We start from the raw sequence: 57671 nt of genomic DNA, 5'->3' as shown, positions 1-57671 counted from the left end.
GAAGCCACTTATCTGGCCGGACTGGCAAAAAAGGTATACCTGATAGTGCGGAAAGATCATATGCGCGCTTCGAAAACCATGCAAAAGCGAGTTGACAATACCAAAAACATTGAAATACTCTACGAGCACAATACCAAAGAAATCTATGGCGATGGTGTTGTTCAGGGTGCTAAACTGATTTACCGTAAGGGACAACCCGATGAAAAAGAGGTAGATATAAAAATTGACGGGTTCTTCCTTGCAATTGGTCACACACCAAACAGCAAAGTTTTTGCAGATTATCTAACCACCGATAAAGAAGGGTATATCATTACCGACGCAGGTTCGACCAAAACAAATATTCCAGGCGTATTTGCTTGCGGAGATGTACAAGACAAAATATACCGCCAGGCAGTAACTGCAGCTGGATCAGGTTGCCAGGCAGCACTGGATTCAGAGCGTTTCCTTGGAGAACAGGAATAATGCTTAAAACTTTTTTAAATTGAAATAAAAATGGCCCTTTCGACTCGGAAGGGCCATTCTATTTTCGCATCATTTTGAAACGGTGCTGAATTATTGCCTCTCCAAAAAAGCGCTAGTGCAGGACAATATTAAAAAGTCCTGTAAAAGCTGATAACTGGGCCTTTTGATAAAAAAACACGTTTTATTTTACAAGGAGCCAATAAACGCTTAAATTTGTATCTAAGCTTTATAAAAAAATGCAAAAAGTACTGATTCTGACATATTATTGGCCACCAGCCTCAGGCCCTGGAGTACAGAGATTTCTCAAGTTTTGTAAGTATTTACCTGAATTTGGGTGGAAACCATATGTTGTAACAGTGGAAAACGGCACATATTCTTCAGTAGATGAAACCCTGTTAAAAGATATTCCGGAACAGGTTCAGGTAATTAAAACACGAACCAATGAGCCATTTGGTATCTACAACCGACTTACCGGAAAGGAGAAAAAATCAGGAACAGTAGGTATGCTCAATATGAATAGCGGGCAAAATCCCATTAAACAAATGTCGCTATATGCCCGGGCCAACTATTTTATTCCGGATGCAAGAAAAGGCTGGAACCGTTTTGCTTATAAAGCTGCAAAATCGTTGATTGAAAAAGAAAAAATCGATATTGTAATCACCACCGGCCCGCCCCACAGTACGCATTTAATTGGTCAAAAGCTTAAACAAACACATGGCGTTAAATGGCTGGCCGATTTCAGAGATCCGTGGACCAATATTTTTTACAACGAGACACTCCCACGCACAGCTAACACACAAAAAAAGGACAAAGCCATTGAGGACAGTGTACTTCAAGATGCAGACAAGGTGACAGTGGTGAGCGATGGCCTCAGAGATGAATTTTCAGATCGTGCCGAACCTACGGTTATTTATAATGGTTTCGACCTGGATGACCTGGCCTATCAGCCCTGGAACGACAAAAACCGAAAATTCACCATTGCCCATGTGGGAAACCTGATGCCCGGACAAAATATTGAATCGCTGTGGCAAACCCTCAAGGAATTAAAAGAGGAATACGATGAATTTGGACTCCAGGTAAAATTATCATTTACGGGAAATGTGGACGATGGTATTTTAGCTGCGCTGGAAAGATATGATCTCCATGATATGGCACAAATTGATGGCTATGTACCCCACCTGGAAGCTACCAAAGCCATGATGACAGCCGATATGCTGCTCTTTATCATTCCGAACACAAAACGCAACCAATTAATCATTACCGGCAAACTCTTTGAGTATATTGCTTCCCGCACCCCCATTCTGGGGATCGGTCCCACCGATGGCAATGCTGCGAACATACTTCGAAATGCCCATCGCGATCCCATGATAGATTTTGACGACAAAGCAGCCATAAAAAAGCAAATACTCGTAGCCTTTACCAAGTGGCAGGAAGCCGATGCCCCGTTTAAACACGACGAAAAAGATCTTGAAAAATTCAGTCGCCGTGGATTAACAAGTCAATTGTCAGGCATACTGGATGAAATGTGCGAAGCAAAAGTAAAAGCCGGGCATGATTGAAAACAACAACTCACAAATATTTCCTTCCTTTCTTACGTCGAAGCAATGTTTAAACTATAAAACATCAATAAAAAAGGTGCCGCTTTTTATTGGTACGCCAACCAGCCTGATTTGAGTACGCTACGAAATAAATTGTTATATCTGCCTGGTTCTCATACTCGGTATAAAAAATGGTTTTATCAGCCTGGTTCTCGTAATCAGTAAAGTACCAGCGGCCATTATTTTTTCCGGCCTGGTTTGAGTATTCTACTTTGTATATACTCAAATCGGCCTGATTTTCATAATCAACCACATAAACTTTTACATCGGCCTGATTGGCATAATCAACTGCAAAAACTTTCTGCCCATGGGAGATTGAGGTAACTAACAAACCCAATATGGCTAACCCTAATAGTTTTTTCATGGTCGTAAAGTTTAATCAAAACGAAAAATTGTTTAAAAATAACAAAAAATGCGTTGACGCAAAAAATAGTTACGTTTAAGTAGTGCATCTATGAAAACACTTGATTTTTCCCTGTGCGTAGCAATAAAAGGTCTCGAATAAAACTTGTTCATATTGAAAATCAAGAAGTTTACTAAAGTAATCGACTGTTTTCAAAATGAACATAACCATCGGTCGCCAAAGGCTTACCGACGGCACGGCGCAATTATTGGAGTTTTTCTTACACGCACTAAGTCATCGCTGAATATAATTTACGGATTAGCGTCAAAATGTTATTTACTAAAACAAAATTAGGTGATTAGGGGTTCGTTTTTTAGAAGTGCCATCATTAAATAGTAAATTACAACCCATCAAAACAGTTATACTTTTTTCAGCACATAACTGAAATAAACATATTTGCCCGATTCAAAAAAGTTGTATGTTTGACTCCCAACGGTACCTGCAAAATTCAAAGCTACTTTATGGAGAAATCCCGGTACCAACCTTTTTACAAGGTTTCGTTTTCTTGAATCATCGAGGGTAAGTGCAGTAATTACTTCGCGATTTATTTGTTGTTCCTTAACTATTTGTAATCCGCTGTTGAGAAGGTGTTTTCTTAAATCCTCCATTTCGTGCTTGTAACGAAAATCTGTTAAAAGTAAATGACCGCCGGGTCGAAGAATACGGTGCGCTTCACTTAAAAAAGCCTGCATGTTCTGATACCGATGTGACGACTCCACATTAAGCACTACGTCAGACGAAGCATTTTCCAATTCAAGTTTCTGTGCATCTCCCCGATTAAAAGTTAGATGTTCATCTTTATAATGTGTGTTACAAAAATTCACAGCCCTTTTATCCAGCTCAATACCGCACGCCGATGCGGGCGCATGTGTTCGTTTCACATGAAAAAGCCCACCTCCTCGTCCACTGCCTATTTCTACCACATCGAGTCCCTTCAAATCAACTGCTGTAGCGAGATGATCATATAATTGAATTGAAAAACGATTACCATCATCATACTCAGCTGAATTAAAATCATGTTTGTCGCTATGGTATCCATAATTCATGAACAAAATTTCCGCCTTGCGATCTACTTTGTTCACATACCAATACCAAATTCTAAACAGATAATCACGTACTTTTTCTTTCATACTATATTAATTTTTCTTACAAAAAAGTGGCCATGCATATGATGACTAATTTGCGCATGGCCATTTATCAAATGTAAGTATTTTAGCTGGAAAACTTTACTAATGCTATATTATTGTCCAATTCTCATCAAATTAATTTACAAATGCAAACTTACACCCGGACCAAGCGGTATATCAAGCCATACCCAGATGACTAATAAAATTACCCATGCTATGAAAAAAGCAATTGTATAAGGCAACATCGTGGATATGATTGTTCCAATACCGGCATTTTTATCATATTTCTGAATAAATGCAATGATCAGGGCAAAAAAGCTCATCATAGGAGAAATAATGTTGGTTACGCTGTCACCAATGCGAAACACAACCTGGCTGAGCTCAGGACTATAGCCCAAAAACATGAATACCGGAATAAATATAGGTGCCAGCACAGCCCATTTTGCTGAGGCACTGCCCATAAACATGTTAATGGTTGCCGATAATATGACAAACATAATCAACAAAGGAATAAGGCCTACATCAAATGAAACGAGAAAGTCGGCCCCTTTTATAGCAAATATAAGCCCCAGGTTACTCCATTTAAAGTAAGCTACAAACTGGGCAGCAAAAAACACAAGCACAATATATGATGAGAGGGTTCTAATACTATCTGTCATACCCTTCACAATATCAGAATCGTTTTTGTATTTTCCGGTAGCAATTCCATACGCTACACCGGCTCCACCAGCAAGAATAAAAAGCCAGGCAACGACACCTTTAATTACGGGAGAATTTAAAATGGTACCATCATGGGCACGTAAAAATCCATTTTCAGGCACTATACCGATTAATATGACTGCAAGCACACCCAGAACAGTAATACCTGCAACACGTAATCCTTTACGTTCATTTTTAGATAGCGAGTCCAGATTTTCTTCATGCTCACCCTTATATTCGCCTAAACGCGGAGCCACAATTTTTTCAGTGACCCAGGTACCCACAGCTGCAACAATAAAAGTGGAGGCAACCATAAAATAATAATTGGCTGTAGGATTCACTTCATAGGCAGGCTCTACAATTCGGGCTGCTTCTTGCGACAAACCGGCCAGAAGTGGATCAATGGTACCAAGAATTAAATTGGCACTAAAACCACCCGAAACACCAGCAAATGCTGCCGCCATACCTACCACAGGATGTCGTCCAACACTGAGAAATATTACACCTGCAAGGGGAATCAATAGTACATATCCAATATCGCTAGCGAAATTTGAGAGTATACCAGAAAAAACCAGCACAAATGTCAATAGCTTTTTTGGTGCGCTTAATACCAGTTTGCGGATCAATGCGCCAATTAAACCACTACCATCAGCCATTCCAATACCCAGCATAGCTACCAATACAATTCCAAGCGGAGCAAAACCGGTGAAATTTTCGACCATTTCGAGCAAAACCCTGTGTATACCCTCTTTTGAGAGTAAGTTTACAGGTTCAATTACTTCTTTAGTTACCGGATGAATGGCATTCCAATCGACCAAATGCGCAATAAAAGATAGAAACAACACACTTACGGCAAAAAGTGCAAAAAGTGTGGCCGGGTGTGGTAAGGCATTTCCAACGCGTTCCACAAAATTGAGGAACGAAAACTTTCTGAGTGCTTTAAACATCTTAATACATTTTTTTCTGATTTTTAAGCTGCCAAAAATAAGGGGATCTTTGAAATTTCAAAAGCCGTGTGGTTTAGTTTGTTCAAAAATCCATAAAAAAAGTTATATGATCATATACAAAATTGGAAATATAATTGTTTAGGTAAGTTAGTTTTTAGGTATAGTGAACCTAACCGTTGTTCCTATATCCGGCTCACTATCAGTGGTAAGCTCTCTGTTATGTTGCTCAACAAAATCTTTACACAGTTTAAGCCCCAAGCCAGAACCTTTTTCTTTGGTTGTACCTAACTGTGAATGAAAAGACTTTGATTGCATTACTTTTTCAACTGTCTCAGATTTCATGCCCACATCATGGTCTTGCACACTGATCTGACGATATTTCTATTTTTCCATTTTCATAGGAAGATTTTTTTTTATTGAATCCGCATTTGCAAATTGCAAATCTGCTAATAACTTTGCCGGACTCTTTTGTGGAGTAGCAAAAGAGCTTAGGGATTGTGCCGAAATAACTTGACATTTTAAACTTGTTCTTTTGCCCTTTAACTTCCTTGAAAATTCATTAAATAGCCCGCTATTCGCAGTATTTTCAAGTTGCTAAAGAACAAATAACTTCGTTAAAACGGCCTACTTATTTCATTACAATCCCTTAAGGTTATTAATAATAATATCAATACTATGCAATAACGCATAGTTAACAAAATGTCAAACCTCATGATAAGCTGAAATTTATCACTTTACAAACTTTTTTTAGTACATACTGTTGTATTATCTAATTTAAAAACTTAAAATATTTTACATGCGATTATATGTTGGTGTGCTCTCGATAGCCATATTTATCATTCTTATTGATTTAGTTTTTTACTATATTTTCCTGCGCCGTAAGCGTAAGAAAAAAGCATGGTTGGCTCTATCGCTGGGCAGTGGAATACTGTATACATTGTGTTGGATTTGGTTATTTTCCTCATCGCCCGAATCATATAAATATCTTCAGGAAGACAATTATTCATTGTTTTTTCTGGCCATTTCTATAATGATTATTTTTTATATACCTCGCTTGCTTGCCATTCTGTTCAGGCTGATATTATTCATTTTTCAGATTATTAACATTTTAAAACGCAAGCCTGCCCAAACCATATCTTTAACCATTGGTGTGCTGTTTTTAGTAATCAGCATTTTAGGAATATTCGTTATTCGTTTTCAATTCCGTGTAATTGAGCAAACCATTGAATCTAAACATGTTCCAGAATCATTCGATGGTTATCGCATAGCACAAATATCTGATTTGCACCTGGGCACCTCTGAAAGGTTTAAACGCAGTTTCAGTAATATTGTAGACAGAGTTAATGATTTGAATGTTGATGCAGTTTTTTTTACCGGAGATATAGTCAATAATTTTGCTACTGAGCTGAATGGTTGGCAAAATATTTTAAATAAGATTGAGAGTAAAGACGGAACCTATGCGATTCTTGGAAATCACGACTACGGAGATTATGTAAAATGGGTATCTTCCCATGATAAACAACTCAACTTCAAGGCGGTATTATCATTTTTTGAGGAAATTAATTGGCAGTTGCTCAGAAATGAACATAAATACCTCATTAGGGGTAATGATTCGATTCTTCTGGCCGGGGTTGAAAACTGGGGCCACCCGCCTTTTCCTCAATATGGTGATTTACAAAAAACACTCCCAGATAGCTTACAGCATTCTGTTATTTTGCTGAGTCATGACCCGTCGCACTGGGATGCGGAAGTTAAGCGTCATGAAGCACCGATTTTTTTAACACTTGCCGGCCATACACACGGTTTTCAATTTGGTATACGATCGGGTTCTTTCAATTGGAGTCCTGTGAGCCTGAGGTACGACAAATGGGGCGGGCTGTACAAGCACCAGGACAAATTTCTTTATGTAAATATTGGCGCCGGAACCATTGGTTTTCCCGGCAGAATTGGTATGCGCCCTGAAATAACGCTTATCACACTCAAAGCAAAATAACCAACGCATCCCTGCACAGGCTTAAAAATGGCAGGCATAAAATATATTGACCTTGTTACACATTTAACTTATCGCTGATGTATTTTGCTGTGTAAGAATTCTTGCATTGAGCAAGTTCCTCGGGCGTTCCTTCAAATAGCAGACTCCCCCCTCCATCACCGCCCTCAGGGCCAAGATCGACAATCCAATCAGCCGATTTTATTATTTCAGGGTTGTGCTCAATTACAATTATTGAGTGTCCATTTTCAATGAGCGCATTAAAAGCATCCAGCAATTTACTTATATCATGAAAATGCAAGCCCGTTGTAGGTTCGTCAAAAATGAATATGAGCGAATCGGTAGTTTGGTCTTTTGAAAGAAATGATGCAAGTTTTACACGCTGGCTTTCTCCACCAGACAATGTACTTGATGACTGGCCGAGCTTAACATACCCTAAACCTACATCCTGCAATGGTTGTAGCTTTTTAGCTACCTTAGCTGCACTGCCCTTCGATTCCGCTCCAAAAAAGGTTATTGCCTCGTCGATGGTCATCTCAAGTATATCGAAAATCGATTTATCTTTATATTGCACCTCAAGAATTTCGTCTTTGAAGCGTCTTCCCTTACACGACTCACAAACCAGCTCAACATCGGCCATAAACTGCATTTCTACTTTAATGATACCTTCACCCTGACATTCATCGCAACGGCCTCCATCAACATTAAAGGAAAAATGTGCCGGCTTAAAATTTTGTTGCTTTGCCAGTTGCTGTGAAGCAAAAAGTGAACGTATTTCATCATAGGCCTTTAGGTAGGTCACCGGATTACTTCTTGAAGATTTACCAATCGGATTTTGATTCACAAACTCTACTCCTTTGTGCAATTGGAAATCTCCGGTTAATTGCTTGAAGTCGCCTTTTTCGTTGCTGTACCCCTGATATTTTCGTTGCAAGGCAGGGTACAAAATATTTCGGATAAGTGAAGATTTTCCACTGCCACTAACACCTGTAATAACCGTAAGAGCCTGCAATTGAATGCGTACATCAATATTCTTAAGGTTATGATGACGGGCTCCTTCAATATTTAAAAAATTACGACCTTTACGACGAATTTCCGGTACAGAAATACTCTTTTTTCCGGTTAAATAATCTGCCGTAAGGCTTTTAATGCTTTTTAGTAATTCCTTTCCATTTCCCTGAAAGACTATTTCTCCTCCATTAGACCCGGCAAGTGGACCAATATCAATTATTTGATCGGCATGATGCATAAATTCCTCTTCATGCTCAACTACCACAACCGTATTACCCAATTCTTTTAACCGTGTAAGTACACCAATTAGATTTTGCGTGTCTCTCGGATGAAGACCAATGCTGGGTTCGTCTAAAATATAAACCGAACCCACCAGGCTGCTTCCCAGCGAAGTAGCCAGGTTTATACGCTGCGACTCGCCGCCCGACAGCGTGGATGATTGTCGGTTTAATGTGAGGTATCCCAAACCAACGTCATTCAAAAACATAAGTCGGCTCTTAATCTCCTGCAAAATTCGAGTACTCACTTGTGTGTCATATTCATTGAGTTCCAAATTATCAATAAACGGCATGAGTTTTTGTACAGGCAGTTGCACCAGTTCCTGCATGTTTTTTCCCGCTACTTGCACATAAGCAGCATCTTTACGTAACCGGCTACCATTACATTCCGGACAAGTAGTTTTACCCCGGTAGCGGCTAAGCATAACACGGTATTGAATTTTATAGGCTTTCTGCTCCAAATAATCAAAGAAACGATTCAATCCGGCAAAATACTGATTACCAATCCACAAAAGTTCTTTTTCTTTATCGGTCAACTCATAGAATGGCCGGTGAATAGGAAAATCGAACAAATGCGCATTTTGCACCAGTTGTTCTTTCCACTCTCCCATCTTTTCTCCCTTCCAGCAGGCTATGGCATCATCATAAACAGATAAACTTTTATCGGGCACTACCAAATCGGGGTCAATACCAATTGTCTGTCCATATCCATCGCAGCGTCGACAAGCACCTAGCGGGCTATTAAAGCTAAAGAAATGCTCGTTTGGCTCTTGAAATGTAATACCATCAAGCTCAAACCGATTGGAGAAATTGTATTTAGTACCATCTTGGTCCATAAACATTAATGTACTTGCACCATGACCTTCAAAAAAAGCTGTCTGGACAGAATCGGCCATGCGGCTCACATTATCTTCATCATCTTTAGCTACAACGCGGTCCACCACGAGATATACATCATCGCACTTTTTTAGCTTTTCAACATTTTCAATATCATTGAGCCGTATCACGTCTTCCCTGCAAATAATACGATTGTACCCTCTCATTTTTAAACGCTCCAGCATGTCGTCATCAAATTTTACCGGTGCCAGAATCATTGCTTTTTCATCCGGAGCATTTTGTATCAGAAAGTTCACCACATCTGTTACGCTATCTTTTTTAACCTCCTGCCCTGAAACGGGTGAAAATGTTTTTCCAATGCGAGCGAACAAAAGTCTCAGATACTCATAAATTTCTGTGGAAGTACCCACTGTCGACCGCGGATTGCGCGTATTCACTTTCTGCTCAATAGCAATGGCTGGAGGTATGCCTCTTATGTAATCTACTTCTGGCTTATTAATACGGCCCATAAATTGTCTGGCATAAGAGGATAAACTCTCTACATACCTGCGTTGACCTTCGGCATAGAGTGTATCAAAAGCCAAACTTGATTTTCCGGAACCCGATACTCCTGTTATCACAATAAACTGGTTTCGGGGTATTTTTACAGAAATACCTTTAAGATTGTGTACACGAGCATTGGCTATGTCGATATAACTATTGTGTATATTTTTCATTAACTATTTGGATTGAGACAAATAACGGACAAAAATACAGCTGATTGTTGCTTTTAAAAAGAAAACTGCTTATAAAATGCATTACAGGCCGTGTACAATTTTAATGCCTCTAATGTTTTAAAGCCATTTGAGCCGAAAAAAAATATTTTAATAGAAAATTTTTGCTAAAATAATCGTTATAATTAACCAATATCACTTATTTTTACACTAAAGGTGAAATTTCATTGATAAAATGGCCAACTTTTTGATATTATGTAAGCGTAAAAGCAATATAAAATTTGGTTTTTACCAAACGATAACTATTTTTGTAACCATAAACCACCAAAAAAATTAGTGCCTATAGAAAGAAATCTACTCTGACTAATCAAAAAGGTAAGCTTATGAGAGCCGATCAAAAGAGTGATTTCGACCTCGTTCAAGAATTCATTGATGGAAAAAATTCCAGCATTGAGGTACTAATCAACAGGCACAAAGACCGCGTTTTTACATATATTCTTTTGCTCGTCAAAAATGAAGAGTTGGCAGAAGATATTTTCCAGGACACTTTCGTTAAAGTGATCAATTCTTTACGCCGGAAAAAATACAAAGATGAGGGACGCTTTGTAAGTTGGGTGCTTAGAATAGCACATAACCTGGTCATTGACCATTTCCGGAAAGAAAAAAATCTTCGTACCGTTTCTAACGACGAAAGCGAGGTAGATCTGTTAAACTCTACTCGCTTTGCCGATCTCACTATTGAGGAAGAAATGGCAAGGAAACAGGTTCACGGAAATGTAAGGGAGCTGGTAGAACAACTGCCTTTTGAACAAAGACAGGTAGTAATTATGCGCCATTACATGGGTATGAGTTTTAAAGAAATATCGCAGCATACAAGCGTTTCAATCAACACTGCTTTGGGAAGAATGCGATATGCACTAATTAATATGCGCAAAATGATTTTAGATCAGGAGCATGCATTCTCACTCTCCTGAAAATTTTTTCATTTAGGATAAAATATTTTCTTTTAGGCTGCGTTTTGGTATCAAACATTAAACTGATATGAAAATGCCTATGGAAAAATCATTTACGCCTAATAGTAACCCGGAGCACTTTGACAAACTCCTGGGGAAAGAAAAACTTAAATCAGCGCCTCCCGCTCTGGTCAGTAATATTATGGCTTATGTATATTGCACCATGAGTGTTAAAACCGATACACTGGGAGATATAAAATTATTTATAAACTGATAATTTCGAATGTGTTTCAAAAGAGGTTTCATAGCAATATGAAGCCCCTTTTTTATTCAGCGGCATGCCATTCCTGAGTGGCATAAAACCAACCAATATATCCTCTAACCTTAAGCATATCTCCTTCGCGCCAAATACGGCAGTCATAGACTCTATTACGTTCCGGATCAATTATAGCATCGTCTGCGTACCAACCGTCTTCATCCTGCTCCAGGCCTCGAATAATTTGTAAGCCTAGAATTGGTTTATCTGTCCATGGTTCAGGACAATCATCACAACGCAGAGTTTCCGGATTTTCTTTGTTCAAAACTTTGATAATTTTACCATACACCTTATCTCCTTGCTTGTATATCTCAACTTTAGACTTGGCTTTACCAGTTTCATGATCAATGGTTTTCCATAGACCGGTAACAGGTTGAGCAAGCACAAAAGCTGTAATGGCAAGCATTAAAATAGTTAGAAAGCTTTTTTTCATATTCCACGATTTAAATGTAATTCTGCACAATATAAACACTTTAAAAATATACAATTCTCATAACTTTGAGGTTCAAATATTTTACAATACTGCACATTTTTTGTTGATAAATGAGCACAAATTTTTTGTATGAATTACGTTATAATCGATATCGAAACTACAGGAGGCAATGCCCACAAGGAGAAAATTACTGAAGTTGCTATTTACAAATTTGATGGACAAAAAATAGTAGACCAACTCACTACCCTTATTAATCCCGAACGGTATATTCCGCAGCAAATACAACAGCTTACGGGTATTACGAATGAAATGGTGGCCGATGCCCCTAAGTTTTACGAAATTGCCAGGCAAATAGTGGAGATTACTGAAGAGTCTGTTTTTGTGGCACATAATGCAGCCTTTGATTATAACTTCATAAAGCAAGAATTTAAAAAGCTTGGATACGACTATCAAAGAGAATATTTGTGTACAGTAAAGTTGAGCAGAAAACTACTACCCGGCCTCCCCTCCTACAGTCTGGGCATACTCTCAGAACAATTAAAAATAAAAATTGAAAACCGTCACAGAGCTTCGGGAGATGCGTTGGCAACCGTAGAGCTTTTTAAACATTTACTGGATAAACATGATGGAGATGACCTTACCGATGTGGAACTTTCAGAAGTATTAAAGGGAATAAATGAGCATTTAGACAAAAAAACACTCAAATCACTCCCGGAATCTGCCGGGGTTTATTACTTCCTGGATGACCAGCACAACCCCATTTACATTGGAAAAAGTGTGAATATAAAAAAACGTATTTATACTCATTTCTCTAACAAAAGCTCAGTGCGGGCTATAGAAATGAAATCGCGCATTGCCGAAATCGACTACGAAATTACCGGCAGCGAACTTATTGCCTTACTCTACGAGGCAGCAGAAGTAAAAAAACACAAGCCTCAGTATAATAGATTGTTACGCCGTTCAGTTTTTACATGGGGGTTATTCGCAACAATTGATGATAATGGTTACATCACACTATCTCTGAAAAGAAACAATTTAAAAAACGGTGATGCCCTTGTGCTCTTTAATAACAAAAAAGAAGGTGAAAAATACCTTCACACACAGATTGAACAATATGAATTATGCCAAAAACTTTGTGGTGTATATAAATCAGATTCTGGGTGTTTTCATCAGCAAATTGGGCTTTGTCGTGGCGCATGTATTGGTGTAGAAGCACCTGAAGAATACAATAAACGTGTACAGGCATTAATTGAGCATACATCTATTCCTAAAAACTCATATTTCATTATAGACAAAGGAAGAAATGCGGCAGAAAAAGCGATTGTTAAAGTAGAAAATGGCGTTTATAAAGGTTTTGGTTTTGCTGAAAAAGAGCTGATAAAGAACTTTGAAGACCTGCACAACATTGTGAGACCCTATGATGACGATAAAGACATCCGAAGTATTTTGCGTAGTTTTATCAGCAGAAAGAAATTCCAGGATTTTATATATTTTAACGAATAATCAATTTATGAACGTGCTGCTGATCATTTGCCAGCCTAATTTTTACAAAATATACACCACTTCCTAAAGAATGCTCGAAACGGCTATCACTCACCTGTTTCAAATTAACTTCTTTTCCGGATTTTTGTCCCAGGTTTTGACCAATAAGTGCCGCTTTGACTGTCCACATTGGTGATGGTGATGCTGCGCAAAAAGCGATGAAGTTAAAAAAAGCAACAAAACAGAAAAACTTTTCATAGCTGAATGAATTTAAATCTATCTTTTACTAAACAGTAACAAAAACGTAAAAGTTCAAATAGTTGATAAAATGCTTTCTTCATCAAAAAAAACACAAACTTTTTCAAATAATGGCCAGATTTCATAAATTTGCCGCCAACAGTTTTTAAGGGAAGTAAAAACAAATGAAAATGAAACAGATATATCTTGTTATTATCCTTTTATGTTGTACGTTACTCGCTTATCCACAAAAAGATGGATACAAACATTTAACTAACGTGCCGCCCCCACATTTTAATAATGCAGAAAACCAGCGTAATTTTAGATTAAACGGCATATTACTCAGCAAGACGGGGAAACATCTGGTGCTCGATTATGGCAGACAAAATTCTACGATAGCAATATTTTCCTTTCCTGATTTTAACTTAATGGGTTTGCATACGCTTAATAAAGTTGTGGAACTAAGTCAGACTTATTTTGTCAACAACGACAGCCTGTTATTTGTGAAGGAAGACAGATATGCTCCGGATTACCTTATGATTAAGATTTTTGAAGATAGAAAGCAAAACGTTACATGTGGCAATACACCAAGGGGTTGCCCGTCTCAGGCGGCCGGACTTGCCAAAATACGCACTTACACATCAGATCAAAAATATTTATTGCAGCGCTCAAGAGAAAACAAAACCATTCTGGAAGTTTATAAACGTATTGAATAAAGTATCAGGTTTTTCTCACATGGGGTCTTTTTTTCATTGAATATAGCATAATGCCAATACCAATAAGCAGGGTAAAAACACCTATCATAAAAGTATAAAAATAACCCGTGAGCTCGTAAACAAAAACACCAGCCAGTGGTGCAAACAAAGCTCTGAATCCAGTTAGCGACAAATGAATTGATTGGTAATCGCCGGCATCCTCGGTACTGGCAAAGTACGCCGACCCGATGTTCCAGAGAAGTGCCATGGTTGCGGCAAAAACACCATAAAAAAGATAGGCAATACCTACTGAAAAATAGAATTTAATTTTTCCAAGCATCAGCCAATCGTCCCAAAAGTAGGTTATTCCCAAAAATGCCACAAACAGCATTAATGAACCAAAAGTGTAAATGGCAAATTGCCTTGGGTCTACTTTTCCGATAAGCTTGCCAAAAAAGGGCAATAACATAATAGCCAACACATTATACGCATTTTTGTAAGTAGCTATACTTGTGTAGTTTAAATGTAGCTCCCGCTCAAAAAATATAGTCAATACAGCTGCACTTGTCATAAAAGCAAACCCATAAAACATAAAACCAATCTCAAAATCGCGATAAGGTTTGTTGGTTATAATAATTCGCTTCATCCGTACCATTGATCCTTTTATAGAACTCCAAAACCCCTGGACAAATCTTGTTTCCTTTGGCGTATAATCAATGCGGGTGAGTAAAAATATTGAAGCAATACCCAGCAAACCCAAAACAGGATATACCCACCTGAATATGTAGGGATCATAATCGAGCCATATACCAAATCCGAATGTTGCCGCAAGCATGACAATTTTATTCATTGAAGTGGCATAACTATAGTACTTCCCAAAATGGTGATGCTTATAACTGCTTTTCAATAAAAGGTTGATGGTGGGAAAAACAATTGGGTTGGCCAGAAAGTAAATCAGAAATACAAATAGAAAGATATAATGGTAAATTGGATGTAAATTTTGTGAAACCGCAGGAAAAAATGCAAAGGCCAACAGAGGAAGTCTTGTAATAATGGCAATACCATTTAACATTTTTCTTTTCCTTACTGTTCTTCGTAAAAATTCATTCATGAACACTGAAAGAATCAAAACGATATGCTGAAACTGAAGTAAAAACCCGATTTGGTAATTACTGCCATCCAAACTTTTAATCAGCACAAACTCGTTAAGGATTAACACTCCCCGAATTAACCCTTCGATTAAGGAATACGAAAGATGCAGGCCAAAAGTCTTTTTCTCTTCAGGTGTGAGCTTTTTTATCATTTTCTACAAATAAGCCGCAAATATAATAATTTAGTGCTACAGTGATGACAAGCAGCCATTCTCTCTGAAAATAAGAATAGATATTAACGTAATAAGTAACCCATGTTGGCTGTAACCTGTCATATTCCAGGTCACTAACTATCGCAATAAAGGAAAAAAGCAGGGAAAAAATACCAGGAAACAAAACCAAAAAAGGCGACTAATGCAACAAGCATTAATCGCCTTTTTTTATGTTTATGAATAGTTTATATTGACTCTACAACTTTTTGAGCCATCAAATATCGTTCATTCACGGTTTTCCAGTTTACAATATCCCAGAAGTTTGAAATATATTCGCCTCTTCTGTTTTGATATTCAAGGTAATAAGCATGTTCCCAAACGTCTATATTAAGCAATGGAACGCCATTCACCTCGAGGCTTGGCATAAGCGGATTGTCCTGGTTTGATGATTGTGTAACCGCCAGTTTTCCTTCCGGTGTCAAAACCAGCCATGCCCAACCACTACCAAACTGTGTAGCAGCCTGATTTTCGAATTCTGATTTAAAATTTTCAAATGATTGGAATTCTTTCTTAATAGCATCAGCCACTTCTCCCTCAAATGCTGAGCCACCGGGAGTAAGAAAAGTCCAGAAAAGCCCATGGTTATAAAAACCACCGCCATTATTTCTTACAGCATCCGGATGTTTTTCTATTTCGGCAAATAAATGAACAACTGGTTTATTTTCAACACCAAATTGCTTCACAAATTTATTGGTTTTATTCGTATAACCCTGATGGTGCTTCGTATGATGTGTTTTCATAGTAAGCTCATCTATGGTAGGTTCCAGTGCATTGTATGCATATGGTAACTCCGGTAGTTTATACGGGTGTTGCCATTTGTATTCGGGCAATTTTTTAACTATTTGGAGCAATTGATCACTGCTTTCAGAATGCTCACTTTTCACCATTTGTTTATTATCAGCGGCTTTATTTTTCTCCGGGGCTTGCTGACATGCACTAAACATGGTCATTACAATCAAAATCGAAATTAAGTATTTCATAACAATTAGTTTTAATAGTTCTAATAGTCAGACAAATGACAATACAATTTGTTTTTAACATTTTTTATCAATTATTTAAAGATCAAGTAAAAGTACCTATTGCTACAGGATAAATATTGTTGTACCTTGGTTATAATTATTAAACTAAAACAATCTCTACTTAAAAGAGAATACAAACTCAACAACCCTCACAGCTATGAAGTGGAAAAATCTCAAACTCGGAAGAAAGTTTTTTGTTGCATTTGGACTTGTCATCATATTGCTTGCCGTTGTGGCATTTTGGGCAATTAATGGTATTGGCGGTATTGTATCAAATGCAGGAGAAGTAATTGAAGGAAACAAGCTACGTACGGAAATGAATGAAAAATATGTGCAACATCTTCAGTGGGCCGGCAATGTAGCCCAGTTACTAACGGATGACAATGTAACTGAGCTTCATGTACAAACTGATGACCACCAGTGTGCCTTTGGTAAATGGTACTATGGAGAAGGCAGAGAACATGCCGAGGAACTGGCACCTGAGCTCAAGCCAATATTCAATCAATTTGAAGATCCACACATGGCATTGCACAACTCTGCCGTTAAAATAAAAGAAGTTTTCCAGCAGGCAGATGGAAAGCTCAGTGCAATGTTGCGCGAAGCAAAATCTGATCATTTAACATGGGCGCATTCGGTTAAAGATTATGTAGTGCGCGCTATACAGGTGAACCAAATTGAAGTAGTTAAAGACCACCACCTCTGCGCATTTGGCAAATGGTATTATTCCGACGAAATGCGAAAATTCAGAAATCAACATCCGTCTTTTGCAACAATTGCCAAAGATGTGGAAGAACCACACAAAGTTCTTCACGAAAGTATAAACACGCTGGAGCGATATTTTAGAAATAACCAAATTGCACAGGCAAAAAACTATTACATGAATTTCGTTAAGCCACAAACATACAAAGTGCTTGAAGTAATTGATGAGATGATTGCCTGGAACGATAAAAGAATAGCAGGAATGGAAGAGGCTAACCGTATTTATCTACAGGAAACAGAAGTGCACCTGGATAAAATGGGAACCCTTTTCACAAGAGTTATTAATGAATCAGAAAACTACCTGATGACTGATGAAGTAATGCTGCAAGAGGCATCGCAAACACGCTCAGGCGTAATTATTTTTAGTATTCTGGCTCTAATTGCAGGTATAACTTTGGCCACAATAATTGCACTTGGAATAATCAGGCCCATTAACAAAGGGGTTAAATTTGCAGATAAGATTAGCAAAGGTAATTTAACAGCAGAAATTGATGTGGACCAGGACGATGAAATCGGACAACTGGCCAGTGCTCTTCAAAATATGGCTAACAAGCTCAAAGAAATTGTGGACAATATTATGCTTGGGGCAGAGAATATTGCATCGGCCAGTCAGCAAATGAGTTCAAGCTCGCAGGAAATGTCTCAAGGCGCCAGCGAACAAGCCTCATCTGCCGAAGAGGTTTCGTCATCCATAGAAGAAATGGCCTCAAATATTCAGCAAAATACAGACAATGCCAACGAAACAGAAAAAATTTCGCTGAAAGCTTCTGAAGATATCAATGAAGGTAATAAAGCCGTGAACAATACGGTTGTTTCGATGCGCGATATTGCCGATAAAATTGGCATTATTAGTGAAATTGCGCGTCAGACAAACATACTTGCGCTTAATGCTGCTGTAGAGGCTGCTCGAGCAGGAGAACATGGAAAAGGCTTTGCAGTGGTTGCCGAAGAAGTAAGAAAACTAGCTGCAAGAAGTCAGGAAGCTGCCAAGGATATAGAAGAAACCAGTAAATCGTCGGTTGATATTGCTGAAAAATCAGGCAAAATGCTTGAACAAATTGTACCTGATATACAGAAAACGGCAAAACTCGTACAGGAAATTACGGCTGCCAATAATGAAATGACTGGCGGAGCCGGTCAGGTGAACAATGCCATTCAGCAACTAAACCAGGTTACACAGCAAAATGCTGCAGCTTCTGAAGAGTTGGCTACAAGTAGCGAAGAGCTATCGAGCCAGGCAGATGAGCTTAAAAACCAGGTTGCATATTTCGATACAGGCCGAAAAACTACTACAAAGAAAAAGGCTACCAAACAGCAGCAGGCTCCCAAAAAGCCAAAGGAAGGTAAAAAAACCACTCAAAATCCCCAGACAACCGCGAATAAACCACAATCGGAATCACAGGGTAAAGGATTTGACTTAAAACTTAATGATGATAGTGATTTTGAGAATTTTTAGTACTAAAAAAGCCGGGTAACACCGGCTTTTTTTTTATATCCACCTCACAAGGTTAAGTTCTGTTTTATATTTTAACAGCTCATTTCTGGGATATATTCGCAATCCGTAATCATAAAGGCCTGGATCTTCCAACTCCAAATCTACTGAATAAAAATATAACCCGTCTGCGGTTTTATCATATTTTAATGTATAAACCTCCTCTGCCTCACTCATTTGCCCGGCATATTCCGATAGTACCATATCTATACCAATTTCAGCCGGATCTAAATTTTTTAAGCCCAGAACCACTTCTCCATGGTATTGATTACCTGATTTATAATCGTGCTTCGATGTATCAGGAAAGTCCACATTCACTACTTCAATTTCTTCCCAGTGCTCATAAATATGCTGTTTCCACAAAGCAATATCTGTAGCCTTGCTAAAATTATCTTTATAAATTTCCTTCCCGTAATCCATCAATGGATTATAGTATCGCTCAATATAATCGTGCAACATACGATGGGTAGTAAATTCGGGAGCCACATGTGCAATATTGTTCTTAATATACCGAATCCAATCGGTCGGAATTTCACCATTTTCGCGTTTATAAAACAAAGGCACAATTTCGTTTTCGAGCATGGCATAAATGTTTACCGCATCCAGCTCATTTTGAAACTCCTGATTTTTGTAAATGCGTTCTTCCTGCAAGGCCCAACCCGCCTCTGGCTGATAACCTTCTCTCCACCAACCGTCTAACACACTAAAATTCAGCACTCCATTTAATGTGGCTTTTTGTCCGCTGGTTCCCGAAGCTTCTAATGGCCGGGTTGGTGTATTAAGCCAAATATCTACACCTTTTACCAGTCGTTTGGCTAATTGAATATCGTAATTCTCGATAAAGAGAATTTTTCCTACAAATTCGGGCTTCTGCGAAATTTCTATAATGTTCTTAATCAAATCCTGCCCGGCCTGGTCTTTTGGATGTGCTTTTCCGGCAAAAACAAATTGTACCGGCATTTCTTCGTTGTTGACTATTTCACTCAACCGGTCAATGTCTGTAAAAAGCAGATGAGCTCGTTTATACGTAGCAAATCGTCTGGCAAAGCCTATTGTAAGTGTGTTTGGATCAATGGTATTCAGCACATTCATAATCCGCCTTGGGTTATCGTTTCGTTTTACCCAATTATCCTCGTAACGTTCTTTAATATAGGTAATTAACTTTTCGCGCAACAATTTCCTGATGTTCCATATTTCCTCGTCAGGCACATCATAAATGCGTTTCCACAAATCGCGCTGGTGCACCTTATTGCAAAAGTCCTGTTCAAAGTAATCATTATGAAGCTTCTTCCATTCTTTGGCTGTCCATGTCGGGTAATGCACGCCATTGGTAACATGTCCAATATGCGATTCATTGGCAAAATACCCTTTGTACAGTTTCTGGAACATCTCGCGCGATACTTGTCCGTGCAATTCCGATACACCGTTCATTTCTTTACAGGTGTTGGCTGCCAGCACACTCACTGAAAATGGTTCATCGAGGTTCATTGGGTTCATTCTGCCAATCTGCATCATGTTTTCCCAGCTTATGCCCAGTCTTTCCGGCATATGCCGTAAATAGACCCTTAACAAATCTTCATTAAAAACATCGTGACCTGCAGGAACAGGTGTGTGCGTAGTAAATAAGGATGTGTTTTTTACTACTTCCAATGCTTCATCGAAAGAAAGTTTTTCTTCCTGAACCAGCGTACCAATTCGTTCCAGATTAATAAATGCTGCATGCCCTTCATTAAGATGGTAAATGTCAATATTGTATCCCAGGTGGCGTAAAAGGCGTATTCCGCCAAAACCAAGTGCAATTTCCTGTTTTAGTCTGTTTTCCCAGTCGCCACCATATAATTGATGGGTAATATTCCGGTCTTCTTCAGTATTAAAGTCATTATCCGCATCAAGTAAATACAGCGGGTTGCGACCAACCATTAATACCCATACTTTCAGATAAACAGAACGTCCGGGGAAGCTTACAACCACCAGCACCGGATTCCCAATCTCATCTTTTAATGGTGTAACCGGCAAATCATTAAAATTATGTGGTTCCAGCACAGTTTGCTGTTCTCCTTTAATAGTCAGTTGCTGTTTAAAAAAACCATAACGATACAAAAAGCCTACTGAAATCATATTGAGTCTGTTATCTGAAGCTTCTTTCAAATAATCGCCGGCAAGTATTCCCAGTCCACCGGAATAAATTCTTATATTATCGTTAAAACCATACTCCATACTAAAATAGGCAATGGTTTTGTCCTTATGGCTTTTTTCAGAAATATACTGTTTATAATCATTACTAATGTGTTCATATCGCTCCATAAACTCCTGGTCATCGATAATGGCATTGAGCGTATCTTTTGAAATTTTATTGAGCAGAGCAATTGGATTGCGGCCTGTTTCGTACCAAAGGTCCTCATCCATAGACTTAAAAAGTTGAATTGCTTCAAAATTCCATGTCCACCACAAGTTTTGTGAAATTTCGGCCAATGCACTCAGCTCATCAGGCAAGCTACTCTGTATAAGCATCTTGTTCCATTTGGGTTCATTATTGATTTTATCACTGAAAAGCTGCGGTGGTTTTGCCTTTACTTTTGGTCTGTGTTTTTTGTGTCGCTCTGTAGATTTTTCATTCGCCTGGTTATAAGCCTCATGATATTTCTCAATCAGATTGTCCCACAAGGCTCCCTTAGCAATTTCCTTTGCTGCTTCACGTGTCGTAGTGACCTGCTCATCATTAAAATTCAGGAATTTTACAATATCCTTAATAATTTGCTCTGCCACTTCTGTATCATTGTCATCGGTTCTTTTAATTACGCTGGCACCTTTAGCAATATTCAACTCCTCGTTGTTTATCCAAATACCAAATCCTGCGAGGGTTGTAGTAATAGCCGGAATGCTGAAAGCTAATGATTCTAAAGGTGTATAGCCCCATGGCTCATAGTAGGAAGGAAAAATTCCAAGGTCGGCACCAATAAAAAGATTGTAATATGACAAATTGAAAACACCGTCGAAACCATTAAGGTAACATGGAGCAAATAAAGGATACAGGTTATTATTTTCATATATTTTATCCTGCTCAATAGCTTTTACAATGGGGTCTGCATCCCGGTTGTGCAATACATGGGTAAGATACGGCTGTTTTAAACCCGGGCTTTCGTTATTTTCTAATGCATCTTTTAGTTCTTTTCGCACTCCACCATGACTTGCAGGTATTAAAATCAGCGGGATCACAGGCCGTTCCATTTTTTCTGTATCTAACCGACTAAAGGCTTCTATAAAAAGGTCAATACCTTTATTTTTCCATTCATAGCGGCCACTTATAACAGCAATGAGGGCATTTTCGCTTATCTTTTCTCCATACAAAGTTTCAAGAACTTTAAAAATTTGTTTTCTGGCTTGTGTTCTTTTTTCTGCGAAACTTTTCTCATCTGGTATTACGCGCATATCAAAACCATTGGGCGTAATGATATCTGGTTCTTTTTGTAAGAAATGGGTACATTCTTTTGCAGTAATTTCACTTACCGTGGTGAAACAATCGGCTTGATGAGCGGCCTGTTTTTCAAGCGAATGCTTGGCAACAAGTTGATGATCTTGTGCAAACTTTTCTACATCATGTTTTTCCATATCGACATAAAGTGGCAAACCATTACCCGCCATAGAACGCCCAATTGTAGTGGCATGTGTTGTGAAAATGGTGGCAATATATGGAGCATTCTTATGGAGGTACAAAACACCACTACCTGTCATCCACTCATGGAAATGAGCTGTTATTTGATGGCGATGCGACAAATTAAAGTCAGAAAAATGCTCAATTACTTTCCCTACAGCGTAACCAAAAATAGCCGGTTCCACGTAATCCCATTGCCCTAATAAGGAATCCACACCGAAACTCTCCCACAATTCGGTAAGAGTTTCATCTTTTTTACTTATCAAAGTAGTAAAATCTATTAAGATAACAATTGGCCGACTCTCAATTTTCCAGCGTCCGGTACGCACCCGGAAGCCATCTTGCTGGGCTTTGCTTATCCATTGGGGAAAGAGCGTTCTGTCTTCTTCAAATTCAGGATTACCATCTGAATAACGGGTTGTATCGGGGCCAACCATTATTAATTTGTCGCCCAGTTGGCTTTTGAGTAGTGGCGCTTTGGTGGCTATTACAGTATGAATACCACCAATTTTATTACATATTTCCCAACTTGTTTCAAACAAGTAATCGGGACGCTTATATTGAACCATGGTTTTTGATTTATTTTTATCCACTAATGGGTTGTGCAAAAAAGAATTACAAACGCTATTATAAACTTACTTTACCACAAATTTTATTACTGATGGCGTCTTATTTCACCAATTGCTTTGTTCAGTTCTCTAATTTGCGCTTCTTGTTGTTCTGTAATTTTTCGTAAACGTTCTACTTCAGACTTCTCATCGGTTCCATCACCGAGTCGGATTTTGAAATCGCTCAGAATATTCATGAAGTTGATATAGGCTTCATATGGCGTACTATAGGGATTAAAATATTTATGTACATCACCATCAGAAAACCATTTGGTACACATGTAGTAAAAATGGTCGCTTGTTTGCAAATACCTCCAATCGCGAATGATGTCTTCATCATCTGAAGCTCTTACAATTTTCCAAAGTGCATATAATTGGTCAAAAGCATCATCCTGCAGTTCATTTCCGAGCCAGGCAGTTAGGTCCCGCTCCTCGTCGGCCCAGGAGATAGGCTCCGGAATGTGCAAAGGTCCTACTGGTTGAAGTTGCTCAATAGCCTCCGAGGGTGTTACAAACTCCATATTGGTTTGTTTAAAAACAGCGTCGGGCAATGCCCGCATAAAATTAAAAATTCCAGTTTCGGCCCACTGATGTTCGCCAAACGTTTCGTAATCCATGAACAAATTCACAATTTCTTCTTTACTGTCCATATTGCGAAGCCATTCTACATATTTTTCTGTGGTCAACGGCCATTGCTCCCAATTACGATTGGAAAAACGGAAAGCTATATCATCGCTCATCTGGAAATTTTTAAGCAACAGTTTTAATCTTGGATTTACCGTATTGGAATACAGATAGTTCGGACTTTTCCAGGCCATTATATGTTTTGCACCTTCCGTCAGCATTCCCTTATATCCCATATCGGCTACAATTTCACCAATATGGTCGGAATAAATAAGCTCTGTATTACGAAAAACAGATGGGGTTTGGTTAAAATGTTCTTCAACCTTTTTAACCTGATTTTGCACCTGAATATTAAATTCATCTTTATCTGTGAGCGACGCAAGAGAGTGTGCATATGTTTCGGCTAAAAACTCAACATGACCGGTTTTTGCCAATTTTTTAAAACTTTCCAACACATCAGGGGCATACATTTCCATTTGGTCGATGGCTACACCACTTATGGAAAATGCTATTTTAAACCGCCCTTCATGCCTATTAATAAGTTCCAGTAAAAGCTGATTCATAGGTAAGTAACATTTCTCTGCAACCTTTCTCATGATACTCTGATTGGCAAAAACATCATAATAATCGTGATTTCGTCCAATGTCAAAAAACCGGTAGGTTCTTAACCGGAATGGCTGGTGCACCTGAAAATAAAAGCAAATTTTCTTCATGTTTAATATAGTTTTCTTTCAACCCACTCCAAAAAGAAGTATGTACGCTCAGTTGATACAAAAATTCCCTGTTTCGTGGGTTTAGATAATTTTATTCGTTTTCAACTCACTTGTACGGTTTGTAATGTATCTTGATAAACCTTAATTAGTTCGGCGGCGGCTTTATCCCACTTTAAGTTGTTTACCTCCTCTTTCCCAAAGCGCCTAAATAACTCAGCAACTCCTTTGTAGTTAAGTAATCCATATATTGAATCAGCCATAGCATCAATATCCCAAAAATCTACTTTAATGGCGTGTTCCAGTACCTCCGACACTCCTGATTGTTTTGAAATAATCACAGGTACATTAGATCGCATAGCTTCCAATGGGGAGATTCCAAAAGGCTCTGATACTGATGGCATTACGTAAACATCACTTACACTAAACATTCTATATACATTCGCGCTGGAAAGAAAACCGGTGAAATGAAAACGGTCTGAAATACCCAGTTCTGCTACTCTTCTCACCATTCTATTGAGCATGTCGCCGCTTCCGGCCATAACAAATCTAATATTCTGGTCCTTATCCAGTACTTTTTTGGCTGCTTCAATAAAATAGTCCGGTCCTTTTTGGAAGGTAATTCTACCCAAAAAAGTAACTACTTTCTCGCGCACATTTCTATCTCCATCACCCGGACCAACTTTTGGAGGTTCAACAGCATTATATACAGTTACAATTTTCTCCAAAGGAATATGATATTTTTCGTGTACAATAGAGCGTGTAAGATTGCTTACAGTAATGACCTTATCTGCAGCAAGCATACCTTTACGCTCAATGTCAAATACCTGCTGATTCACGTGCTGCCCGCTTCGGTCGAATTCAGTAGCATGCATATGAACAACTAAAGGTTTCCCACTTACCTGCTTGGCCGCTATACCGGCTGCATAGGTAAGCCAGTCGTGTGCATGAATAATGTCAAAATCGAGGTTTTGGGCCAAAACTGCTCCTATCAATGCATAGCGGCTCACTTCCTGCATGAGGTCGTTGCCATATTTACCCGAAAATTTAAATCGCGTAGAAAAGACCCGTTCCTCAATTTCCTGGTTTGATAATATATCGGATGAAACTATACGTTCAAACTCTTCTGGAGAAACATACGGAATTAAATTGGAACCTATTTCCATATATTTTACTTTATCCCAGAACTCTTTCATGCTTTTTTTACGAATATCAAACTCAATATCACCGGCAGAGTGAACTTTACCAATACTCTGATCTTCATCGCCATATGCTTTGGGGACAACAAAATCAATATCTACTCCATGACTGGCTAGCCCCTTAGTGAGGCCATAGCAGGCAGTTCCAAGGCCACCGCTAATATGTGGTGGGAACTCCCATCCGAACATTAATACTCTCATCGGCAAATGAACTTTTTTGAGGTTTTATTAAGTTTAATTTTCTTTTAGAACAAGCAGCTCCTGAATCATCATTCTTATCTGCAAAAGAGCGGCAACACTGGCTGCATTGGAAATAGCTCCTCGCGGATAATGCGGAGGATCGCCATCATAGATTTCTGAAATGGTGCCAATACCATAATCATTCATATCATCTTCAAAAGCATGATAAATTTCTATAATTTCATCAAGCGCCTTTACACCGTATAATTTATAATTGGCTTTAGCATAATATTCAAGTAACCATGGCCATGCTGTACCTTTGTGAAAGGCCCGATCCCGCTCATACTGATTACCTTCATACTGGGGCTGATACTCTGGATTTGCCGGTGATAAGGTCCGCAATCCACGTGTTGTGAGTAATTGCTGCTTTACTGTTTTAATAACCTGCTCACTTTGCTCGTCTGAAAGCATACTGTGAGGTAAGGCAGCAGCTATTATCTGGTTTGGAGTTACATTCCAGTAAACTTCTTTGGTTGATGAAAAGTCGGCTAAATAACCCTTTTCATCATCCCAGAAACGTGATAAAAAAGAACTTTTCACCACATCCAAATAATAAAACCAATCTTCTGTAAAACTTTTATCCTTTTTGGCTTTAGCTTTTTCATATGTGTATTGTAAAGCATTGTACCATAGCGCCTGTACTTCAACTGGCATACCTTTTCTCGGCGTCACCGGTTTCTCCTTAACCTTGGCATCCATCCAGGTTAGTGGTATATCATCATCTCCGCCATAAACTAATGCATAATCGTTCATTTTAATATTATGTATCGTGCCGTCGCGATAACCATTCAATATTTTTTTCATAACCACTCCATACTTCTCATAAATATCGATTCTCGGATCGGCTTTTTCTAGTTCCTGCAACACGTGAAAAAACCAGAGTGGAGTATCTATTTGATCGAAATAATCCGAATTATAGGCTAAAGATGAAGGAAAAAGAGGCCCATTCATCCTTCGGATATAGGTATTGAGAATTTTCTTGCAACTATCTACATCACCTATTGATAAAGTTACACCGGGAAGCGCAATCATGGTTTGGCGTGCATTACTTCCGTACCAGGGAAAACCAGCTACCAAACTTGTAGTTTTGTGATGCCGTTCTATAAATTGCTGCGCACTATTAATTAAACAGTTTTCGAAACTTACCCTGGGTGTTCTTGTTTTTATCAAACTTGTAAATCGGTGCTTTATACCGGTGGGCTTCATCTCATCGATCCCGGCAGCAAACACTATACTTTCGTTTTTACGGAGTTTAACCTCAAAAAAGCCGGGTGTAAATAAATCTTCCTTATATTCATAGCCACGTTTTTGTTCTTCGGCATACTCTACATTATAATACCAATCCGGTACATGAATATATTCCGGTTCCATATTGGTTTGCATGTATAAAAACGGATAACCTTCATATAGTTTTATACGAATACCATTTCTGACCATTTCGGCTTTGGTATTGGCATACATATTGGCTTTGGTAAGGCTGTGAATATTTCTGAACGTTAAAAAGGGCCGTAACCTTAACTTAATGGGTGCTGCGGTTTCAACTACTTCATACCTGATAAGGATGCGGTCATGATCATTATCCAGAATTTTCTCTTTGGTCAATACCACATCGCCAATATTGTAGGTTACAATTGGAACATCTTCGGCATCAAAATCCTGCACATATTTATGCCCTTTTGGCTGGTAAACACCGCCGGCATACTTGTGAATACCGAGATTAAACTCCATATCTTTATGCACAATTGTAGCATCCAAATTATTAAGCAACACATGCTTACCATCGTCCACTTCAGGGACTTCAGTGACCAAAAGGCCATGATACTTCCGTGTATTGCAATCGATGATACTCGAACAAGCATAGGAACCCTTACGATTGGTCCGCAACAATTCCCGGTTTAAAGCATATTCCAGATTAATTAACCTGGATTTATCAAATTTCAAATAACTCATATCTCTGATATTGGATATTTAACAAAATAAAATTTACACATTAAATGATAAAATCCTGTCAAACAAGCATTTTATACTGTATAAATTTCCAATAATTTTTTGAACTAACAAAAATTTATGTCATTAAGTTTCATTAAATTTGCGTTAAAAAAAAATGAAGGATTTAAAAGACTTATCACCGCAGCTCGTTTGGTCATACTTTGAAGAAATTTGTCAGGTACCCCGACCCTCAAAAAAAGAAGAAAAAATTATTAAATACCTCATTGACTTTGCTAAAAAACACAACCTTAACCACAGACAAGATAAAGCAGGTAATGTACTAATTACCAAAGCAGCCTCCAAAGGTTACGAAAATATGGAAACCGTGGTTTTGCAAAGCCATATGGACATGGTTTGTGAGGCTAATAAAGATAAAAAACACGATTTTGACAAAGACCCGATAGAACCAATAGTAGACGGCAATTGGGTAAAAGCCAATGGAACTACACTCGGAGCCGATGACGGCATTGGCATAGCAGCAGAACTAGCCATCTTAACCGACGAATCTATTGAGCATGGACCAATTGAGTGCCTTTTTACTGTAGACGAGGAAACCGGGCTAACAGGAGCCTTCGCGCTTGAACCGGACTTTTTCAAGGGAAAATATCTCATTAACCTCGACTCCGAAGACGAAGGAGAACTGTTTATAGGTTGTGCAGGAGGAATTGACACCCTGGCTGCTTTTACTTACAAAGAAAAATCGCTCAAAGACGACCATGAACCATTTACCATAAATATTACAGGCCTGAAAGGTGGCCACAGCGGGGATGAAATCCATAAAGGATTGGGCAACAGCATTAAAATCCTTGTCAGGTTTTTACAGGATGCTCAGGTGAAATTCAAAGTCAGAGTAGCAGAAATAGACGGTGGCAAGGTCCGTAATGCCATTCCCCGTGAAGCTACAGCCGTATTCACTGTTGACAAAAAATACGCTAAAGACCTGCAGGCGTTCTTTGCAAAATTTGAGGCAGATATTAAAAATGAACTTAAAACAACAGAACCCAACCTCACACTAAGTCTTGAGCAGGCTGGCAGTCCGAAATTTCTATTAGACAAAGAAACACAAGATAATTTGCTTAACGCGCTTCATGGTGTTCGGCATGGTGTTTTTGAAATGAGTCGTGATATAGAAGGTTTGGTCGAAACATCTACGAACCTGGCCAGTGTAAAAATGAACACGAAAAATAAAATCGATATCGTTACATCGCAACGCAGCTCTGTAGAGTCAGCCAAGCATGATGTAAAAGAAACCGTAGCATCGGTATTTCGTTTGGCCGATGCCGAAATTAAACACAGTGACGGTTACCCGGGCTGGGAACCCAATACTGATTCGGCCATATTAAAGGTAACCAAAACCTCATACGAAAAGCTTTTCAAGAATGAGCCCATTGTACGTGCGATACATGCCGGATTAGAATGCGGCCTGTTCCTTGAAAAATATCCTTATCTGGATATGATTTCGTTTGGTCCTACCATTCGGGATGCGCACTCGCCCGACGAAAAAATAGACATTGAAACCACACAAAAATTCTGGGATTTACTGCTTGATGTATTGAAAAAAATTCCTGAAAAAAAGTAACATAATACTAAAAATGCGGATTGTACTGTAACCGCTTACAATGCAATACCGCATTTTTATTTATAGTTTTACATGATTACAGAATATTTCACTTCATTGGATCCCTGGTCGTGGCAAACTATTACCATATTAATAGTTGCCGGATTTCTGGTTGGTGTAATTAACACCATTGCAGGTAGTGGAACAGTAATTACCTATAGCCTTTTTATGCTGATGGGTTTGCCAGCCAACATGGCCAATGGTACTGTGCGTATTGGTGTAATTATGCAAACGCTGGCAGCAACGCTTACTTTTAAAAAAGCAAAAATACTGGAGCTACGCAAAGGTTTCTTTATAAGCCTGCCCATTGTGGTGGGCTCTGTAGCAGGAGCCCAGATAGCTGTATCAATCCCACATGATGTGTTTGAAAAAGTACTTGCCGTTGTACTTATTTTCATGGTGGTTATCATCTTTTTTGATCCATCGAAATGGATTCATGGGCAGCAAAAGCTTAATAACAAGCGTCTTGGTTGGTGGCAATATTTGCTTTTTTTCCTTACCGGTGTTTATGGCGGATTTATCCATATCGGGGTTGGCATAATTCTTTTGACTGTTTTGGTACTTGCCGCTGGCTACGACCTTGTAAGGGCCAACGCCATTAAGATTATGGCTGTTTTTCTATATGCGCCTTTTGCCCTGGTTGTTTTTATGTTGAATGGAGAAGTCAACTACCACTTAGGATTAATTGCAGCCATCGGAAACCTGATTGGTGGTATAGTCGCCTCAAAATTAGCCATAAAAAGAGGTGCAGGCTTTATCCGGTGGTTTCTAATCGTCATTATAGTGCTGTTTGCTATGAAATTATTAGATATATTTGCATTGTTTTAATTTTAAACTATGTTGAAACGAATTATTATATTTCTGTTTGTAGCTATTCTTATTAGCCTTTCTGTTATGGGCTATTTGGCATGGAAATACCTGTACAAAGCCAATGTAAATTTGTCATCAGAACAAGTTTCGTTTTATATTAATTCCAGCGATGCATACACAGATGTTGTAAATAAACTTGATAGCCTGAAAATTATCAGCAATGAAAAAACATTTGATTGGGTAGCAAAAAAGATGAATTTCCCCAACCATGTGTATCCCGGAAGGTATATTATTCAAAACGAAATGAGCAACAGGGACCTGGTTGAGCTATTGCGATCGGGGAAACAAACACCCATTAAAATTACATTCAATAATGTCAGAACCCGCCCCCAACTGGCCGGAATACTAGCTCAACAGGTAGAACCTGACAGCGCACCTATTGCTGAACAAATGCTGACTGCGCAATATGCACAAAAATTTGGCTTTAATATTGAAAACTTTGGATGTATGTTCTTGCCCAACACCTATGAAGTGTATTGGGATATTACAACAGACCAATTGTTTGAACGTTTTTACAAAGAATACAAACGATTCTGGACAGACGACAAAAAAGCAAAAGCAAAATCGATTGGGTTAACTCCCGTAGAAGTTTCTATTGTAGCCTCAATAGTTGAAAAAGAAACATCAATAATCGATGAGTATTCAACCATTGCTGGCGTATATTTAAACAGGCTTAACCGGCGAATGCCTTTGCAGGCAGACCCAACAGTTATCTTCGCGCTGAAAGATTTCACGATAAAGCGAGTTTTAAACAAACATCTTGAAATTGACTCACCATACAATACGTATAAATACCGCGGATTACCTCCCGGACCCATTTGCATACCATCTATTCAGGCTATTAACAGTGTATTAAACAATAAGTCGCACAATTATCTTTATTTTTGCGCGAAAGACGATTTTTCCGGCAGGCATGTTTTTGCCAAAACACTCAGACAACACAACCAAAACGCAAGAATGTACCGGAAAGCATTAAATAAACGAAGAATATATAACTAAGCACCAGTTCAATCAGGGTTTGAAAATAAGTAATCAAAAAACGGCTCTTTTGCACAAATTCTTGAATATTCTCAAGAAAGTTGCCTTTGTATTTGTGGTTGCCTGGTTTGGTTTCACCTTACTGATGTTGGTATTGAGCTTCACTACCCTGCCTTTCTGGGGCATTCATCACCTGGCGAAACAGGATGCTGATTATAATTTTGAGCCGGAATATATTATTTTTATGGGCGGCTCAGGTTTCCCGGGGAAATCGAGTCTTATGCGCATTTATTATGCCAGCAAAATGGCCCGGCAATATCCTAAAGCAAAGGTAATTGCAGCGTTTCCGGGCAACAAGCACGATAGTGATGGTATGCTGTCTGAAATAAGAAAAGAGTTTCAAATCAGAGGTGTTGATTCCACCCGATTGATATTCGAATCTAAAGGCACCAATACACGTTGGCAAGCCCTGGAAATAAAAGAAAAAATTGTACCTGACAGCAATGCTCGTATAATAATTGTATCGTCACCGTCCCACATATACAGAGCAGTAAAAGTATTCAGAAACCTCGGTTACACTAATATTGGGAGTTTGGCAAGTTTTGAACAAAACATCAATGCTTCGTTACTATTTGACGCTGAAAAAATAAAAGGCAAAGAATATTTACCGGATGTAGGCAGAAGTCAACAGTTGAGATACCAAATCTGGAATCATTTAAAATATGAAATTGTACTACTCAGAGAATACATGGCCATTACCTATTACTATTTGCAAGGATGGATTTAATAAAAGGCCCCGACACTTGATAAGTGCTGTTTGTCATTGAAGAGAAAATTTTAAACAAAAAACAGAGAAGCGGATTTGAATAAATTATAACTTGCGAGCGCTATGAGATAAAACATATAACCAACGAAATCAGTATAATTATGGAAAGAATAAGACATGCATTGGATGCGGCATTACAGGCCTCACGCTTAATTATGAAGTATTATGAGGGAGAGGTTAAGGTAGAAACAAAAGCAGACCAAAGCCCCGTAACCATTGCCGACAAAGAGGCGGATGAGTTGATACGAAAAATACTGGAAGATACCGGACTTCCAATTTTAAGCGAAGAGCACCCAATCCCACCCCATGAAGAAAGGTTGCAATGGGAACAATTCTGGATGGTAGATCCATTGGACGGGACCAAAGAATTTATAAAAAAGAATGGTGAATTTACCATTAACATTGCCCTTATAGAAAACAATGTGCCGGTTGGTGGTGTTATTGCCGCACCCGCTTCCAACATTGTGTATTTTGGCGAAAGTGGCTATGGCTCGTTTAAAAGCGAATTGTCTGCAGACACCGAAAACCTGAACGATATTTTTAAAAATGTAACCCGCCTGGAGCCTCACGACTTTGTAAAAGGAGAAAGTCTAAAGGTAGCGGTATCGCGCTCTCACTTAGATGAAACGACCGTAAACTACATCGAAAAACTAAAAAAAGACTACGATGTTGATACCACATCAGCGGGCAGTGCGATAAAAATTGGTCTTTTGGCAGAAGGCAAAGCACATATTTACCCGCGATTTTCGCCCTGTATGGAATGGGATATTGCCGCCGGGTTTGGTATTGTCAATCAACTGGACTTTCAGTTTATCAGCACTGAAAACCAGAAAAAACTCAATTTTAATAAAAAAGACCTACATGTAAACGGATTTATAGCGCTTAGAGATAAGAAGTTTTTGTAACACACCAACGATAATTCCAACATTTCATAAACCGGGTTTTTAAAGATCCGGTTTTTTTATTTACTTTTATCAAAAAACAACCATGCTGGGGTTTTGGGAATATATACGAGAAGTTTGGCCGGAAATATATTTAGTGGTGTATTGGCTTTACATTGCCATCATTGTGCTGGTCATTGTGCTGGTCATCAAAGACGATAAAAGCCCCATAAAAACACTCGCATGGGTTATGGTACTGGTATTTTTGCCAATTGCTGGTTTAATGTTTTACATTTTCTTTGGCCAGAATTTCCGCAAACAAAAAATATTTTCCCGCAAGGGCATTGAGGACTTCAGGCAAATAGAAAAACTGAGGTTTGAGCAGCTTCAGTACCTCGACAGACCGGAAATTACCGAATTCAGACCGGCTTATAAAAAGATGCACATCATGAAGCTGCTCCTCAACAACAGCAAATCCATTATATCGCAAAACAACACCATAAAAGTACTCAATGATGGAAAAGAAAAATTCCCGGAGCTCATAAGCGACCTTAAGCAGGCCCAACATCACATACACGTTGAATACTATATCTTCGAATACGATAATATCGGCAAAGAAATATGCAATATATTAACCGAAAAGGCTAAAAACGGAGTTGAAGTACGCATAATTATGGACCATGTGGGCAGCTGGCATTTCCCCAATAAAAAATTAAAAGCATTGAAAGCCGCAGGCATTCTGGTACAAAAATTTATGCCGGTTACATTTCCATATTTCACCAGTAAAATAAACTACAGAAATCACAGGAAAATAGTTGTAATCGATGGACATACCGGTTTTGTGGGAGGTATAAACGTAGACGATAAATACATTCATGGCACCAAAAAATTAGGAGCCTGGCACGATATGCACCTCAAAATTCAAGGTAATGCAGTACATTCACTGCAAACGGTTTTCCTTACAGATTGGTACTTTCTGACAAAAAGCTTACCCACAGAAGAGACCTATTTTCCCGAGATTAAAGAAAACCAACAAAGCATTGTACAAATAGCAGCGAGCGGACCCGACAGCAGTTGGGCAGGCATCATGCAAACCTATTTTTCGGCCATTGCCACTGCACGAAATTATATCTACATTGCCACTCCTTACCTCCTACCCAACCCGTCGCTATTAACGGCATTGAAAACAGCCTCTCTATCCGGTGTCGATGTCAGGCTTATAATTCCACCTAAAAGCGACTCCCGCATAGTATCTTATGCCAGCCTCTCGTACGTATCAGAACTGCTTAATGCAGGAATAAAAGTCTATTTTTACCAGGCCGGCTTTATTCACAGTAAAATGATGATAGTAGACAGCATTTTATCATCAGTAGGCACAGCCAACCTCGATTACAGAAGTTTATCTGTAAATTTCGAAGTCAATGCACTCATATATGATGAAAATACGGCAGAAACTCTCAGAGAAATTTTCCAGAAAGACCTTGAAGATTGTAAAATGATAAATAAAGAAAGCTGGAAAAAAAGGAGTAAAATCACCATTTTTAAAAGTAGTATTGCCAGAGTATTTAGCCCGCTTATGTAATTTTAGCTAAAATCCTTTTTCGGTGTTTATGCTATTTTGGTGTTTCGAAAAAACAAAAACCATTACATTTGTGCAAAACACGTAAACAATGAGTTTTCAATATCCAGCAATATTATACGGCCTTGTCCTGGCAGCACTGCCTCTTATTATTCACTTAATTAACCTGCGCAAATACCGTAAAATGTATTTCAGTTCCCTTTGGTTCCTGAAAAACATACAAAATCAAACGCGCAAATCACGCCGAATACATGAATGGATAATCTTACTCCTACGTACCTTACTCATTGCCAGTCTGGTAATTGCCTTTGCCGGTCCTATCATTACCTCTGAAGCTAACCAATCTGCACAATCGCTTCATTTAATACTCGACAACACACAAAGCATGCAGGGCAGCAATGAAAACGGTAACCTGTTCGACCAGGCAAAAGATAAGTCTTACGAAGTAATTGATGCTTTAGAAGAAAATCAGCGAATCAATATTCATCTGACAGCTACAGATAAATCGTACTGGAACCTGCCCCCACAACGAGCAAAAGATATAGTAAGTTCAGCAGAGCCACAGCATGGGATGCGACAAATTAATGCAATTGTCAAAGACATTTATAACAAACAGGAAAATGCACACAGCCTGATCATTTTATCAGACTTCCAGAAAAACATCATTCAGCCGGATACCCTTTTTCAGGACAGCACCCTTTTAGTAAACCTTATAAAATATCCAAACAAAAGTAGAAATATTAGTATCGATACCATGTGGTTTGATTCCCCATTGCAAATACCGGGTCAATCCACAAAACTACATTTAATGATTCGCAATCATGCTCAGGATGAAGTAAATGAGTTGCCGGTTAAAGTAAAAGTAAACGGTCAGTTACTATCTGCTGGTACAGTAAACATAGAGCCACAGTCCCATAAAGTATATAAAACTTCGATGGAAATTGAGGATATTGGTTTGCTAAAAATCAGTGCATCTATTGACAATAATCCCATTACTTTCGATAACACATTTTATACGGGCATATCTGTTACATCAGAAATTAAAATAATTGAAACGGGCAAAAAACCATCGCCCTATTTAAAAGCACTCTATAACGAACCCGGCTTTTTTGAGCATCGGTTTTTACCAGCCGACAACATGCCTTTGTCACAAATCAACCAGGCTCAAACCATAATTATACATCAGCCCGTGGAGATGAGCCCAGGAATAGCCAACGCTATTGCGCAAGCTGTTTCGGCAGGCAGCAATCTTTTGATTATTCCCGAAGTAACAGAAACAACCCTCGAAATAAACAAGTTAATGGAAGCCTTCGACTTGCCGCTAATGAAAAAAATTATCCGGGACTCCACAGCCATCAAAGAAATTAATCTATCGCATCCTTTATTTGCCAATGCTATTAGCGATTTCGATGAGCAAATAAATTTGCCGTTTATTGGCAACTATTACACACCTGATTCCGAAAGCATATATACACCCATCATGTACAACGATTTAGATCAGGCTGTTCTTTATCAAATAAAAAAAGGTAACGGGAATGTATATATGTTTACTTTCGATGCCCTACAACAAAAATTTGCTACACACCCGCTTTTTGTGCCACTTTTATACAATGGCGCTGCTATTCGCAATAAAAATATCATCCCGGGCATTACCTGTAACAAGGCCTCTACCATTCGTCTGAGCAACATTGATAAAAAAGATGAAAGCCCCATAAAAATCAGGCATGCGTCCGGAGAGTTTATCCCCTACATGTATAAAAATCAGAATGCCACCATACTGGCCATTCGCCAAAACCAGATTCAACAACCCGGGTTTTACGATATTATTTTAAAAGATTCAATCGTAAATATCCTGGCAACAAACCATCAACAAAAGGAATCGGCGATGGATTATTTTGACAATGAAACCTTAGAAAAACAAATTTTCACAGCCAGCCCCGTAACTATTTTCGACATTGATGCTACCGGAGGAGAAATTCTAAATCCGGTTCAAAAATTATGGCGATATTTTCTCATTTTTGCCCTGATGATGATACTGGCAGAAATGCTTCTAATCTTCTTTAAAGAAAAAAGTTATAAAACATAATTGAAATTAATTAAAGTTGCTTGCTTTAAGGTAAAACATTTCTACTTTTGCCCTTCAATTATTAGTTATAATATCCTAAATTGTTATCAAAATGGCAAAAATGACGGCTCAGGACTACATAGACCGGGAAAGCAAATATGGTGCACATAATTACCACCCGCTTCCCGTGATGCTTGAAAAAGGTGAAGGTGTTCACGTTTGGGACACTGACGGCAAACAATATTTTGACTTCTTGTCATCATATTCTGCTGTAAACCAGGGACATTGCCACCCAAAAATCATCAACGCACTGAAGGAGCAGGCTGAAACGCTTACATTGACTTCAAGAGCATTTTATAATAATGTATTGGGTGAATTTGAAGAGTTTGTTACAAAGTATTTCGGCTACGACAAAGTATTGCCGATGAATTCAGGCGCTGAAGCTGATGAAACGGCGATTAAATTATGCCGCAAATGGGCATACGAGAAAAAAGGTATTCCGGAGAATGAAGCCAAAATTGTTGTTTGTGCCGATAATTTCCATGGACGTACCATATCTATTATTTCTATGTCGACCGACCCGGATGCCCGCAATGGATTCGGACCTTATACACCAGGATTTGTAACCATACCTTACAACGATAGTGAAGCGCTGGCAAAGGAACTGGAAGATCCTAACGTAGCAGGCTTCTTAATTGAGCCTATTCAGGGAGAAGCCGGTGTGAATGTACCAGATGAAGGTTTCCTGAAAAAAACTTACGACCTGTGTAAAGCCAACAATGTACTTTTCATCGCTGATGAAGTACAAACAGGTATTGCTCGCACAGGAAAAATGCTGGCTTGCGATCATGAAAATGTACGCCCCGATGTATTGATTCTTGGTAAAGCCATTTCTGGTGGTGTATACCCGGTATCAGCTGTATTGGCAGACGACGACATCATGCTTGTAATTAAGCCCGGTGAGCACGGTTCTACCTTTGGTGGTAACCCTCTTGGCGCCAAAGTAGCTATGGCTGCATTGGAAGTGATTAAAGAAGAAAAGCTCGAAGAAAACGCTGAGCGCCTGGGTAAAGTTTTCCGCGATGAATTCGAAAGCATAAAATCTGAGATGATTGCCAAAGTACGTGGCAAAGGGTTGCTTAATGCTGTAATTATTAACAATAAAAACGGTAAAACCGCCTGGGACGTTTGCATGGCCATGAAAGAGCATGGTGTGCTGGCCAAACCAACCCACGGAAACATCATCCGTTTTGCTCCACCATTGGTGATTAACGAAGAGCAATTGCGCGAAGCAATGGATAAAATCAAAGCTGCATTCAAAGAGTTCGAATAAGCTTATAAAAATAAATATTGCAAAAAGCAGCCCCGTTTTGGAGGCTGCTTTTTTATAGCTCTATTTTACTATACAGGAATCGAAAAATAAAAAGTACTTCCCTTACCCACGCCACTGTCAACCCAAAGCTCTCCACCTAGCAGTTCAACAATGTTTTTGCTGATAGCCAGGCCCAGTCCGGCTCCACGATATATTTTTGTAGTATCCTCTTCGAGCTTTATAAAGCGATCAAAAATGTAGTCTACTTGTTTTTGATTCATCCCAATACCAGAATCCTTAACGAAAAATATAGCCTTGCGCCCGTCAAATTTATCCTTATCACAAGAAACTTCCACAAATCCCGACTCCGTAAACTTCAATGCATTGTCAATGAGATTTATAAGTATTTGTTGCAATCTAAATGGGTCTGTATATAACACAAGTTCTTTGTCTGATTGGCTAATAGTAATTGAAATATCTGATTTACCAATTTTTACTTTCTTGTCCTCATAAACAGGTATTAGCTTCCCAAACAAATCACTTACAGCAACACGCTCTTTCTTAATTGACAGTTGTCCGGATTCAATTTTTGCAATATCAAAAATATCATCGATAAGCTTTAGCAAGGTTTCATTGCTATGGTTCATGTTCGAATGCAGTTCATTCTTAGTTTCCTGATCAATATCCGGATCTGCCAGCAAGTCAGAAAAACCAATTATGGCATTAAGTGGTGTGCGAATTTCATGAGACATATTTGCTAAAAATGCAGACTTTAATCGATCTGATTCTTCAGCCTTGTCTTTTGCCCTTTCCAGCTCCATTGTACGCTCTTTCACAAGACTTTCCAAATTATTTCTATGCTTTTCCAATTCTTCCTTTTGGGTAAATAAAACCTCGTTGGCAGCACTTAACTCCTCATACAGTTGCTGAATTTCTTCATTTTGCTCTTGAAGCTGTAAACTTTTATTCTGAATATTCTCCGTTTTTTGAGAAAGCAACTTATTGATTCTTGACTTTTGAACCCACCCACGAACAATTATAATAATAAAAATAAGTAACAGAATAATACCGACAATAAGAGCGTTTCTTATTAATTTCTGTCGCTTCAACTCTTCTTCCTGCAATAACCTGGCCTCTTCTCTTTCTTTTTCATATTTGTAATGATACTCAAGGCCAATTGTTTTTTCAAGATTTTTTTTATTATAGAGACTATCATTTATCCTTTTATGTACCACATGATTTTTATAGGCTTTTTGGTAATTATTAAGAGCAGCATGTATTTCTGATAATTGCAGATATACATCTTTTTGAATATCGTAATAATCATTGTAAAGTGCATATTCAAGACTTAACTCAGCATATTCAAGTGCCTTTTTATAGTTTTTCAGGAGATAATAAACTGATGCTAAATCTTTATATAAATAACTTTGCCCGTAAATATCCTTAATTTCAATTGTAAGTTCAAGCGCATTGTTTAAATAAGTTAAGGCTGAATCGTACTCGCCTGTGTCTCTATATACCTCACCAATATTATTTAGTCCTATTGCTACACCACCTTTTATACCTAATTCTTTATCAATAACTAAAGATTTTTCGAAATATTCTAATGCTTTTTCCAGATTCTTTTGCTCATAATAAATAACTCCAAGGTTATTTAAAGTGAAAGATTCGCCTCGTTTATCATCAAGTTCCTGAAATATTTCAAGTGCCTTTACATAATATTCTTCAGCTTGCTTATAGTTTTCCTGATCACTGTATATAACACCTATGCTGTTTAAGCAATCTGAAATACTTTTTTTATCATCTATTTTTTCACTTATGGTAAGGGATTTTTGATAAAAATCCAGGGCCATTGGATAATTTGCTTTCATATCGTAATGCAAGCCAATTAAGCGTAAGCTTCGGGCTTTACCCCTATCATAATCAAGGTGCTCCGACAACGATAATGCCTCCTCGGCCAGGACTTTAACAGTGTCTGTATTGGTTAAATATAAACTATAACCAAGATTATTCAACAAATTAACCCTGGTGGTATCTTTCTTTGAATGTTGAGACAGCAGCAAAGCAAGCGAATCTGCTTTTCGATTTTGTCCATGAAGGCTACAAAACTGAAAGGAGAATAGAAAGAGAAGAACTATTTGGAGAATAGTTTTCATATGTTTATTTTTAATTTTCAATGGTCATATGGAACCTCCTTTTATCTGACAACAAGCTTTTTACCGGTATTATTCCAAATAATCATGCTCGTGCCTCGCTCCGCTGAAGCTTCGCGAAGGCGCAGTGTGTCAAAAGCTTTATCATGGAGGTTTCATCTGTTTATAATTTTGATTTCAGTGGCCATAACCGATCCCGCCAAATATAGGGGGGATAGCCTGCCCCGCTGCAAGCGGGGGAATAATATTTCAATTGCACGTCACATGGTCTATCAGCTTTCTTATAATCATGCTGGCGTACTTCGACATGCTCAGCATAAATGTGTTTTATTTTTAGTCATGCCTCGGTTCATATAATTGGTTTATCTTATAAAAATAAAACAATTAGCGAAAACACCAATTATTAACAAATTACAATTGTTTTTTTCTTCTAAATCATTTATTACACAATCCGGAAAATAATGTAAGCTTAAATGACATATGAGCATATGCCATTAAAACATCAGCGAATTGTTGAGGCAGTATTTTCCCGAGCTAGCGCCGGTTTGCAATAATGATAAGCCTAAGTTTTTTAAAAAAACCTCGCCTCTCCAGCAAATGCTTATCTTTGCTTTGAATTATAAATGCAACTTATGTTTTCAAAGGAGAAAATCGTCATACGTTTTAACCGGATTTTACGGAATATTTTTTTTCATTTCTTCTTTTGGTTTGCGAGTTTTCTTTTCTATGCTTTTCTCACCGGCGAAAACCAAATCTTTAAGGTTTACCTTAATTTTTTAGAAGTTGACAATACATATTTGGTAATGACTGTGCTGAGTGTTTTCATCGCACTGCTCTTTTCCATCATCGATGGCCTGTTCCCCTATCGCTTCAGACGGTTCTTCCCGAGGCGACTTATTACTTTTTTCAAATCCATTCTTTACCTGGCCTCGGCGTTTATTTTAATACTCATAGCAGCGCGTTTGCCCCTTACCACATTTACAGAAACCAATTACACAGAAATTTTAAACCAAATACCTGACATGAACATACATTTCGTGCGGTTCCTGGTCTATTTTTATGTGTCAGGATTTTTAATTACCCTTTTTCACGAAATGATCAGGCGCGTTGGTCGCAGAAATATACGCAACTGGGTCTTTGGCTTACTTAACAGGCCTGTTGAACAGGAGAGAATTTTCATGTTTGTAGATATGAAAAAATCAACTACCATAGCAGAAAAACTTGGACATAAAAAATTCAGTCACCTCGTACAGGATGTGTTTAACGATATGGCCGTGGTGGACAATTACCGGGGCGAAATTTACCAGTACCTCGGCGATGGGGCAATTATTTCATGGAGTATAAAAGACGGTACCACACGCCTAAATTGCCTGAAAGCCTTTGTGGCCTTTAACCGGCTGGTGCAGAGACGAAGCCGTTATTACAACCGGAAATACGGATTCGTACCCGAATTTAAAGCCGGAATGCATGCAGGCAAGGTAATGGTATTGCAGGTTGGCCAAATTCGGCGCGACATCTCCTATAATGGCGATACTATCAATACAGCAGCACGCATTGAGTCTGTTTGCAACGACTACCGTGCCACACTACTCATATCAGGTGAACTATACAATATGCTGCCGGAGAACAAAATTTTCAATTTCAGAAAACTCGATAACATCAAACTCAAAGGAAAACGACGCGGGGTAGATATTTATACGGTGAAAGTCAGCCAGCGTAAAAGGTAAGCTCTATGTGCCAATTTATCATTGGTGAGGTTCGGTTTATGCCCTGATTGCAGAATTATCTGCACCATTTGTAATTCGTCTATCAATAGCGTTTTTATATTCAAAAATTACCAATAAATAATCCAATAAATTATTTCTTTCCTTTCTTTACTTATAGCAACACCTTTAGAGAATCCATGGTTCCATTTTTCTGGCATATAGCCCCCTTTTACTAATCTTTGTTTATCAATGTGTATTCCTGGTTTGGCTTCAAAAACATAAATTTTAAAATCGTTTGGGAGCCTACTAACTGTATTATTAGTCTGATACCGCGAAAAGTTCCAAAAATTAGGCACTGGCAAATAATCATTAAACCAGTCTTGTTCGATTAATTCAGTTTTAATCTCACTTTTATCCGGGTAGCCGTAATTTTCATGTGTTGAAAATCTATTTAATACAAGCAGGGAGTCATTATCGGCATAATAAGTTGCTATACTTAGTTGCTCAAGCCTTTCTTTTTCTTTTTTGAAGCTTTCATTATCTAAACCAAATGCTACCGTCAAATTATATTCTTCATTTGGATCCAAACTCCATGTACTAATTATCCAATTAACTTTATCCTTTTCAGGAAAAAAGTCAACATGTTTCTCAAAAATATTTTTAACACGTGAAAAGTCTTGATCTTTTTCAAGAAACCAAAATTGCTCTTGATCTTTATTTGAGCATGAAAAACTAAGTAAAAGAAGAATTACTAATATACTATTTCTCATTATTGCTTATTTTTCTAATGCTTTCAAAACCAAATAACCCAGCTAGAGCTGCTAATTTGAAACATACCGCTTATAAAATACAGATAGATAGTGCCTTGTGTTATTTTGTCTGATCTTCTTTCTGAATGTTTTTTTTAAGTAAGATGGCCAGCAAAACGCCAGCTGCAGCACCAAACAAGTGTCCTTCCCACGAAATCCACGGACGAGAAGGAAAAACACCCCAAACCAAACCTCCATAAAGCGCTACAACTAACACAGAGATAATCAATGATGTGAAGGAACGTGCTAAAAAACCTGCAGTTACAAGAAATGCCGCCAATGCATAAATTAAACCACTGGCACCGACGTGTGGTGCAGGCCGTGCGACAAGCCAAACAGCAATTCCGCCCAGCACAACTGAGAGCAATATCACAAACCAGGCCTGTTTGGGATAAAAGGCAAACAATAAGAATGTGAGTACAAGCAGTGGCAACGTATTACTGAGGATGTGTACCAAATTTGCATGAATAAACGGACTCAGAAATATACCTTTCAATCCGTTCACCGAGCGAGGTACAATACCGGAATGGTTAAAATTGTAGGGGACCAGCAAATCGGCGATGTACACCACCCAAATAACACCCAATATAATCAGGCTGATTTTCAGTGCTCTTAGTAGTACCTGTTTTTTCATAACCAAATTAATTAATAAAGATCCCAATTCCCATCAAGGTAATATTTATACAATACCGGATTATGAATTTTGTTGACTTCAACTTTTCCTACTTCCTGACCATAATAATCTTTCCCAAACGATGTGATCAATTTTATGGCTTCATTATTTATCCAATGTGTTTCAATATCATCAAATTGAAGCTTATGCAAATGTGCTTTTACACGCTCTTCAGTGCCCTCTTTCACTCCCAGTATCCAGCCCCATTCGCCAAGCGTAAGAATTTGGTTGTGCAATGGAATAGTCTCAAAACCAGCAGCCTTCACGGTTTTATCAATACAGCGGAATGCCTTGGTGGCGAAATACGGACTACCGGCTTGCGTTACCATGGCACCTCCCGGACGTAAGTGCTTATAGCATAATTTGTAGAACTCTTTAGAATACATCCGTCCTAACTCAATGGTTTTCGGATCGGGCAGGTCAATAATAATGACATCGTAAAAGCGGTTGGTCTCGCTTAGAAACTTATAAGCATCTTTATTAGCAATGCTCACGCGGGCATTATTCAGGGCATTGTTGTTCATTTCGACCATCACCGGATGGGTTTTGCCCAGCTCGGTCATTACAGGATCCAGGTCGACCAGGGTAATTTGCTCGGTCATATCATATTTGAGCACTTCCCGGGCGGCACATCCGTCTCCGCCACCCAAAATCAGCACCTGCTGTGGATATTGAACCGTTTTCATCACCGGGTGCACCATAGGCTCATGGTACATGGCCTCATCCAGCGTACTCAACTGCTGGTTGCCGTTTATAAACAGCCAGTAATTGTCTTTCCACTGGGTCATCACAATTTTCTGGTAACGGCTCTGCTCTTCAAAAATCACCTTATCCTTGTATTTTTTTTGCTCACCAAAAAGAATGATGGGCTCTGCCACGAAAAATCCCAATATAATGGTTCCGCCCACTAAAATGGAGGCCAACTGCACTGATATTCTGATGTGTTTTTGGATTTTGGGCCGGAGAATAAAAAACAGGGATAAGGCAACCACGAAGTTAATCATCCCCAACACAAAAGGCGTAAAGGTGATACCGAGATATGGCAAACCGATGAAGGCAAAAAACAAACCTCCGGCCAAGCTGCCATAGTAATCCTGTTCCATGACGGATGAAATGTTCACCCTCAAAATCTCAAATGAGTTATTGAGTCTGATCACCAGCGGTATCTCCATACCAATCATGAGGCCAATAAGAATACTTAAGGTATAAATGATGGCGCCTGTATAAATGGTAAATGCTGCTGCCGTGTAGGCTATAATGGATGAATAAGCTACAACGAGGGAAAGTCCGAATTCAATAAAGATAAAGATTTGCAGTAAATTTCCCTGAAAGTATTTGCTAATGCGGCTACCCAAGCCCATGGAGAACATCATGATACTCACGATAAGGGTCCATTGCATTACAGAGTCGCCAAGAAAATAGGTTGCCAGTGTGGAGAGAATGTATTCAGCCACAATGCCCGAAAGTCCGGTAGCAAAGATGGCCATTTTCAAAATCCGTGAACGGAAAGGCATAGAAAGCGTATTTTAAGTTAAACCTGTAATTTAAATACTGGTTACGGGTGCTGTTTTATTTTAGTGTATAAACCGTGGTGCACCCTACCGGTCCATAGAACTATGAGCCGGTAAGGCAACACAAAATTAAGTTTTTTTACAAACACCAGGTAATTAATACTGAACCACCAATATAGGCAAACGCCTCTATTATTCCGGCTCCAATGTTGGCTTTGTCCTGATTCACCAACTCATCGGTGAGCTTTTGGCCGGGCAATAATATTTTATCCGTTCCAAACCTTACAACTGGCAGGAGAATTAATCCTAATATAATTTCGAAACCCACATCTGCAAAGGTTACTGACCAGCTTATAAAATCACCTGCCAGGGCATAACGCACCAGGTTGGCTATGGCCACTATGGCACCGGCAAAACCTACGCCTACAGCCACATTGTCTTTTTCAATTTCTTTGTGGATGCTGTAACTTGTCATAAGGTTATAAACCCAGGCAATGAGAATAACTGCAGCCTGACCAATGGCCCAAAATATTAAGGCGGTTACATAGCCTGGCATTCCGGTATGATTTTCCCCGGTAACAGCTCCCATTATAACAAGACCACTCGCAATGGCATTGGCTGCCTCAACCACGCCTGTACCGGCATTTCTGTCTTCTACAATTTCCTTGTGCACACTGAAATGTCTGAGCAACACCTTATCAGTGATGATGGTACTGAAGTTTAACAGTACAATGCCCATTAAACCATATGTGGATATATCGAACAAATCTTGCCACAATCCATGCGATGGCCCAATAATGGCACTTCCTACGGCCAATAGAATACCGGTAAAATATCCGGCATGCGCAATAGCAAATGCCAGGTTGTCTTTTTCTACCAACTCATTTTTCACATTAATTTTAGGGTGAAACAACTGATAGCTGGCTTTGCCGATTAGAAACAATACAAATGCATTAATCAGGTATGCAATTGTGTTAATCAGGTAAATGATATATTCGTTTTGCAATAATTCTTCCATGGCTAATCTTTTTAAATATTAATGCCTTTAAAAGCGATTCACACTATTTTCCAAAGCCTCCGCCTCGAGACCGGTAACTGGAGGAACTGTATCGGGAACTGCTGCGTGTTCTGCGCGACTTTATAGCACTTTGCTTTACACGACTGCGCACCCTGGATTTGAATGTGTTACCTTTCCGGTTCCAGGCAGTAGACTGGCGGTTTTGGTTATACCGGCTCTGTGTACCGTAATAATTCCGGCCGTTTCTTGTGGGGCCATAATAACTTCTCGACCCATAGTAATTGCTCCGATAATTGTTATAGTAAGAGCGCTGCACGGGATTCGACATCATGTGGAACATGGAACTCATAAAGGCATATTTACCGTAAAATTCCCAGAACGAATTTCCGTTGCGATTCTCCCAGCGGCCGTAGCGTTCGTTTCCAACATAATGGTTATACCCGGGAGGTGCCGCTTTTTTAGTGAGCTTACCATCGACTTTAGCGGTGATTTCCATGCCCATGTTGTCTACATGCTTTTGAAAAAACACGTCGCTTACGGTATACCAGGGTGTAATTTCAGCCAGTACGGTATCTTTTTTGGGAATAAGCACCTGGTACTGATGCTTGTAGTCATTCGAGCGTTCATCATAATTCATATCATACAAGATGATAGAAAAATCCCGCTCATTGCTCAGCTGTTTAACCAGCTTATCGACAGGTGATTTTTGGTAACTGGTCGGACTTACACACCCGGCAAGCAGAAAAATCATGCCTGTAAAAAATATATACTTTAAAATCTTCATAAACTAGGCTTTTATATTTTACATTGCAATTTAGTTCTTTATTCTGAAGGCAGAATATTCGATATTTCAAATGGTTTGATGATTTTGCCCACTGAGGCTTCAAATTCTCGTTCGCCCCACTGTTCAAGGTCTATTACTTCGTGCTCATTTTCGCTTAAATAGGTCCACGAGATCAATTCTACCCAGGTATCTTTTGATTTGGTCAAATTACAAAAATATCCCGGTGATTCCTCTTCAAGGAAAAAGGTTTTATCATCAAATTCAATTTTTTTCGGTGGTTTTTCATCAGCCAATAGCTCTGGTAAATCTTCACCAAGCTTTCTGATATTGCTTTTCTGGCTTACAACCAGAGAAAGTTCATCGTCATCCTCCACACTCAAAAAATGTGTTTCGGAGCCTGAAGATATTTTGTATTCATATGAAAAGAAATCATCGCCCCAATCATATTTATAGACCTCTTCCACTTCCCAGGTTTTAAGGTCATATTCAAAAACAAATCCCTTATCTAGGTCGGTAACCTGCATGTCGGTTACATCATAGTCTCTTTTATTCTTCTTAAAACGATCGAAAAGGCCCATTATATGACGGTATTATAAAAATATGGGGCTGTCCAAAAAGTAAAATTACCACGTCATTGCGAGGAGGTACGACGAAGCAATCTGCTGATTGTCAGATTAAACAGATTGCTTCTCCACCAGCCGATGGATCGCAATAACGACTTCGATCCTTTTTGGACAGCACCATAGACAAATTATTTACTCATTTTTGCTTTCAAATCTGCAAGCGCATCAGATGCTTTACTTTTAGGCTCATCTTTAAGCACATCATCAATTTCAGCATCAACTGATTTATTCTCATTGGCAATTTCGCCATAAGCCTCAGCCATAGCCTCTTGCTGATCGACTTTATCCTTCATTCGTTCCAGTCTTGCCACAGTACTGCTACTGTCGATATTCGACATGGATTTATTGATTTTTGAAGTGGCTTTACTCACACGATCGCGCGCTTTGAGCGTTTTGAGCTCGTTCTCGTAGTGACTGATTTGTGACTTTAGTTTGTTGATATTGGCCTGTAACTTGGCGATATTATCATCGAACTTTTCCACTTCAGACTGCGCTCTTGCTGCAGCACTAATACTTTCTTCTTTGCGGGTAAGAGATTCCGTGGCCAAACGGTCGGCTTCATCGGGACTGAGGTCACCTTTTTCAGCCTTTTTGATGAGCAAAATGGCTTTCTGTTCGTAGTTTTTTGCTTTTTCTTTATTTTCGTTGGCTTCGCGACGTGAACGAATGGCCAGTGATTTCACTTCTGCCAGGGCCTGTAAACTTTTATCGAGATCTTTTTTCATATCCCTGATGCCCTGCTCTGTCATTTTTATTGGGTCTTCTAATTTATTAATGGCAGAATGTGCTTCTGCCTCTCCAACCTTAAATAATCTGTTGAATATTCCCATGGTTTCGGTTATTTTAGTTTTGAAATTTCAATTAATCGGGTACCAAATTCACTCAATAGCAACTCCAGAGCGTTCAAAGTACCCAGTAACTCATTCATATCCAAATTTTTTAATTGGAGTGTATCTCTGAAAATGAGTTTTTCTGCGTGCTCATCCAATGCAAAAGCACCATGCACAATTTCGCGGTTTTTAATCAACAACTCTTTGTAAACATCTCCTTTATTTTCCGGTAACTCCATAATTAATTGCTCAATAACCAATATATCTTCTTCGCAATCGATAATAAGATTATTGATTCCGGCTTCTTCATTTTCGACTACAAAAAGTTCTTCTTCTGGGTTCTCATGAACTATAGTGTACTCAAGCTCAATGAGGTAATCTCTTACTTTTTCAAAGTCTGTCATAGTTTTCTTTTTAGTTAATAAGTAAAAGGTAAATTTACTAAAAAGTTTTGGAGTTGTGCAATCCAATGTGTTAAACAAACGTAAAAAGTTAGTTTGCACTATTATCTCGCATAAGTGAATGTAGTGTACCAAGCTTTAAAAAATCAAGTAATAAAAGCGAGTTTATCCATCCTTTTTTTAAAAGCAATCTGATTACTCCTTTAGAAAGTGTAAAAAAGAAGAAAAAAACTTTAAAAAGCGCGGAGTGCTTAACTTTCGTATAAAGTCGAAGGATTTTAATATCTGAAATAAGGTTTGGATCGTTATTGGCTATTTTCAACATTTGTTTGAGGCTACTTATGCTTTCTTTTGTCTTAAGCAAAAACTCAGAATTGGTATCCAAATGCTTTTTTAAAACCGGATTATCAAAATGATAAATACTTAATTCCTGCTTTTTTAACTCAAAGCCGAATAAGGTATCTTCATGCCCGTAACCGTTCATGGATTCATCAAACTTCACCTTATCAAAAACCCTTCTATGAATCAAGAAATTACTTGTTAAAAAGGACTTATACGGATTTATACTCCTGATTTCACCTAAAATTTCCTCGCGGGACTTACCATACTTCCATCGTAAACGATATTTTCTTGCAGGCTTTTTTTCCTGATATCGGTGGCCTCCTACTATGACATCATAATCGTTTGCGTCAATAATGGCTATATAATTCCTTAAAAAATCAGTATTAGAAATTTCAACATCGTTATCTAAATACAGCAGGTAGTGATTATGGGTGTGTTGCGAGAACAAATTCCTGATTTTGGCGCGCCCCACATTTTCTTCAAGCTCTATAATTTTTGCAAGGGCTCCACATTCCTTACGATTTAGGTCACGTATATCCGGCTCTGAGGCATCATCAATGAGACAAATATCCACGCCTTCTTTGCATTGATTAATTTGCTTAGCAAGCTCATTTACCAGCGGAAAAACGCGTTGATTGTATACAGGAATGCAAACAGTTATCATTTTAATACAGCTTTACGGGCAAAAGTAATAATATTATGCAGCTCTGATATAAATTTCCGGTATCAGGGTGTAGAAACGGCCAAAGGAATAATTTTTCCATTAAAAAAGTTCCACTGATTTAGCGCAAAATTCACTATATAATGAGCGATTTGTTCCGGTGTTTGTGGTGCTTCCTGACCCGGGAAAGCCTCATTAAACATAGGCGTTTCCACTGCTCCGAGCGCCAGGCAATTGACATGAATTCCTGTTGCTTTATATTCCTCAGCCAGCACTTCGGTAAAACCACAAATAGCCGCTTTGGAAGCAGCATAAACCGTTAGGCCCTGGAATTTCACACTGCCCTGCACGCCACCCATGCTACTGATATTAACTATATGGGCTTTGGGTGCGTTTTGCATTCGTGGCAAACACAATTGCGTAAATAACATGGTTCCTGTGAAATTCACATTCACCATTTGCTGTATTTCACCCGATGTATAATCTTTAAAGGGCTTTTTAATTAAAAAACCGGCATTGTTTATGAGCACATCAATGCGCTCAGGTAAATTTATATCCTGCGCTTTTTCAGGGTTTTGACTTAAAAGGTGTAAGTCCAGTTTTTGTAGCGATACATGTGGTTCTGATTCGAAAATATTTTCCAATTTTCCGGGATGACGACTGTAGGCATGAACACGGATATTTTCATGGGTGAGTAATTCTCTAACAATTGCCTGTCCGATGCCTCCACCTACACCGGTAACCAACACGTTGATTTTTTTGGTTTTTTCACTCATTGAATTACTATTTTGAGTCTGTCTATAAAGTCAGTGTCTGATTCATAATGTTCGAGTTCAAAACATCGCCTTCGCATAGCTTTCGCTTCCCTTCGGTCGCCATAGGCTTGCCGCAGGTGAAACGCTATAGCTTCAGCGAACGCGGACAGCGGAGCAAGGCCTGTCCCGCATCTTATCGGGAGATTGCGAAGTATTTAAAATCAAGGAGTCCCGATTCTCGGGATGACTGTTTTAAATACGAGCATAACGGAGAACCTTTAGCTCATGAGCACATTTTAGATTATTATGAATGCGAATAAATCGGACATTATGTACAGACACTATTTTGCTACCACCCTAAAGTTTTGAGTTGTATGTAAACTAAGAAAAATATGGTTCAAGTTTATCTAAAATAACTTTGGGTGGTTTACAAGGTCGTTTTTTGTCAACATTGTAAAAAACCAACTCGGTAAATCCCTCATTCACTAAGTGTTCGTCTCTTGAGACCTCATAATAAAATTTTATTTTAAATCCGGGCATTTCTTTTATCGTAGCTTTCACCGAAACGTCATCATCATAATGAAGCGATTCCTTATATTTTGATTCAACTTTTGTAACCGGTAAAATTATGCCACTCTCCTCCATTGCTTTATAAGAAAAACCCAGAGAACGCATACATTCTGTGCGTGCTACTTCATAATATTCAATGTAGTGCGAATGGTAAACAACACCCATTTTATCAGTCTCTCCGTAGCGTACTTTTATATGTGCTGTATGTGAATACATGTAATTATTAATTTTTGATTGGTGAATCGGGTTCTTTGGCCATGGCGTTATAAAAAAGCCGATCGAGCAAGATGGGAAGAACACGCTGAAACAATACCGAGATTTTACCTTTGAGTGACAGGATAATGTTTCGGCGCCGAAATCGGATACCATTGGCTATTTTTCGAGCCACCTTATCTGATGTCATCATACGCGATTCATTGCGCGGACTTTCCCCCTGCGGTGTTCCATCTGCAGTAAGTGCTGATTTGCGCACATTGGAACTTGTAAAGCCCGGTGCTGCAATAAGCACATGCACACCTTTTTTCAGGTTCTCAATGCGAATGGTTTCCAGAAAACCCTGAATGGCAAATTTCGAGGCAGAATACCCAGAACGGGCCGGTAAACCATGAAAACCGGCGACTGAAGTGACTCCTACAATACTTCCCTTATTCTCAATGATCGAAGGTAATGCATATTTGGTACAGTAAACGGTGCCCCAAAAATTCACATCCATTAACCGTTTAAGCACTTTGATCTCAACATCGACAAATAATGCACGCATACTGATACCGGCATTGTTAATTAAAATATCGATTCGGCCAAAAGCTTTCAAAGTTTGATCTGCCAGATTTTTGCACTGCTCTTCTATGCTCACATCAGTGGGCACAGTTAATACATCTGCCTGATAATGTTGCTCCAGCTCATTTTTAAGTTCATTGAGTTTATCAGCCGAACGGGCTGCCAGACTCAACTTTGCTCCTCTACGGGCCATTTCAAAGGCCAGCGATCGGCCTATACCCGAAGACGCACCGGTAATAATACAAACACTGTTTTTTATGGACATAATGATAAATACTTAATTGAGAGCTGAGCAAGTATTGCTTTGCTCCACAGGATTTATGTCTGCTACAAATATAAGCTTTTGTGCTTTGAATGTGCCGAAATACAAGAAAATAACATGGTATAAATCACAAACCAAGTGCTATTCGTCTCTTTTTTGGCAGGTTATGGACAACAAGGCTGTAAGAATAATCTATCAGTTTATAAATAAAATCCTGCGAAAGGGTACCATCAAAATATATGGTATTCCAATGCTTTTTGCTCATGTGATAACCCGGGTGAACGGCCGTATGCTCCTCCCGAAGCTCCAAAGCATATTCCGGGTCGCATTTCAGATTCATTCTCAACTCAGCTTCCAGGTCTAATAGTGCAAACATTTTACCGGCAACCTTAAATACCAGAGAATATTCATTGAAGGGAAAACTTTCCTCCACATGTTTTTTAGCAATACAATAGTTTCGGATTTCTTCAGAATTCACTTTAGCATGCTTTTTGTATTTATGAAAAGTGAGGATTAACCTGAAGTTTTTACGCAAGAGTTAATAATTTGTGTACCAGTTCACTCTCTAGGGTTAATCCTCTTTTTTTTGCTCTAAAAAAGCCTTGTGCCGGAGCAGCCGGTCTTTAATTTTTTCTTCTTGTTCCTCCTGCGTTTTATTCCATCTAATAATGTTATAAACAAAACCTATGGCTGGTGCTACATTAACCCCCACCATATCATCGGGCGATATTAATCCTTTGTATTCCATGCTGTTTTTAAATTGCTCCAACTGAAGTTCAACACCTGAAGTTTGCATGTAACTGTATTTTCTTTGGCCCTCTGTAGCCACCAAACTTAAATTTGCCCGGGCATTGGCCTGATTCCGCGATAAATCGTTTTTATTTAAAAAAGCTTGCTTAAATTGCTGTTTATTCAGGTAAGGCAATACTATAATCTCGGGTAATGACATGGTATCTCTTTTCATAAAAACACCGGTAATATAACCCAAACGGCTCATAGAATCAGGAATAACGTATTTAAACTTTTTGTAACCTACATATGAAAACGTTAACGTATCCAAAGCATTCACTTTCAATTGAAAAAATCCCCCTGGAGAGGTGAGCGTGCCTTTAACACCGTTAATCAGGATATGTGCATTGGGTAGTACTTTTTTGTTTTCATCAAACACAACTCCGCTAACGGGTATGGTATCTTGCTGCACTATCTGAGCCTTAGCCATCAGACTCATATTAAAAAGAAAAAATATCAATAAAAACAATCTCATAACTGTACTTTTTTAAAATAAAAAAATCAATTGGACAATTAAGATACATATAAATTATACACTTGTCAATTATTAATATCTTGCAAACGCGTTTTGTATACTAAAATTCTCTGGAACACTTATCTTTTGCAAAACATAAAACCGTATAACTTAACGATTAACACGCTATATAAATGAATATCAATAGCTTTACATTTTCTGATTATTTGTCTGCTGATTTTAATTTCGAACAAACGGCCATAGAATTGTTTCACTATCAGTGTGAAAATAACCCGGTTTATCAGAAGTATGTAAATGATTTAGGAATTGATAGAGATAAAATACAGTCTTTGACTGATATTCCGTTTTTACCCGTTGAAATTTTCAAAGAAAAAAAGGTTACAACACAAAAAAGCGCAGAAAAAGTTTTCACATCAAGTGGTACAACAGGTACTGCAACTTCTAAACATTTTGTTTACGATATTCAGCTCTACCAGCAGAGCTTTATCAAAGGTTTTGAGCGCTTTTATGGCCCCATACAAAACTTCTGCGTTTTGGCTTTATTGCCCGGCTATTTGGAGCGGGAAGGATCATCACTGATTTTTATGGCCGATCACTTTATAAAAAGCAGCAAATATGAACAAAGCGGTTTTTACCTTTATGAGCACGAGAAACTTGCCGAAGTATTGCTACAAAATGAACGTGCAAATATACCCACCCTCCTGCTCGGAGTTACCTTTGGATTGTTGGATTTTGCTGAACAATTTAGTTTAAAACTCAATAACACCATTGTAATGGAAACCGGGGGCATGAAAGGCCGCCGAAAAGAAATGATTAGAGAAGAAGTACATGCAATTCTGAAAAAAGGATTTGGGGTAGAAAAAATTCATTCGGAATATGGCATGACAGAATTACTATCACAAGCATACAGTCAGGGTGATGGCGTATACTTTACACCTCCCTGGATGAAAGTTTTAATCTACGATTTTTATAACCCCTTAGCGACAAATATCAACGGGAAAGGTGGCATAAATGTTATTGATCTGGCTAATGTACATTCTTGTTCCTTTATTCAAACCAGGGATATTGGAGAAATCTTTAATGATGGCAGTTTTCAAGTACTCGGCCGGTTCGACCAAAGCGATATCAGGGGGTGCAATTTGATGGTGGTGTGATAGAAAAATAATCATACACGTTGTCCCTGGCCTTGAGATTGCTCTTTGGTAATACAAAGGCAACGGGAAGAAAGAAACGGCTAAGAGCTGTCTGATCATAACTAAGGTATTATTCAATTAAACACTTCGTTTTTCGCCTTCTCCAAATAACAACACGCTTCGATTAGCGCCTCCAGTGTGCATAGCGGACGGAAAACGGACAGACACAAACCATCGGCTATGCGGCCTGAAAGCCGCTATGTCGAACGTACCGTATCGGAAAAACTGGTGCGTTTTGGATACACGCTGTTTTTAGGCAACGGGATTAGAAAAGCAACCTGATTTATCAAAACACAATTAACCCATTTATATACGGATTCATCGGTTTTATTATTTTTTAGCTGATGTTTTACAGTGAAATGGTTTTTACAGATTTTTAAATAAATTTGTCATAAAAAGCGATATGCCAAAATTATATGAATACTTAGGACTCATCATTTTGTTCTATTCCAATGAGCACGAACCCATTCATGTACATTGTAAATATCAGGGACTAGAAAGCAAAGCAGAATTAATATTTGAGAATGGTAAGTTTATTGAAGTACGAATTGCAAATGTTATGGGAAAGAAACCTTTAGACATACAAAACGTAAAAAAATTTAAAAAGCTGGTTGAAGTCTACCGGGATGATATTGTAAGAAAGTGGGTTGACTTTTTTGTTTACAACAAAGAAATACAATCAGAACAAATCACTAAAAAACTATAAATTATGGTTATTACCATTGAAAAAGCAACATATAAAGGCGATTACATTATCGAACTACAATTCTCTGACGGTTTGGTGAGGGAAATTGATTTTGGCCATTTTTTAAGTAATGCTAAGAATCCCATGACCAGAAAATATTTGGACAAAGAACAATTCAAATCATTTTCAATTGAACATGGCGATCTGGTTTGGAACGATTATGAAATGTGTTTTCCTATTTGGGATTTACACGAAGGTGAAATATAGATATTTTTTTCAGCAGAAAAACCCGTTTTTTTAACGACAGGTTGGAACAACACAACCCGCCGCTCCCCACGGCGGATAAAAGACATCCACCGGCTATGCGGCCAAATAGCCCCCGGGTGTACAATACCTGCAAATTACCGTGATTTTTGTATACACAAAAGGTCTAAGAACACAAAAAAAGGGCCGCCCGCAGGCAAGCCCATTTTCCATTATGAAAAAATCAAATTGACATTATAGCTTTTCTAATTCTTTTTCAAGTTCATTCACATAGTAATCCATTTGCGCAACTACCGCTTCGAAGGGTTTTGTTGTGGTGAGGTCTACTCCGGCTTTTTTAAGTTGATTTACCGGAAAATCGTTACCGCCTGATTTGAGCAATTCCTTATATTTCTCAATGGTTTCTTTTTGCTCTATTTTATTACCATTTTTAAATCTTGCAAACAACTCAGATGAAGCCGAAAATGATGTGGCATACTGATATACGTAGTAAGGCATACCATAAAAATGAGGAACACGACTCCATTTCACACTGGTTAGTGCATCAGGAGTTACAGCGTCGCCATAATAATGCACATAGAGATCGCCCATTATTGTACTCAGAACTTCAGCAGTAATGGGTTTTCCATTTTCCACACGCTTATGTACCTGGTATTCATAATCGGCATATAGGGCTTGAATGTAAAAAGTGCCCCATATATTTTCTATTGCTTGCTGTAGCAGGGCAATACGTTCTTCAGGTTTTTCAGCTTTCTCAATCAAATTATCAAGCAGCAAATGTTCATTAAAAGTCGATGCCACCTCAGCTACAAAAATGGTATAACTGTGGGTAGCATAAGGTTGATTGTTATTGGAATAGATTGAATGCATGGAGTGACCCAATTCATGCGCAAGGGTAAAAACATGATTCAGACTTTTGTTCCAGTTTAAAAGAATATATGGATGTACTCCGTAAACATTAGCCGAGAAAGCACCCGAGGTTTTGTTAGGTTTCTCATAAACATCAATCCATCCACCCTGTGTAGCTTCACTCAGGTATTCTGAATAGTCTTTACCTAAAGGCTTAACAGCTGCTTTTACCATGTTTGCAGCTTCTGTGAAATCATATTCGCGGTTGTAGTCAGTAAATTTTGTACTCAGATCATACGTGTGCAATTCTTCGAGCCCCATTATTTGTTTGCGCAGCTGCATATATTTGTGCAAAGGCGCCACGTTATCAGAGGCCGTTTTAATCAACGATTTATAAACAGCAGTTGGGATATTATTTCCTTCAAGTTTTGCATGCAGGGTGCTTTCATACCCCCTTGCCTGGGCGTATGCATTGTTCTTCTCACAAATACCTTTATAAATGGCAGCATAAGTATTTTCAAGGTTTTTATATATTTGATAATACGATTCAAAAACATGCTTGCGGTCTTCTTGTGAAGACAATGTTTCCAGTAACTTTGTATAATTGGCATGAGAAAGCTTCACCTTTTCTCCGGTGGATAGGGTAATCTCCGGAAACTGAATATCTGAAACCGATAATTCATTATAGACGCTCGAAGCAGTACCCATGGGACGTGAAAAATAGCTCAGCAATTTTTCTTTATCGGCACTAAACACATGTTCTTGTAGCCGATAGCTATTCATCAGATTAAATGCATAAGGCTCCAGGGCTTTGTTTTCTTTTATCCATTTTTCCATAGTAGCCTGCGGAATAGATAATATTTCCGGGGAAATCCAACTCGTGGCCGTTGCATATTGTGCATACATGGCACCTAATTCCTGCATACGTCCCGATATTTCCTGATCACGACTATTCAACTGCCGCATAAAATAGGGATAGCGATAAACGCGACCAAACTTTTTACTCAGCTCTTCCTCTTTTTGCATCAATTCAATAAACACTTTGGCACTTGATCCAAGGCTTCCCTGATAGGTTTTAATTTCCCCCATCAGTTGCTTCACCTCAGTTAAATCGGAGTTCCAGGCATCCCAATTCTGATAAATATCAGCCAGGTTCCACGATGTTTGGGCATTTGCCTCATTGGTTTCTTTTCCAGCCTTGTCTTTTTCAGCAAAAACAAACTGGCTCTGCATGATTAAAATCAGGCATAACGAAATTAAAATTTTCATATATAACATGGTTTTATGGTTAATACCATCTCATATCATTTAACATACCAAACAACATAAAACATTGATTTATAGTGCTTATGATAGAATTTTTAAGTTTAAAAATACGCACAAATTCACACAGAATTGTCCGTAAATGGACAAAAAAGTGACCAATAAGGATAGTAGTAATATTTTTAATTAAATGGGGTATCTGATCATCTCCCGTAAAGTTTTATCTTTACGAAATGAAATATCCGGCAGATCAAATGGAATTTGAAGAAATGTTTAAATCGGAGCAAGCCTGTATTGATTACTTGGTATCATT

At 38.6% G+C, this 57671-nt stretch carries 48 protein-coding genes (1 of these 48 running past the window's edge); 20 read left to right on the top strand and 28 right to left on the bottom strand.

Annotation, left to right across the window (positions count from 1 at the left end):
* Both trxB and ACTB0Y_RS06470 read left to right on the top strand, forming a co-directional pair.
* Nucleotides 1-462: the end of a thioredoxin-disulfide reductase gene (trxB, locus tag ACTB0Y_RS06475; protein WP_463206009.1), read on the top strand. 504 nt of this gene lie to the left of the window's left edge; only the last 462 of its 966 coding nucleotides appear in the window; the start codon falls outside the window, past its left edge; its stop codon occupies nucleotides 460-462.
* Nucleotides 463-698: 236 nt separating this feature from the next.
* Nucleotides 699-2021 (top strand): glycosyltransferase family 4 protein, encoded by a 1323-nt coding sequence (locus ACTB0Y_RS06470; protein ID WP_463205995.1) that lies wholly within the window; start codon nucleotides 699-701, stop codon nucleotides 2019-2021.
* A gap of 64 nt (nucleotides 2022-2085) precedes the next feature.
* Here ACTB0Y_RS06470 and ACTB0Y_RS06465 read toward each other — a convergent pair whose 3' ends face one another.
* The 4 genes from ACTB0Y_RS06465 to ACTB0Y_RS06450 all read right to left on the bottom strand — a co-directional run bounded on the left by ACTB0Y_RS06465 (nucleotide 2086) and on the right by ACTB0Y_RS06450 (nucleotide 5599).
* Nucleotides 2086-2424 (bottom strand): 7(1) septoil knot domain-containing protein, encoded by a 339-nt coding sequence (locus ACTB0Y_RS06465; protein ID WP_463205994.1) that lies wholly within the window; start codon nucleotides 2422-2424, stop codon nucleotides 2086-2088.
* A gap of 398 nt (nucleotides 2425-2822) precedes the next feature.
* On the bottom strand, nucleotides 2823-3593 hold the full coding sequence (locus ACTB0Y_RS06460) for a class I SAM-dependent methyltransferase (RefSeq protein WP_463205993.1): 771 nt from the start codon (nucleotides 3591-3593) through the stop codon (nucleotides 2823-2825).
* A gap of 137 nt (nucleotides 3594-3730) precedes the next feature.
* Complete coding sequence (locus ACTB0Y_RS06455) at nucleotides 3731-5236, bottom strand: AbgT family transporter (protein WP_463205992.1); 1506 nt, start codon at nucleotides 5234-5236, stop codon at nucleotides 3731-3733.
* A 147-nt stretch (nucleotides 5237-5383) separates the two neighbouring features.
* Nucleotides 5384-5599 (bottom strand): sensor histidine kinase, encoded by a 216-nt coding sequence (locus ACTB0Y_RS06450; RefSeq protein WP_463205991.1) that lies wholly within the window; start codon nucleotides 5597-5599, stop codon nucleotides 5384-5386.
* A 433-nt stretch (nucleotides 5600-6032) separates the two neighbouring features.
* Between ACTB0Y_RS06450 and ACTB0Y_RS06445 the strand changes: the two genes are divergently transcribed.
* Nucleotides 6033-7229 (top strand): metallophosphoesterase, encoded by a 1197-nt coding sequence (locus tag ACTB0Y_RS06445; RefSeq protein ID WP_463205990.1) that lies wholly within the window; start codon nucleotides 6033-6035, stop codon nucleotides 7227-7229.
* 55 nt (nucleotides 7230-7284) lie between these two features.
* Here ACTB0Y_RS06445 and uvrA read toward each other — a convergent pair whose 3' ends face one another.
* Nucleotides 7285-10068: an excinuclease ABC subunit UvrA gene (uvrA, locus tag ACTB0Y_RS06440; RefSeq protein WP_463205989.1), complete on the bottom strand. Its 2784-nt coding sequence runs from the start codon at nucleotides 10066-10068 to the stop codon at nucleotides 7285-7287.
* A gap of 380 nt (nucleotides 10069-10448) precedes the next feature.
* On the opposite strand from uvrA, the gene ACTB0Y_RS06435 reads away from it, so the two are divergent.
* Together ACTB0Y_RS06435 and ACTB0Y_RS06430 are read left to right on the top strand one after the other, a co-directional pair.
* The gene (locus ACTB0Y_RS06435) at nucleotides 10449-11039 is read left to right on the top strand and encodes an RNA polymerase sigma factor (protein ID WP_463205988.1); all 591 of its coding nucleotides are present in this window, start codon (nucleotides 10449-10451) and stop codon (nucleotides 11037-11039) included.
* A 79-nt stretch (nucleotides 11040-11118) separates the two neighbouring features.
* Nucleotides 11119-11292 (top strand): hypothetical protein, encoded by a 174-nt coding sequence (locus ACTB0Y_RS06430; RefSeq protein ID WP_463205987.1) that lies wholly within the window; start codon nucleotides 11119-11121, stop codon nucleotides 11290-11292.
* A 52-nt stretch (nucleotides 11293-11344) separates the two neighbouring features.
* Here ACTB0Y_RS06430 and ACTB0Y_RS06425 read toward each other — a convergent pair whose 3' ends face one another.
* A complete protein-coding gene (locus ACTB0Y_RS06425) occupies nucleotides 11345-11767 on the bottom strand; it encodes a DUF2147 domain-containing protein (protein ID WP_463205986.1) in 423 nt (140 codons plus the stop codon).
* A gap of 129 nt (nucleotides 11768-11896) precedes the next feature.
* On the opposite strand from ACTB0Y_RS06425, the gene ACTB0Y_RS06420 reads away from it, so the two are divergent.
* Nucleotides 11897-13270 (top strand): exonuclease domain-containing protein, encoded by a 1374-nt coding sequence (locus ACTB0Y_RS06420; protein ID WP_463205985.1) that lies wholly within the window; start codon nucleotides 11897-11899, stop codon nucleotides 13268-13270.
* Nucleotides 13271-13677: 407 nt separating this feature from the next.
* Nucleotides 13678-14202 carry a hypothetical protein gene (locus ACTB0Y_RS06415; protein ID WP_463205984.1) on the top strand — a complete coding sequence of 175 codons (525 nt, stop codon included), beginning with the start codon at nucleotides 13678-13680 and terminating at the stop codon, nucleotides 14200-14202.
* A gap of 4 nt (nucleotides 14203-14206) precedes the next feature.
* Here ACTB0Y_RS06415 and ACTB0Y_RS06410 read toward each other — a convergent pair whose 3' ends face one another.
* The gene (locus tag ACTB0Y_RS06410) at nucleotides 14207-15484 is read right to left on the bottom strand and encodes an MFS transporter (protein WP_463205983.1); all 1278 of its coding nucleotides are present in this window, start codon (nucleotides 15482-15484) and stop codon (nucleotides 14207-14209) included.
* A gap of 245 nt (nucleotides 15485-15729) precedes the next feature.
* Nucleotides 15730-16524 (bottom strand): superoxide dismutase, encoded by a 795-nt coding sequence (locus tag ACTB0Y_RS06405; protein ID WP_463205982.1) that lies wholly within the window; start codon nucleotides 16522-16524, stop codon nucleotides 15730-15732.
* A 196-nt stretch (nucleotides 16525-16720) separates the two neighbouring features.
* Here ACTB0Y_RS06405 and ACTB0Y_RS06400 point away from each other — a divergent pair, with 196 nt between their 5' ends.
* Nucleotides 16721-18778, top strand: a complete 2058-nt coding sequence (locus tag ACTB0Y_RS06400; RefSeq protein ID WP_463205981.1) for a methyl-accepting chemotaxis protein — start codon at nucleotides 16721-16723, stop codon at nucleotides 18776-18778.
* Nucleotides 18779-18811: 33 nt separating this feature from the next.
* Here ACTB0Y_RS06400 and glgP read toward each other — a convergent pair whose 3' ends face one another.
* The 4 genes from glgP to ACTB0Y_RS06380 form a co-directional block, all read right to left on the bottom strand.
* On the bottom strand, nucleotides 18812-23035 hold the full coding sequence (gene glgP, locus ACTB0Y_RS06395; protein ID WP_463205980.1) for an alpha-glucan family phosphorylase: 4224 nt from the start codon (nucleotides 23033-23035) through the stop codon (nucleotides 18812-18814).
* Between the two features lie 86 nt (nucleotides 23036-23121).
* Nucleotides 23122-24411 (bottom strand): glycoside hydrolase family 57 protein, encoded by a 1290-nt coding sequence (locus tag ACTB0Y_RS06390; protein WP_463205979.1) that lies wholly within the window; start codon nucleotides 24409-24411, stop codon nucleotides 23122-23124.
* Between the two features lie 101 nt (nucleotides 24412-24512).
* Entirely contained in the window at nucleotides 24513-25808 is a 1296-nt protein-coding gene (locus ACTB0Y_RS06385) for a glycosyltransferase family 4 protein (protein WP_463205978.1), read from the bottom strand.
* Nucleotides 25809-25841: 33 nt separating this feature from the next.
* Nucleotides 25842-27797, bottom strand: coding sequence for an amylo-alpha-1,6-glucosidase (locus ACTB0Y_RS06380; RefSeq protein WP_463205977.1), 1956 nt, complete (start codon nucleotides 27795-27797; stop codon nucleotides 25842-25844).
* Nucleotides 27798-27951: 154 nt separating this feature from the next.
* On the opposite strand from ACTB0Y_RS06380, the gene ACTB0Y_RS06375 reads away from it, so the two are divergent.
* The 8 genes from ACTB0Y_RS06375 (at nucleotide 27952) to rocD (ending at nucleotide 37986) form a co-directional block, all read left to right on the top strand.
* Nucleotides 27952-29415, top strand: coding sequence for an aminoacyl-histidine dipeptidase (locus ACTB0Y_RS06375; RefSeq protein WP_463205976.1), 1464 nt, complete (start codon nucleotides 27952-27954; stop codon nucleotides 29413-29415).
* Between the two features lie 72 nt (nucleotides 29416-29487).
* A complete protein-coding gene (locus ACTB0Y_RS06370) occupies nucleotides 29488-30282 on the top strand; it encodes a sulfite exporter TauE/SafE family protein (RefSeq protein ID WP_463205975.1) in 795 nt (264 codons plus the stop codon).
* 9 nt (nucleotides 30283-30291) lie between these two features.
* Nucleotides 30292-31323, top strand: coding sequence for an endolytic transglycosylase MltG (mltG, locus tag ACTB0Y_RS06365; protein WP_463205974.1), 1032 nt, complete (start codon nucleotides 30292-30294; stop codon nucleotides 31321-31323).
* A 49-nt stretch (nucleotides 31324-31372) separates the two neighbouring features.
* On the top strand, nucleotides 31373-32089 hold the full coding sequence (locus tag ACTB0Y_RS06360) for a YdcF family protein (RefSeq protein ID WP_463205973.1): 717 nt from the start codon (nucleotides 31373-31375) through the stop codon (nucleotides 32087-32089).
* Nucleotides 32090-32229: 140 nt separating this feature from the next.
* The gene (locus tag ACTB0Y_RS06355; RefSeq protein ID WP_463205972.1) at nucleotides 32230-33033 is read left to right on the top strand and encodes a 3'(2'),5'-bisphosphate nucleotidase CysQ family protein; all 804 of its coding nucleotides are present in this window, start codon (nucleotides 32230-32232) and stop codon (nucleotides 33031-33033) included.
* Between the two features lie 82 nt (nucleotides 33034-33115).
* Nucleotides 33116-34591 carry a cardiolipin synthase gene (gene cls, locus ACTB0Y_RS06350; protein ID WP_463205971.1) on the top strand — a complete coding sequence of 492 codons (1476 nt, stop codon included), beginning with the start codon at nucleotides 33116-33118 and terminating at the stop codon, nucleotides 34589-34591.
* Between the two features lie 88 nt (nucleotides 34592-34679).
* Nucleotides 34680-36674, top strand: a complete 1995-nt coding sequence (locus ACTB0Y_RS06345; RefSeq protein WP_463205970.1) for a BatA domain-containing protein — start codon at nucleotides 34680-34682, stop codon at nucleotides 36672-36674.
* Nucleotides 36675-36774: 100 nt separating this feature from the next.
* On the top strand, nucleotides 36775-37986 hold the full coding sequence (rocD, locus tag ACTB0Y_RS06340) for an ornithine--oxo-acid transaminase (protein WP_463206008.1): 1212 nt from the start codon (nucleotides 36775-36777) through the stop codon (nucleotides 37984-37986).
* A 68-nt stretch (nucleotides 37987-38054) separates the two neighbouring features.
* Here the strand turns inward: rocD and ACTB0Y_RS06335 are convergent, their stop codons facing one another.
* Complete coding sequence (locus ACTB0Y_RS06335; RefSeq protein WP_463205969.1) at nucleotides 38055-40121, bottom strand: tetratricopeptide repeat-containing sensor histidine kinase; 2067 nt, start codon at nucleotides 40119-40121, stop codon at nucleotides 38055-38057.
* A gap of 629 nt (nucleotides 40122-40750) precedes the next feature.
* Between ACTB0Y_RS06335 and ACTB0Y_RS06330 the strand changes: the two genes are divergently transcribed.
* Nucleotides 40751-41845, top strand: a complete 1095-nt coding sequence (locus ACTB0Y_RS06330; RefSeq protein ID WP_463205968.1) for an adenylate/guanylate cyclase domain-containing protein — start codon at nucleotides 40751-40753, stop codon at nucleotides 41843-41845.
* A gap of 107 nt (nucleotides 41846-41952) precedes the next feature.
* On the opposite strand, the gene ACTB0Y_RS06325 is transcribed toward ACTB0Y_RS06330, so the two are convergent.
* The 14 genes from ACTB0Y_RS06325 to ACTB0Y_RS06260 all read right to left on the bottom strand — a co-directional run bounded on the left by ACTB0Y_RS06325 (nucleotide 41953) and on the right by ACTB0Y_RS06260 (nucleotide 53104).
* A complete protein-coding gene (locus tag ACTB0Y_RS06325) occupies nucleotides 41953-42594 on the bottom strand; it encodes a hypothetical protein (RefSeq protein ID WP_463205967.1) in 642 nt (213 codons plus the stop codon).
* Between the two features lie 100 nt (nucleotides 42595-42694).
* The gene (locus ACTB0Y_RS06320; RefSeq protein ID WP_463205966.1) at nucleotides 42695-43267 is read right to left on the bottom strand and encodes a rhomboid family intramembrane serine protease; all 573 of its coding nucleotides are present in this window, start codon (nucleotides 43265-43267) and stop codon (nucleotides 42695-42697) included.
* A gap of 11 nt (nucleotides 43268-43278) precedes the next feature.
* On the bottom strand, nucleotides 43279-44820 hold the full coding sequence (locus tag ACTB0Y_RS06315) for a polyamine aminopropyltransferase (RefSeq protein ID WP_463205965.1): 1542 nt from the start codon (nucleotides 44818-44820) through the stop codon (nucleotides 43279-43281).
* Nucleotides 44821-44956: 136 nt separating this feature from the next.
* A complete protein-coding gene (locus ACTB0Y_RS06310) occupies nucleotides 44957-45835 on the bottom strand; it encodes a DUF350 domain-containing protein (RefSeq protein ID WP_463205964.1) in 879 nt (292 codons plus the stop codon).
* Between the two features lie 43 nt (nucleotides 45836-45878).
* Nucleotides 45879-46619, bottom strand: a complete 741-nt coding sequence (locus tag ACTB0Y_RS06305) for a hypothetical protein (RefSeq protein WP_463205963.1) — start codon at nucleotides 46617-46619, stop codon at nucleotides 45879-45881.
* 38 nt (nucleotides 46620-46657) lie between these two features.
* A complete protein-coding gene (locus ACTB0Y_RS06300; RefSeq protein ID WP_463205962.1) occupies nucleotides 46658-47197 on the bottom strand; it encodes a DUF4178 domain-containing protein in 540 nt (179 codons plus the stop codon).
* 173 nt (nucleotides 47198-47370) lie between these two features.
* Nucleotides 47371-48072 carry a PspA/IM30 family protein gene (locus ACTB0Y_RS06295; protein ID WP_463205961.1) on the bottom strand — a complete coding sequence of 234 codons (702 nt, stop codon included), beginning with the start codon at nucleotides 48070-48072 and terminating at the stop codon, nucleotides 47371-47373.
* An 8-nt stretch (nucleotides 48073-48080) separates the two neighbouring features.
* Entirely contained in the window at nucleotides 48081-48476 is a 396-nt protein-coding gene (locus ACTB0Y_RS06290) for a YbjN domain-containing protein (protein WP_463205960.1), read from the bottom strand.
* A gap of 88 nt (nucleotides 48477-48564) precedes the next feature.
* Nucleotides 48565-49479 carry a glycosyltransferase family 2 protein gene (locus tag ACTB0Y_RS06285; protein WP_463205959.1) on the bottom strand — a complete coding sequence of 305 codons (915 nt, stop codon included), beginning with the start codon at nucleotides 49477-49479 and terminating at the stop codon, nucleotides 48565-48567.
* 62 nt (nucleotides 49480-49541) lie between these two features.
* Nucleotides 49542-50252 (bottom strand): SDR family NAD(P)-dependent oxidoreductase, encoded by a 711-nt coding sequence (locus ACTB0Y_RS06280; protein ID WP_463205958.1) that lies wholly within the window; start codon nucleotides 50250-50252, stop codon nucleotides 49542-49544.
* A gap of 360 nt (nucleotides 50253-50612) precedes the next feature.
* On the bottom strand, nucleotides 50613-51017 hold the full coding sequence (locus ACTB0Y_RS06275; protein ID WP_463205957.1) for an acyl-CoA thioesterase: 405 nt from the start codon (nucleotides 51015-51017) through the stop codon (nucleotides 50613-50615).
* Nucleotides 51018-51024: 7 nt separating this feature from the next.
* Nucleotides 51025-51843 carry an SDR family oxidoreductase gene (locus ACTB0Y_RS06270; RefSeq protein WP_463205956.1) on the bottom strand — a complete coding sequence of 273 codons (819 nt, stop codon included), beginning with the start codon at nucleotides 51841-51843 and terminating at the stop codon, nucleotides 51025-51027.
* 124 nt (nucleotides 51844-51967) lie between these two features.
* Entirely contained in the window at nucleotides 51968-52318 is a 351-nt protein-coding gene (locus ACTB0Y_RS06265; RefSeq protein WP_463205955.1) for an MmcQ/YjbR family DNA-binding protein, read from the bottom strand.
* Nucleotides 52319-52411: 93 nt separating this feature from the next.
* The gene (locus ACTB0Y_RS06260) at nucleotides 52412-53104 is read right to left on the bottom strand and encodes a carboxypeptidase-like regulatory domain-containing protein (protein ID WP_463205954.1); all 693 of its coding nucleotides are present in this window, start codon (nucleotides 53102-53104) and stop codon (nucleotides 52412-52414) included.
* A gap of 173 nt (nucleotides 53105-53277) precedes the next feature.
* Here ACTB0Y_RS06260 and ACTB0Y_RS06255 point away from each other — a divergent pair, with 173 nt between their 5' ends.
* From ACTB0Y_RS06255 to ACTB0Y_RS06245, 3 genes are all read left to right on the top strand, one after another.
* The gene (locus ACTB0Y_RS06255; protein WP_463205953.1) at nucleotides 53278-54258 is read left to right on the top strand and encodes an acyltransferase; all 981 of its coding nucleotides are present in this window, start codon (nucleotides 53278-53280) and stop codon (nucleotides 54256-54258) included.
* A gap of 442 nt (nucleotides 54259-54700) precedes the next feature.
* A complete protein-coding gene (locus ACTB0Y_RS06250) occupies nucleotides 54701-55003 on the top strand; it encodes a DUF4160 domain-containing protein (RefSeq protein ID WP_463205952.1) in 303 nt (100 codons plus the stop codon).
* Nucleotides 55004-55006: 3 nt separating this feature from the next.
* Entirely contained in the window at nucleotides 55007-55249 is a 243-nt protein-coding gene (locus ACTB0Y_RS06245) for a DUF2442 domain-containing protein (RefSeq protein ID WP_463205951.1), read from the top strand.
* A 231-nt stretch (nucleotides 55250-55480) separates the two neighbouring features.
* On the opposite strand, the gene pepF is transcribed toward ACTB0Y_RS06245, so the two are convergent.
* The gene (gene pepF / locus ACTB0Y_RS06240) at nucleotides 55481-57364 is read right to left on the bottom strand and encodes an oligoendopeptidase F (protein ID WP_463205950.1); all 1884 of its coding nucleotides are present in this window, start codon (nucleotides 57362-57364) and stop codon (nucleotides 55481-55483) included.
* Nucleotides 57365-57671: the final 307 nt, after the last annotated feature.

It is taken from the genome of Salinivirga sp. (assembly GCF_055145285.1).
This window is presented reverse-complemented; position numbering and strand designations above follow the sequence as displayed.

Coding starts and splice junctions, on each gene's coding strand:
- ACTB0Y_RS06255 (WP_463205953.1), top strand. CDS start 53,278: ATGAATATCAATAGCTTTACATTTTCTGATTATTTGTCTGCTGATTTT.
- ACTB0Y_RS06335 (WP_463205969.1), bottom strand. CDS start 40,121: ATGAAAACTATTCTCCAAATAGTTCTTCTCTTTCTATTCTCCTTTCAG.
- ACTB0Y_RS06405 (WP_463205982.1), bottom strand. CDS start 16,524: ATGAAATACTTAATTTCGATTTTGATTGTAATGACCATGTTTAGTGCA.
- ACTB0Y_RS06470 (WP_463205995.1), top strand. CDS start 699: ATGCAAAAAGTACTGATTCTGACATATTATTGGCCACCAGCCTCAGGC.
- rocD (WP_463206008.1), top strand. CDS start 36,775: ATGACGGCTCAGGACTACATAGACCGGGAAAGCAAATATGGTGCACAT.
- ACTB0Y_RS06415 (WP_463205984.1), top strand. CDS start 13,678: ATGAAACAGATATATCTTGTTATTATCCTTTTATGTTGTACGTTACTC.
- ACTB0Y_RS06375 (WP_463205976.1), top strand. CDS start 27,952: ATGAAGGATTTAAAAGACTTATCACCGCAGCTCGTTTGGTCATACTTT.
- glgP (WP_463205980.1), bottom strand. CDS start 23,035: ATGGTTCAATATAAGCGTCCCGATTACTTGTTTGAAACAAGTTGGGAA.
- pepF (WP_463205950.1), bottom strand. CDS start 57,364: ATGAAAATTTTAATTTCGTTATGCCTGATTTTAATCATGCAGAGCCAG.
- ACTB0Y_RS06390 (WP_463205979.1), bottom strand. CDS start 24,411: ATGAAGAAAATTTGCTTTTATTTTCAGGTGCACCAGCCATTCCGGTTA.
- ACTB0Y_RS06400 (WP_463205981.1), top strand. CDS start 16,721: ATGAAGTGGAAAAATCTCAAACTCGGAAGAAAGTTTTTTGTTGCATTT.
- ACTB0Y_RS06290 (WP_463205960.1), bottom strand. CDS start 48,476: ATGACAGACTTTGAAAAAGTAAGAGATTACCTCATTGAGCTTGAGTAC.
- ACTB0Y_RS06420 (WP_463205985.1), top strand. CDS start 11,897: ATGAATTACGTTATAATCGATATCGAAACTACAGGAGGCAATGCCCAC.
- ACTB0Y_RS06245 (WP_463205951.1), top strand. CDS start 55,007: ATGGTTATTACCATTGAAAAAGCAACATATAAAGGCGATTACATTATC.
- ACTB0Y_RS06250 (WP_463205952.1), top strand. CDS start 54,701: ATGCCAAAATTATATGAATACTTAGGACTCATCATTTTGTTCTATTCC.
- ACTB0Y_RS06260 (WP_463205954.1), bottom strand. CDS start 53,104: ATGAGATTGTTTTTATTGATATTTTTTCTTTTTAATATGAGTCTGATG.
- ACTB0Y_RS06305 (WP_463205963.1), bottom strand. CDS start 46,619: ATGAAGATTTTAAAGTATATATTTTTTACAGGCATGATTTTTCTGCTT.
- ACTB0Y_RS06325 (WP_463205967.1), bottom strand. CDS start 42,594: ATGAGAAATAGTATATTAGTAATTCTTCTTTTACTTAGTTTTTCATGC.
- ACTB0Y_RS06460 (WP_463205993.1), bottom strand. CDS start 3,593: ATGAAAGAAAAAGTACGTGATTATCTGTTTAGAATTTGGTATTGGTAT.
- ACTB0Y_RS06275 (WP_463205957.1), bottom strand. CDS start 51,017: ATGTATTCACATACAGCACATATAAAAGTACGCTACGGAGAGACTGAT.
- ACTB0Y_RS06455 (WP_463205992.1), bottom strand. CDS start 5,236: ATGTTTAAAGCACTCAGAAAGTTTTCGTTCCTCAATTTTGTGGAACGC.
- ACTB0Y_RS06435 (WP_463205988.1), top strand. CDS start 10,449: ATGAGAGCCGATCAAAAGAGTGATTTCGACCTCGTTCAAGAATTCATT.
- ACTB0Y_RS06280 (WP_463205958.1), bottom strand. CDS start 50,252: ATGAGTGAAAAAACCAAAAAAATCAACGTGTTGGTTACCGGTGTAGGT.
- ACTB0Y_RS06270 (WP_463205956.1), bottom strand. CDS start 51,843: ATGTCCATAAAAAACAGTGTTTGTATTATTACCGGTGCGTCTTCGGGT.
- ACTB0Y_RS06300 (WP_463205962.1), bottom strand. CDS start 47,197: ATGGGCCTTTTCGATCGTTTTAAGAAGAATAAAAGAGACTATGATGTA.
- ACTB0Y_RS06295 (WP_463205961.1), bottom strand. CDS start 48,072: ATGGGAATATTCAACAGATTATTTAAGGTTGGAGAGGCAGAAGCACAT.
- ACTB0Y_RS06445 (WP_463205990.1), top strand. CDS start 6,033: ATGCGATTATATGTTGGTGTGCTCTCGATAGCCATATTTATCATTCTT.
- ACTB0Y_RS06370 (WP_463205975.1), top strand. CDS start 29,488: ATGATTACAGAATATTTCACTTCATTGGATCCCTGGTCGTGGCAAACT.
- ACTB0Y_RS06355 (WP_463205972.1), top strand. CDS start 32,230: ATGGAAAGAATAAGACATGCATTGGATGCGGCATTACAGGCCTCACGC.
- ACTB0Y_RS06330 (WP_463205968.1), top strand. CDS start 40,751: ATGTTTTCAAAGGAGAAAATCGTCATACGTTTTAACCGGATTTTACGG.
- ACTB0Y_RS06320 (WP_463205966.1), bottom strand. CDS start 43,267: ATGAAAAAACAGGTACTACTAAGAGCACTGAAAATCAGCCTGATTATA.
- ACTB0Y_RS06385 (WP_463205978.1), bottom strand. CDS start 25,808: ATGAGAGTATTAATGTTCGGATGGGAGTTCCCACCACATATTAGCGGT.
- cls (WP_463205971.1), top strand. CDS start 33,116: ATGCTGGGGTTTTGGGAATATATACGAGAAGTTTGGCCGGAAATATAT.
- mltG (WP_463205974.1), top strand. CDS start 30,292: ATGTTGAAACGAATTATTATATTTCTGTTTGTAGCTATTCTTATTAGC.
- ACTB0Y_RS06465 (WP_463205994.1), bottom strand. CDS start 2,424: ATGAAAAAACTATTAGGGTTAGCCATATTGGGTTTGTTAGTTACCTCA.
- ACTB0Y_RS06285 (WP_463205959.1), bottom strand. CDS start 49,479: ATGATAACTGTTTGCATTCCTGTATACAATCAACGCGTTTTTCCGCTG.
- uvrA (WP_463205989.1), bottom strand. CDS start 10,068: ATGAAAAATATACACAATAGTTATATCGACATAGCCAATGCTCGTGTA.
- ACTB0Y_RS06410 (WP_463205983.1), bottom strand. CDS start 15,484: ATGATAAAAAAGCTCACACCTGAAGAGAAAAAGACTTTTGGCCTGCAT.
- ACTB0Y_RS06430 (WP_463205987.1), top strand. CDS start 11,119: ATGGAAAAATCATTTACGCCTAATAGTAACCCGGAGCACTTTGACAAA.
- ACTB0Y_RS06345 (WP_463205970.1), top strand. CDS start 34,680: ATGAGTTTTCAATATCCAGCAATATTATACGGCCTTGTCCTGGCAGCA.
- ACTB0Y_RS06425 (WP_463205986.1), bottom strand. CDS start 11,767: ATGAAAAAAAGCTTTCTAACTATTTTAATGCTTGCCATTACAGCTTTT.
- ACTB0Y_RS06380 (WP_463205977.1), bottom strand. CDS start 27,797: ATGAGTTATTTGAAATTTGATAAATCCAGGTTAATTAATCTGGAATAT.
- ACTB0Y_RS06315 (WP_463205965.1), bottom strand. CDS start 44,820: ATGCCTTTCCGTTCACGGATTTTGAAAATGGCCATCTTTGCTACCGGA.
- ACTB0Y_RS06310 (WP_463205964.1), bottom strand. CDS start 45,835: ATGGAAGAATTATTGCAAAACGAATATATCATTTACCTGATTAACACA.